Consider the following 56,092-nt stretch of genomic DNA (forward strand, 5'->3'; position numbering starts at 1 on the left):
GTCCATGACACACACCGCATGATCATCGGTGGCCCAGTCGACACCGACCCTCACCGCTCGCGCCGCGCCGCCGTCATCAGTCACACTCAACCCAAGCTCCTCCGCTGCTCAACCCAGTGGGGAAGCACCTGGTGGTTCGGGACATCACCGCCGGACGCTCATTGACGGGCGCTCAACGGCGCAGTAGCCCTGTTGCCAGTCGGGATGTCCCGGACCGCCAGACCCCGCGGAAACTCCCGCAGGCCCTCAAACCGGGGGCTGCAACGGTTGGCGATGATCTAACGGCCCAGGTGCTACCCGGCCATCCAACAACCAGGCAGCACCAGGATCACCCAATGAGCAACGGTCGCGCCCACGGCGGACCCGGGACATGATTTTCTGGTTTATGCGGAAGGGCGCCCGCGAAGACCACGGACGCCCTCCCTCAACCTGGGTTACGCCACGACGAGAAGATTCGTCGATCCCACTGTCGTGGTGCCGTCGGTGTATTCGAGGACGCCTAGGTAGCGCTGGCCCGGGGTCAGCCCGCTCCAGGCGGCCGTGACCGTAGCCGCTCCGGCGAGCGTCACCTGTTGGCTCGCCGGCGTCACGGTCAGGTTGCCCGCGTTGCCGGCCGGCACGGCCCAGCGGTGGTGCTTGACGTCGACCGGACCCGCCGCGGCGAACAGGACGACGGCCGCCACGTACGTGCCGGCTTCGGTCACCGTCACCGACTCCTCCGACGTGCCGCCGGCGCTCTGCCCGACCTGCGTCAGGGTGCCGTTGGCGTTCTGGCGGAACACGGTGATGTCGATGTCCGTCCCCGCCGGGTAGTCGGCGTCGAACGTCGCGAACCGGGCCAGCTTGGTGCCCGCCGGCACGGTCGCGGTGACCGTGGCCGTCTGGTTCACCGCCAGCGTCCACTGGTCGACGGTGGCGGCCTGCAAGCCGTTGCCCGCCGCGGTGAGCGTGCCCGCGTAGCCGGCCGTCACCCGCAGCGCCGTCTGACCGGACGCGCCCGACCCGCCCGCCTCCAGCGGCACCGCCGCCGGCACGGGCCGGACCGCGATCGCGCTGCGCACGTCGTGGCCGAGCAGGTCGCGCCAGCGCAGCGAGCCGAAGGACCATTCACCGAAGGCACCGGTGGTACGGGTGATCGTCACCTTGAAGGTCTGCTTCCGGCCCGGCAGCAGCGCGATGAGCTTCGGCGAGACGTCGACCTTGAAGCCGGGCGGGGCCTGCACGGTCGGCAGGTACAGCGCCGGCAGCTTGCTCACGTTGGTCACCGTGCGGGTCAGGGTCTGCTTGCCGGCCAGGTCGCCGACCGCGAGCGTCGGGTTGTTGAAGTCGCTCGGGTCGACGGTGCCGACGCTGTCGCAGACGTCCTCGCCGCCCGAGGAGAGGTGCACGCCGATGCCGCACGAGTACTGCAGCCACTGGGTGATCCCGGAGTCGTACACGAGGCCCGGGTCGAACGCGTCCTTCGCGGCGACCTGTCCGGCGCCCATCTCCAGCGGGTTGGCGTTGCTGGCGTCGGACTCGTCCTGGATCGGCTTGCCCTCGTTGTCGACGACGCCGGCCGTGGTCATCAGCGCCGACTTGACCATCATCGGCGACCAGTTGGGGTGCTTGGCCAGGATCAACGCGCCGATGCCGGCGATGTGCGGGCTGGCCATCGAGGTGCCGCTGTTGGTGTCCCAGAGGTTGCCGTTGTGGCTCTCGGGCCCGGTCGCGGCGACCACGTCGACGCCCGGCGCCATGATGTCGGGCTTGATCAGGTCACCGCCGCTGGACGGGCCGGGGCCGCGGCTGGAGAACGTCGCCACGACCGGAGCCCGGACCTTGGCGTTGCTCGCGGCCGAGATCGTGGCGGTCGGCGTGCCGCCGGCGGCGATGTACGCCTTGACGGCCGCGCCCGCCGCCTGGTCGACGTGGATCGACGGCACCGCGTGGTAGTCGGCATTGAGCGTGTTCGCGGTCGGGTTGAACTGGATCATGCCGACGCCGCCCGCGTTCTTGACCGCGAGGCTCTTGTCGACCCGGGCGTTGTTGCCGCGCTCGCAGAGCACGATCTTGCCGGCCACCTTCGCCGGGTCGAGCTGCGGCGGGGTGCTCACGCACTGGGCGGCGAGCAGCTCGGTGCTGCCGGCGGCGCCGCTGGTGCGCGCGTCGACGACCGGGGCGGACACGGCGGCCGGCCCGGTGCCGACGCCCTGGAAGACCTGCCCGTTGCCGAGCGTCAGGGTCTTGGTCGACGACCGGTCGTGCGTGCCGGCGGCGACGGTCGTCGTCCACGGCATGCCGTTGTCGACGGTGGACGCGCCCGGGCCCGCATTGCCGGCGGACGTGGCGACGAACACGCCGGCGTTGGCGGCGTTCAGGAAGGCGAACTCGACGGCGCCGAACCCGTCGTTGTTGTCGCCGATCGAGTAGTTGATGACGTCGACACCATCGGCCACGGCCTGGTCGATGGCGGCAACGATGTCGACGCTGTTGCCGGTCGACTGGGTGCCGGCGGCGTTGGCGTACAGCACCTTGTAGATCGACAGCCGGGCGGCGGGGGCCATGCCGGAGATGACACCGGCGACGGCGCCGTTGATGGTCGCGGTCACGTTGTGGTTGCCGCCCGCGGTGCTGGCGGTGTGCGAACCGTGCCCGTAGTAGTCGCGCGGCGAGTCGAACTCACCGGGGTTCGCGCGGGAGATGTTGCCGGACGCGTACCAGCGCGCGCCGATCACCTTGTTGTTGCAGGTGACGGGCCGCTCGACGCCGGCGACACAGGTGCCGTTCCACTTGGCGTCGATCGTCTTCTGGTCCTTGCGGGGCGTCGGCAGCGGCCCGAAGCTCGGGTTCTCGGGCCAGAAGCCGGAGTCGATGACACCGATGATCATGCCCTCGCCGGCCCGCTCGGGGCTACCGAACTCCTTGCGCCAGGCTCCGCTCTTGCCGTCGAGCCCGACGAACGCGGGAGTCGTGAACGTCTCGGAGTGCACGATCTCGTTCTTCCAGACGTTGGCCACGCCCGGCGTCTTCTTGAGCCGGTCGGCCTCGGCCGCGGTGAGCTCGGCGGAGAACCCGGCGAATACCAGCGTGTAGTCATACTTGACCTTGCTGCTGTTCACCCCGGCGCGGTCGAGCACCCGGTTCTTGCTCTGGGCAAGATGCTGCCGGTACGCCTTCACGTTCTTGCTGGCGCTGTCGAGCTTGGCCCCGGCGGCGACGCGGGTGGGCGCCAACCCCGCGACACCACCGTTGTAGGTGGCGGCAGGAGCATCGGAGGTCTGCACGATGTAGGTCTGGGTCGGCGCATCCACCGCGGCGGCCGCAGGCGGTGCGGCTTGCGCGGGCGCGCTGGTCAAGGTGAAGGCGGACAGGGTCGCGGCAGCGACCAGCGCAGCAGCCGAGCGACGCCGCCCGGCACGAGGGATGCCCAACATGGACGGCAGACTATGGTCCGCATAGACGTGCGCTAAACCCTCAAAGCTCCCGACAAGGGTCAGGTGAAGGGTTGAGTAGAGGGACAACCCGCACCACCACTGCCCAGCGGTGCGGTCCCGACGCAGCAGCTTAGGTCGATTTCCCGGCCCAGCCAAGGTCCAGCCGATAGATGTTCGCGTGGTGGTACGCGAGATACCGCTCGGCCGGAGTGATCGAACCGTCCGGCAGAAGCAGCTTCTCGGCCAACGGCGGCGACCCGAACGCGGCCGCCACCACCGCGTTCTCCTTCACCTGCCGGCGCAGCTCGGGTTTCACGTGGATGCGCAGCCCACCGTTGACGGTAAGCAGCCCGGTGTCGAAGGCGGCGTCGTGCGTCGGGCAGGCGGCCAACCCGTTCCGGACGTCGAGCCGCTCACTCGCAGTGCTCTTGGCCCACGGCTTGATGTGGCTGGCGACCAGCATCCGCGGCGCCCGGCCACCGTCGATGTCGACCCGCAAGCCGCAGAACGCACAGCGATGACCATGGTTACGCAACACCTTGGTGGCGAACTGATGCTGCCCGACCCGCACGGCGGCGACGAGCAGCTTCTCCGTCGTCACGGTGGCCACGTCAGGCCGCTTCTCGGCCCAGGTGCCCACGAGCGGCGCCACGTCGGACTCGATCTCGCCGTGGCTGAGCTCCTCCTGCCCGAGCAGCACGAAAGCGGTGTCCTCGGGCTCGAGGCCGAGGAAGTCGGGTAGGTCGTCGGTGGTCAGCCCTTCCGCACGGGCGGCCCGGAGCAAGAGCCGGTAGACGGCGACGAGCCGCTCCGGATCGGCCAGCAGCGTGGCCGCCACCTCGACCTCGTGCTTGGCACCGTTCGGCCAGCTCCCTTCGAGGTTGGCCATCTTGGCGAGCAGGCTGCCGTTCGACCGCGCGAACAACCGCGCCAGCGTCGGCAGCGGCTCCTCGGCCCGATGAGCGGACTTCCCGCCATACCGTCGGCGGTTGACCAACAGCCCAGCGGCCAGACAGAGCAAAGTCTCGACAGGCGTGAAATCGACCTGCCGCCCCCCACTGACCGGCCGCCGCAACCGAATCGCCCGCCACTGCGCACGAGCCGCCGGCACACTCACCTCGAGATAGTCCGCGACGCTCGGCACCCGGCCTCCTCTTCCCGTCAGCGCACCCTATCCGCTGTCCTCGATCAGACGCTCCACCTCGCCGACAGGGGACCACGTATCTGGCTTTCGATCGATAGCGTCCGATTCATGGATGCCGATGAGCCGGGGTAGGGGTTGTTGAATCTTGATTCGGTTCTGCGGCGGTTGGTCACGGACGGGCCGGCCGGGTGGGGCGAGCGGCAGGCCGTGCGGGTCGCGGAGGAGGTCGCGGCGGCGCGGTCCGGCCACGTCGAATGGGAGCCGGGCGACGAGGAATGGGTGCATGTCGTCGACGGGCGCATCGTGGCCCAGATCAGCAAGCGGTTCCCGCTCGCGCTGGTCGTCGGCGATGACCTCGCCGGGGTTTTCCGCCGCACGCTCCCGCAGGTGACGCTGCTCCCACACGGTTGGTCCGAGGAGTTCGACCCAGAGGGGTTCAGCGCGCTCGATCTGTTTCTGGAAACCGCCTGAATTGGGTGCATAACGGGTCGTCGGCGCGGAGCGTTGATTCGGTGTGAGACGTCGGACCTTGTTTAACGCGGCCATTTTCGGTGTTGCCGGGCTCGGGGTGGCCGCCGTCGCCGGGCTCTCCAGCGCGCAGACGACCGAGCCCGAGGTCGCCGCCGGGGACGAGCGGGTCGAGCGCAAGGAGTCCCCGGCCCGGGGCAGGACCGTCGACTTCTACACCGCCGTCCCGGCCGGCCACGGAGACGGCAAGGGCCTGCCGGTCTGCCTCGTCATGCACGGCGCCTCGGCCCGGCCCAAGGACTTCCGGAGCCTGGGTTTCGGCCGGGCGCTGACCAGAGCGACGCACAAGGGCAGCCCGCCGTTCGTGCTGGCCGGCGCCGATGGTGGGCGGCGCGGTTGGGAGCCGCACGACGGGGACGACCCGCAGCGCATGGTGTACGAAGACATCCCCAACTGGTGCGCCGAGCGCGGCTTCGACATCTCCCGCCTCGCCGTCTGGGGTTGGTCGATGGGCGGCGCCGGTGGGCTGCGGCTGGCCCAGACCTTCCGCGGTTTCGTCAAGACCGTCGCCGCGTTCTCGCCCGCGGTCAGCAAGGGCGACGACGTGTTCGAGCGCGTCGACCGGTTGCGCGCCCAGCCCGTCGGGCTGTGGTGCGGGCTCGACGACCCCCTGCTCGACGACGTCCAAGCCCTCCAGATGGCGCTGCCCCTGCCACCGATCGCGGGCGGATACACCGCCGGCGGGCACGACATGGACTACTGGAAATCCGTTGTGCCGCAGGCGTTCCAGTTCGTCGGAGGCATGTTGACCAGGCCGAAGCCCAACCCCACCCCGAGCGCGACCATGGGCTGAAAGATGAAGCGTCTGGCATTTTTGTTCGCATGGCAGCAGCAGTTACCAGACGTGCGTACCTGACAAACTGGACAATCAGCGTACCTATCATCGCCTTGGTCGCGCTCTTCCTGAGTTGGAACCGGGACCTGCCCGGGTGGGCGACCACGCTCGTGGCGATCTGCCTGGCCGGTGCCGTCCTCGCCGCCGTGCACCACGCCGAGGTGGTGGCCGCGCGGGTCGGTGAGCCCTTCGGCTCGCTGGTCCTCGCCGTCGCGGTGACCTTCATCGAGGTCGCGCTGATCGTCACGCTCATGATCAGCGGTACGCCCGAGAAGACCGCCAGCCTCGCCCGAGACACCGTGTTCGCGGCCGTGATGATCACCTGCAACGGCATCGTCGGGCTCAGCCTCCTGCTCGGCGCGTTGAGACGGCGGGTCGCCGTGTTCAACTCCGAAGGGACCGGCGGCGCACTGGCCACGGTCGCCACGCTGGCCACCCTCAGCCTCGTGTTCCCGACCTTCACCACCAGCGAGCCCGGACCCGAGTTCTCCCCCTCCCAGCTCACCTTCGCCGCCATCGCCTCGCTCGCCCTCTACGGCCTGTTCGTCGCCGTCCAGACGGTCCGGCACCGCGACTACTTCCTGCCGATCACCACGAGCGGCACGGTCGTCGACACCGAGGAGCACGCGGACCCACCGTCGAGCAAGGCCGCGCTCGGCAGCCTCGCGCTGCTGGTCGTCGCGTTGGTCGCGGTCGTCGGCGACGCGAAGGCGGTCTCCCCGACGATCGAGAAGGGCGTCGCCGCGGCCGGCTTCCCGCCCGCCGTCGTGGGCGTGGTCATCGCGCTGCTCGTGCTGCTGCCGGAGACGCTGGCCGCGGTCCGGGCCGCACTGCGCGATCGGGTCCAGACCAGCCTCAACCTCGCGTACGGGTCGGCGATGGCCAGCATCGGACTGACCATCCCGGCGATCGCGATCGCGTCGATCTGGCTGGACGGGCCGCTCACCCTGGGCCTGCCCGCCACCGAGCTCGTGCTGCTTGCGCTCACCGTGCTGGTCGGCATCCTGACCGTCGTGCCGGGGCGGGCCACTCCGCTGCAGGGTGGCGTACACCTGTCGCTGCTCGCCGCATTCATCTTCCTCGCGGTGCGACCGTGATCAGGGCTAAAGTTCCCCGATGGGATGGGTCGACGGCCGGCTGACGTTCCGCTACGCCGATCCGGATCACCAGCTGGCCGGCGTACGCCTGGCGCAGCACGCCGGTCTGCCCGCGGACCAGCTCGATTTCGCCTACCGCGACCAGGCCTGGATCCTCGACGTGCCGGCGCCGGCGGCCTGGCGGCTCGAATACCAGCTGCGGCTCCGCCACCTCGACGGCCGCGAGGAGTGGGTCAACGACCCGGCCAACCCGGCGCGGGTCGGCGGCGCGTTCGGCGACAAGTCGGTCCTGCACCGGGGCGACTACGTGGAGCCCGTCTGGCTCGACCTGCCCGGCGCCCGCGGCACCTGGCGTGAGCTCACCGCGCCGGCACCGGCGCTCGACGCCGACGTCTCCGTGCGCGCCTGGTCGCCGCCGAGCGCCGGCGAACGGGTGCTGGTCGCGCACGACGGTCCCGAGTTCGACAAGCTCGCCGACCTCGGCCACTACGCGGCGGCGATGGTCGGCTCGGGCACGCTGCCGCCGTTCCATCTCGTGCTGCTCGGTCCCGGCGCGCGCGACGACTGGTACTCCGCCAACAACGCCTACGCCGCGACGCTGGCCGGCCCGGTGCTCGACGCCCTCCGCAAGGAGCTGGGCTTCGAGGGCCGGATCACCGGAATGGGCGCGAGTCTCGGCGGCCTGGCGATGCTGCACGCCCAGCGCCGCTACCCGGCCGCGTTCGCCGGGTTGTTCCTCCAGTCCGGCAGCTTCTTCCGGCCGAGGCTCGACCCGCAGGAGTCCGGATTCCGGTACTTCCAGCGGATCACCCGGTTCACCGGGCCGGTCGTGGCGTCCGCGTTCGCCGCGCATCCCGTGCCGACGCGGCTGACCTGTGGCACCGTCGAGGAGAACCTCGCCAACAACCAGGAGATGGCGGACGCGTTGGCCCGGCAGGGTTATCCGGCCGAGCTGGTCGAGGTGCCCGACGGGCACCACTTCACCGCTTGGCGGGACGCGTTCGATCCGCACCTGACCCGGTTGCTGGCCCGGTCGTGGGGCGAGACGTCGTGGAGCCTGGGCTCGTTCGGCCCGGGCTCGTGGGGTGGGCCGTCGGGAGGTTAGCGTGCGGGAACACTGGGTCGAGCTGTTCTCCCCGGCCATCGGCACGGCCGGGTCCGTCGTCCGATATGGACATTACGGCCGACCCGTGCTGGTGTTCCCGTCCGAGCAGGGCCGGGCGAGCGACTTCGCCGGCAACGGCATGGTCGACGCGGTGGCCGACCTGCTCGACGCCGGGCGGGTCAAGCTGTTCTGCGTCGACTCGTACGACGCGGCCTCCTGGGCGGCCCGCCACCTACCGCTGGAGGAACGGGCCCAGCGGCACGGCGCGTTCGAGTCGTGGATCGTCGAGCAGGTCGTGCCGTTCATCCGCGACGACCAGGGCGGCGACGAGGCCGACATCGCCGTCGCCGGCTGCTCGATGGGCGCCTTCCACTCGCTCAACTTCGCCTGCAAGCGCGCCGACCTGTTCCCGCTGGCGATGTGCTTCTCCGGCAACTACGACCCGGCGGCCTGGCACGGCTGGGGCGACCGCGGCGACGCGACGTACTTCAACAGCCCGACCGACTACCTCGGGCACCTGAACGGCGACCACCTCGACTGGCTGCGCTCGCGCCTGTCGGTCCTGCTGGTCTGCGGTCAGGGGCAATGGGAGGACACCACCGGAGCCCTGCGCTCCACGCGGCAGGTGGCCGAACTGCTTGCCGACAAGGGGATCCGGCACGAGCTGGACCTGTGGGGCCACGACGTGCCGCACGACTGGCCGTCGTGGCGCGCGCAATGGGCGCATCACCTACCGCGCTTCTGTTGACTGGGGAGGCATCACGTGGCCGACGTGGAACACATCATCGGGCTTCTGCTGGGTACGGAGGACGACTGGCCGCGCGCCTACGAGGCGCTGGTCGACCGGCTCGGCCCGGTGGTCGACGGTTCCGGGCGCAAGCACCGGCTGAAGACGACCCGGGTCACCATCGAGCCGTTCAACCTGCGTGACAAGCCCCGCCACTCGTTGGTCATCGACCGGCTCGCGTACTGGTACTACCACCCGCGCGAGTGGCTCAAGAAAGTGTCCATGATGGACGACGTCTACCTGCTCAACAGCCCGTTCACCTTCCAGTCGATGGAGAAGCACGCGGCGTACTGCGCGATGATGCGGCTCGGTCTCAAGGTGCCGGAGACCGTGCTCGTGCCGTACAAGCATCCGCTCGAGAACTCCCGCTGGGCCTACACGGCGGCTCGCTACAACCAGTCGTTCGACCTCGACTCCGTGGCTTCGGAGCTGGGCTATCCGCTGTTCATGAAGCCCTACGACGGTGGCGCGTGGGTCGGCGTCTCGAAGATCAAGGACAGTGCCGAACTGCACGCGGCGTACGACGCTTCGGGTGAGCGGTTGATGCATCTCCAGCAGTCGGTCGAGGGCTACGACGTGTTCAGCCGTTCGCTGTCGATCGGTCCCGAGACGATGGTGATGAAGTTCCGGCCGGAACTTCCGATGCACGACCGGTACGCGGTGGAGCACGACTTCCTCAGCGCCGAGACGGGCGACGAGGTGGTGACCATTTCCCGGCTGGTCAACGCCTTCTTCGGCTGGGAGTTCAACTCGTGCGAGTCGCTGGTCCGGGGCACCGAGGTCTACCCGATCGACTACGCCAACGCCTGCCCCGACGTGGCGCTGACCTCGCTGCACTACTACTTCCCGTGGGCGATGAAGGCGCTGCTGCGGTGGACCACGTTCTGCGTGGTGACCGGCCGGCGCTTCCAGGTCGACCTGAACACCCGGCAGTACTTCGAGATCGCCGACCGCACCGACCTCGGCTATCGCGAGAAGCTCGCCGCCTACCGGAAGCTCACCGACGACTACTTCGACACCGAGCGGTACGCCGACTTCTGCGCGTCCCGGCTCGCCCACGTCGACGAGCTCGTCTACGACTGGATCCGCTCACCGGACTTCGACACGCTGCTCGTGGAGACCGTGCGGGCGACGTACCCGGAGCACGAACATGATCGGTTCGTGGCGCACTTCCGGGGTCTGACCGGGGCCTGGGTGGCCGACCAGGGCTGCTAAAACCGCTGGCTCGGTCGGGTCAGATCTGCGAGGCTCGGTAGGAACCGGGTCCCGACGACAGGAGCATGGCAATGCGAGGCATCGAAAACTTCCGCCCATCCGTGCGAGTTTTCGAGGACACCGTTGCCCGTGCACACCGTCAACATCGGGATTCTGGCGCATGTCGACGCCGGTAAGACCAGCCTGACCGAGCGATTGCTGTACGACACCGGGGTCATCGACCGGCTCGGCAGCGTCGACTCGGGCACCACCCAGACCGACACCGGCGAGCTCGAGCGCCGGCGCGGCATCACGATCAGGTCAGCCGTCACCGCGTTCCGGGTCGGCGACCGGCAGGTCAACCTGATCGACACACCCGGCCACCGCGACTTCATGGCCGAGGTCGAACGCGCGCTCGGCGTGCTGGACGGCGCGGTCCTGGTGCTCTCGGCGGTCGAGGGCGTGCAACCGCACAGTCGCCTGCTGATGCGCACCTGCCGCGCGCTGCGGCTGCCCACGCTGCTGTTCGTCAACAAGATCGACCGGGCGGGCGCCCGCGAGGCCGAGCTGCTGGCCGAGGTGCGCCGGTTGCTGACGCCGGCGATCGCGCCGCTGGGCACGGTCCGGGACATCGGGACACCCGATGCCCGCTTCGCCGCGGCCCCGGGCGACTGGCTGGCGTTGCTGGCCGAGCAGGACGACGAGCTGTTGGCCGCGTACGTCGAGGACCGCCCGGTGGGTGACGACACGCTGCGGGCCGCGCTGGGGACCCAGACCGCCGCGGGGCTCGTACATCCGGTGCTGTTCGGGTCGGCTCTGTCCGGGACGGGCGTGCCGGAACTGCTCGATGCCATCGGTGACCTGCTCCCGGCCGCGCCGCCTCCGGAGCCGGCGCCGCGCGCCCGGGTCTTCGCGATCACCCGCGGGCCGGGCGGTGCGAAGGTGGCCTACGCCCGGTCCTACGGCGGCGCGCTCACCGCCCGTCAGCGCCTCCCGGTGTTCCGCCGCCGTGCGGATGGCCGAGTGGAGTCGCACCGCGTCCAGCTCACCGGCGTGGCGGTGGTGGGATCTCGGGACGCGCCGGCGCTGACGGCCGGCTACATCGCGGCGCTGCACGGGCTGTCCACCGTGCGCATCGGTGACCAGCTCGGTTCCGCCGCGGGCCTGTCCACCGCAAGCCACTTCCCGCGTCCCAGCCTGGAGACGGTGGTGCGGCGGAGCGACGGCGGGCCGGCCACGGCCCTGCACACCGCCCTGCTCCGGATGGCCGACGAGGATCCGCTGATCGAGGCCCGGGTGACCGCGACGGGCGAGACCGGGCTGCGGCTGTACGGCGAGGTGCAGAAGGAGGTGATCGCCGCGACGCTGGTCGAGGGGTACGGCATCACCGCCTCCTTCGCGCCCAGCCAGCTGGTCCACCTGGAACGCCCGACCGGCACCGGAAGCGCAGTAGAGATCATCGGCAACGGCTTCTTCGGCACGGTGGGCCTCCGCGTGGAGCCCGGCACCGGCATCGAGTACGCGCTGGAGGTCGAGCTCGGCTCACTGCCGCTGGCGTACCACAAGGCGATCGAGGAATCGGTCGTGCAGACGCTGGACCAGGGCTTGTGCGGGTGGCCGGTGACCGACATCCGGGTGACGCTGACCCACAGCGGCTACTGGTCCCCGATCACGCGGGCCGGCCACTTCCGCGACCTCACGCCACACGTCCTGATGCAGGCGCTGGCGATCGCGGGCACCCGAGTCTTCGAGCCCTGCCACCACTTCGAGGCAGACGTGCCCGTCGCGGCGATCGGCCCGGTCACGAGCGCCCTGGCCCAACTCGGCGGCCGCGTCGACGAAACGGTGCCCACCGACGCGTCGGTTGAGGGAGTGCGGGCCAGTACGACCACGACGGTCGGCGACACGTGGCGAATCATCGGTTCCATCCCGGCACGGGAGGTCACCGAGGCTCAGCGCCGGCTGCCGGACCTGACCAACGGCGAGGGTTTGTGGACCTCGACGCAGGCCGGTGACCGGCCGGTCGAAGGTCGTCCGCCGCGGCGGCCCCGCACGGACGGCAACCCGTTGGACCGGGCCGAGTACACCCGTTGGCTGGCGCAACGCGACCTGGCCAGCAGCGGCCACGCGTGATAGGCCCGTCAGGCCTGGAAGGCGTTGCTCACCGTGAGGGTGTCCTCGTACAGGTGCAGCCGCACGATCTTGCCTTCGATGACCCTCAGGTGGAGGGCGACCAGCGTTTCGAAGCGCTTGCCGGTGCTGCCGGCGGTGTGGGCGAACCTGCCGAGGACGACCGCGTCCGGGCCGTCGACGAGGACCTTGTTGACGACCGCGCTGCTCTCGCCGGGCACCACGGCGTGCCACAGGGTGGCGAAGTACTCCGCCACCTGTTCGCGCCTGGTTCGGCGGCCGGTCCAGGGCAGGTCGGGGTTGCCCGGGACGTTCCAGTCGATGTCGTCGGCGAACAGCTCACCGAGGCCCCGCGCGTCCTGCACGGAGCGCCGGCGCAGGAACTCGGTGGTTACGGCCTCGGTGGTGGCGGTCATGGTCAGGCCCTTCAGCGCACGAATCCGGACAGTCCGTCCGATTGCGCCTCCAACGATACGGACGAGGTGTCCGTTTCTCGGTACGATCGGGTTGTGAACTCCGCGACTGCGGGCAGAGCGAGGCGGGCGGACGCCAGGCGCAACTACGAGGCGTTGCTCACCGCGGGCAAGTCCGTGTTCGCGGAGTCCGGCACGGAGGCGCCGCTGGAAGAGGTGGCCCGGCGGGCCGGTGTCGGGCAGGGCACCCTCTACCGGCAGTTCCCCACCCGCGAGCACCTGTTCGCGGCGATCATGTCGGAGACCATCGACCTGCTCGACCGCACCGCCCGCGACCTGCTCGCGGCGCCGGACCCATGGGACGCGTTGGTCCGGTGGCTGCGGCTCTACGACGAGAGCGCCGCCTGCTACCAGGGCATGACCCGGCGCGTCGCCGAGGGCGTCGCCGACGACGCCTCACCGGTCGCCGCGGCCTGCGCACCGATGCGAGCGAGCTTCGGCCAACTCTTCGACCGCGCCCGCGCGGCCGGCCTGGTCCGACCGGACCTGACCGCGCTCCAACTGTTCACGATGATCTCGGCCCTGCCGAAGGACCCGACCAGCGGCACGACCATCCCGCCGTACCTCGACGTGGTCCTAAAAGGCATCAGACCTTAGGCGCAGGCTGCGCCGATCTTGTCGGCGACCCCGGCCAGCTCTTCCTTCGCCGCGTTGACCGGGGTGTTGTCGTTCGGGTCCGCGATCTTTTTGACGGTGGCCGCGCCGTCGGTTAGGGCGACCTTGACGTCGGCCGCTACCGGTTCGGCGGCGAGTGCCGTCAGCTTGTCGGACCAACCCGTCAGGACCGCGCGGAACTCCTTCTCGGCCGCGTCCGCCTTCGCCTCGTCGCCTTCCAGCGCCACCTTGAGCAAATTCTCGACGCCCGCGTCGAAGCCGCTCACGCCCGTCTTGCTGACCGCGACGGCCTCACCGCACGCGCTCGCGGTGGCGGCCGCTTCGCCGTCGGCGGCCGGGGACGCGCCGCCGGTGGGCGCGGCGTCCGTGTCGGAACCGCAGGCGGCGAGCGCCAGAGCGGAAGCGGTGAAGGCGGTGACCAGGATCCGGCGCATCGCGGGGCTCCTCGGGCAGGGCGGGCGGCTGGCAATGACGAGACGAGACCGTAGTCCACCGCCGCCCGGCGCGCTGCCCCGCTCAGTACGCGAACTCCGCGCTCTTCGCCTCGCCCCGGATCGCCGAGCCGTCGTTGTCGTACACGCGCCAGCTCTGCACCAGCACGTACCGCCGGCCGCGCGGCGGGGTCAGCGTGACCGGGCCGCAGGTTCGCTCGGACAGCTCCGGCCCGAAGACCAGGCCCGCGCAGGTGTGCGGGCTGCCGACCACCCGGCCCGCCGTGTCCTGGAGCGTCAGCGTGATGTCGGCCCGCACCTGTTTGGACTGCAGCCCACCGGAGATCCGCACTCCCGGGCCGGTCGCGTAGCAGGTGTTCGAGAACGCCGGCTGGAGGAACTTCCACTGGTAGCCCGTGCACTTCGCCGCGCCGAACGCCGTCGGCAGGGGCGCCACCTTGGCCTCCTGCGACGCCCGCGCCGTGGCCGGCCGGGGCTTGGCCATCCGGTTGGCGGTCAGCCCGGCCGCGGCAGTCTCCACCGGACCACCGCCACCTCCGCGCGCCGGCTTCGCGTTCGGAGTCGAGGCCGAAGGCGACGCCGTCGGTCGGCTGGCGTCGGCCGTGCTCCCGCTGCCCGTACCCGGCCATTCGAGCGCGACCAGCGCGACCGCGATCAGCACGAACGCCGTGGCCACCGTGGTGATCGCGTGCCAGGCCGGCACCCGGCGGCGTTGGGTGGGAATCCACGGCCGGGCGGTGAGCTCCGACTGCATCGGCAGCCGGGGCAGCTTCGGCAGCGCGGGCGCGGCACCCAGCCGGAGCGCCGCTGTGCGGAGCGCGACGCCCATCGAGGCCGCCTCGGGTCGGCGGGCCGGATTCTTGTCCACACAGGACGCGATGAGCTTCCACAACACGTCCGGGATGCCGGGGTTGCGGCGCGGCCGGGTCTCGACGTGCCGGCGGAAAACCGAGCGCGGCGTGTGCCCACCGTACGGCGGCCGCCCGGTCAGCAGCTCGTAGAGCACCATCCCGAACGCGTACATGTCGGATGCGGGCGACGGCCGCGCGCCGTTGATGATCTCCGGCGCCAGGTAGTTCGGCGTGCCGAGCAGCGCGCCGGTGGTGGTCAGCGCGGGCGCGTCGACGACCCGGGCGATGCCGAAGTCGGTCAGCCGCACCTGGGGATCGCGGTCCAGCGCGTCCGTCGTACCCACCAGGATGTTGTCGGGTTTGAGGTCCCGATGCACGACACCGAGATGGTGCGCGTGCCCGAGGCCGTCGGCGACCGCGGCCATCACCGTCGCCGCCTCGGCGGGCGTCAGCGTCCCGCGGGCCCGCAGCAGCTCGCGGACGCTGCCACCGGGCACGAGCTCCATCACCAGGCCGAGCGATTCGCCGATGGTGAGCAGCTCGCGTACCGGCACGATGTTCTCGTGCTCCAGCGCGGCGAGGATCGCGCGCTCCTGCACGAAGCGCATCACGGCCTTGGGCTGCGGCACCAACTCGTCGCGGAGCACCTTGATCGCGACCTGCTCGCCGGTCGCCTGGCTGCGCGCGCGCCACACGGTGCCGCTGGCACCGCCGCCGATCTGTTCGACCAGCTCGTAGCAGCCACCGACCACGCGTGCGCAGGGTTTGCCAGGCGCGGGAACGGGCTCGGTTTCAGGAGCGGGCGTCTTGGGGGGTTCTGACGTCACTGGACAGTCATACTCGTCAAACCTCCCGTATGCCGGAACACACCCAATAGGCCCGAATGGAATCCCCTGATCGGAGGACGGCTATCCAGTGATGATGTTGACCGCGATCGCCAGCACGATCGCGTTGTAGAGGAAGCTGATCACGCTGTGCACCATCACGTGGTAGCGCACCGTCCGGCCCCGCACCTCCACGTCCGACGCCGCGAACGAGACGCCGACGGTCACCGAGAAATACAGAAAATCGATCAGCCGGGGGTACGGGCACGCGGGGAACCGCCAGTCCGTCCACTGTGCGTAGAAGCGGGCGTACCCGAGCTGCAACAACAGCCAGGCGCAGACGGTGACGAACGCGCCGAGCCCCTGCACGAGCCCGCTGTAGTCGCTGTTCTCGTCGACCGCGAGCACGTCGAGGGAGGCGCCCAGCCCGGTGATGCTGGCCGCGACGGTGAAGAAGAAGCTGAACCGGCGACCGGTCAGGCGGGCGTTCACGCCGGTGACCGGTGGCGGTGGCACGTTCGGGTCGGTCAGCCGCTCCCGCCGCACCCGCAACGTGCCGACGAACAGGTAGGCGGCCGCCAGCAGGCTCCAGAACAGCAGGAAGCGCACGACGTTCGGCTCGCTCTCGCTGCCGAGGACGGTGAACAACAGCCCGCCGACGGCGAGGACCACCTCGACCAGACGCGCGGTCAGCGTGCCGGCCAGTCCCACGAAACGGCTAACGCGCGGGCCGATCAAGGGTTGCGCCGGCTTCCCATTTGTCCAAGCGCGGACCGGCCGGCATCGATACCGTTCGGGGCATGACCACAGACACCGAGACGGGGCCGGAGCGCAACACCCGGCCCGCCGACTATCCCGCCGCGGTCGTGCCGATGCTGGCGTACGAGGACGGCGTCGCGGCCATCGAGTTCCTCACCGCCGCGTTCGGCTTCACCGAGCGAATGCGACTCACCTCGGACGACGGCTCGATCGGGCACGCCGAGCTCGCCCTCGGCGACGCGGTGATCGCGCTCGCCACACCACCCGGCATCCGATACGAGAGCCCGAACCACCACCGCGAGTACTGCACGGCGGCGATGCGCTGGGCGGAACAGCCGTGGGTGGTGAACGGGGTCATGATCTACATCGACGACGTCGACGCACACGCCGAGCGGGCTCGGGCGGCCGGGGCCAAACTGCTCAGCGAACCCGAGGACAAGCCGTACGGCATCCGCAGCTACCGCGCCGAAGACCTGGAAGGCCACCGCTGGATGTTCAACCAGCACCTGCGCGACACGAAGCCGGAGGACTGGGGCGCGACGACGCCCGCCTGACGACACGCCGATGGGCGACACTATTCCCAATACGATCATTGATAGTGTCACCGGCATGACGGCGGCTATGTCCATCACCCTCGACGACGACCTCGCCCAGGCGCTCAACGCCGCGGTCGGTCGGGGCAACCGGTCAGCCCTCGTCGCCGAAGCGATCCGCGAATACCTGGACCGCCACACCCTCGCCGCGGCCAAGGCCTGGCACGCCTCGCTCGACGGCGACGACGCCGCGGCGCTGGCGGAGGTCGACGCCACGTGGTGAGCCGCGGGCCGGTTGCCCGCGGTGACGTCTTCGACTACACGTTCGGCAGCCGACGGGTCCGGGTCCTCGTGGTCAGCGCCACGACGTTCAGCGCCGACTACCCGATCGTCGTGCTCGTCCACGACCGGGCCGACGGCGACGTGCCAGGGATGTTGCTGCCGTTGCCGAAGGACGTCGCCGGTGGCGGCACCATCGACCTGTCCCGCATCCGCTACGCCGACCCGGCCGCGTTCGGCCATCGCCATGCCCGGGTGTCGGACGCCTTGCTGGCCCAGGTCGACCAGGGGTTGCGCCGCCTGCTCGGGCTGTGACGCTAGGGCCGGAGTGCGGGTAGGGCCGCGAGGCGGCGGAAGGCGGCCTCGGTCGGCGAGCCCGGCTCGGCGCAGTAGACGATCATGCGTTGGTCGCTGTCGCTGATGTGGAGCACCTGGCACTCGAACTCGAGCGGGCCCACGTCCGGGTGGTCGACCCGCTTGCGCACCCCGCGCCGCACGGCCACGTCGTGGCTGCCCCAGAGCCGGGCGAACAGCGGCGACAGCCCCAACAGCTCGGTGACCAGCTGCTCGATGCCCGGATCACCCGGATAGCGGGCGTACGCGGCACGCAGGTCGGCAACCGACGAGGCGGTGAACGCCAGCGCGTCCTCGTCACGCCAGTGCACGTCCTCCGGCGGCCGGCGGAACATCCAGCGGATCATGTTGCGGTCGTCCAGCGGGTACGCGGACAGGTCGCCGATGAACCGCGTCGCGAGGGGGTTCCAGGCCAGCAGGTCGTACTTCGCGTCGACCACGTACGCCGGGGTCAGTGGCATCGTGTCGAGCAGGAAGCGGATGGCGGGCAGCAGCTCGCGGCTGGGTCCGACCACGGCCGGCGGCGCCTCGCCCGCGATCCGGAACAGGTACTCCCGCTCGTCGATGGTCAACAGCAACGCCCGGGCGAGCGCGGCCAGCACCTGCCGGGACGGCTGCGGACCGCGCCCCTGCTCCAGCCGGATGTAGTAGTCGATCGACATCCCGGCCAGCTCGGCGACCTCCTGGCGGCGCAGGCCGGGCGTGCGGCGCGGCCCGGTGCCGCTGCCCGGCAGGCCGACGTCGGAGGGCCGCAGCCGCGCGCGGCGGGTGCGCAGGAAGGCGGCGAGCTCGGACCGGTTGACCGTCACCGCTCAAGAGTGCCCGCTTGGACGCCGGTGTGGGTGGTACGGCCGGTACCAGGCAGAACCGGTCCTGCCGCGCCGTTTTTCGAACCGACAGGCTCGTTCGCATGACACAGATCGCTTTGATCACCGGCGCGAACAAGGGCATCGGGTACGCGACGGCGCGGGCCCTCGGCGAGCTCGGCATGACGGTCCTGCTCGGCGCGCGGGACGAAGGCCGCGGGGTTGCGGCAACCAGGGAGCTGGCCGGGCTTTCCGCCCGGTATGTCGCGCTCGACGTCACCGACGCGGCCAGCGTCACGGCCGCGGCCGACTGGGTGGCGGCGGAGTTCGGCCGGCTCGACGTCCTGGTCAACAACGCGGGCATCGTGCGGGCCGACGGCGCTGGTCTTCCTAGCGCCACCACTCTGCCGACGATGCGGGAGGTCTTCGAGACCAACGTGTACGGCGTCGTCACGGTCACCAACGCGTTCCTCCCGCTGCTGCGGCTGGCACCGGCCGCGCGGATCGTCAACGTGTCCAGCGAGGTCGGCTCCATCTCGTCGATGACGGATCCGGCGAGCCCGCTGTTCGCGCTGACCTCGGTGCCGTACCCGGCCTCGAAGGCGGCCCTCAACATGATCACCGCGATGTACGCCAAGGAACTGCGGGACACCCCGATCAAGGTCAACGCGGCGAACCCGGGCTACACAGCGACGGACTTCAACTCCCACCACGGCTTCCGTACGCCTGCACAGGCGGCCCGCGTGTGTGCGCACCTGGCCACCCTGCCCGCCGACGGCCCGTCCGGGCTGCTCTGGGGTCACCTGATCACCCTCGATGGCGACCAGAACGGGGTTCTGGCGTGGTGAGTTCGGGGTAAGCGGTTGTCGTGGAGACCTTCAACGCCTGGTCGTGGCGCACACCCGCCCTCGGGGGTGGCCACGACCAGACCACGCCGGACGCCGGCCCCGACGCACCCGCCCACGACGAGCGCGGCCGCACGGTCGAAGCCGCCGCGCACGAGGGTGGCCCCGGCTTCTCCCTGGACCTGACGGGCTACGCCGTGCGGGCCGTCGACGGCGAGATCGGCAGGGTGGACCGCGCCACCGCCACGGACCTGGTCGTCGACACGGGCCCCTGGATCTTCGGCCACACGGTCCTCCTGCCGGCCGGCGTGGTCGAGCGGGTCGACCACCGCACCCGCACGGTGCACGTCGACCGCACGAAGGACCAGATCCGCGAAGCGCCGGCGTACGCCGAAGCACCGGAGTACCGAGACCGCCTGGCCCACTACTACCGCGACACGTACCGCTGACGACGCTTGCCCCTGTCGACGCGGATCAGTAGCCCAGGCCGACGACGCGGCCGACGGTCGCCGGGTCGTCGAGCGCGGCCATGATCGCATCGGCCAGGTCGGCCCTCGACAGCTTCAGCCCGCCGCGGACGTTGCGGTCGACGGCCGTCCGGTACGGCTTGCGCCCGCCGTCGGTGAGTTGCGGCGGTCGCAGGACGGTCCACCGCAACTCGCTGTCGAAGACCAGCCGCTCGGTGCGCGCGAAGTCGTCGAACTGCTTCTTCAGGAGGGTGCTGCCGATCAGCGGCTTGAACAGGTAGCGGGTGAACGGCCCGTCACCGGCGTCCCGCACGTGGCCGCTGCCGGTGACCACCAGCAGCCGCGCCGTCGGGTTGTTGGCGGTCATCGCGGCCACGACCGCCGCCGCGCCGCGCGAACAGACGGTCGCCTCGGCTTTCGGGCGCGGTCCCAACGCGTCGACGACCGCGTCCCGCCCGCTGACCGCCGCCGCGATCTCGTCGGGGTCGAACGCGTCGGCGATCACCACGTCGAGCCGCGGGTCGGCGCCGACCGGCAACCGTGCCGGGTCACGCACCACGGCGGTCACGTGATGGCCGGCGTCGAGGGCTCTGCGGACCACGTGCTGGCCCGTCCCGCCCGTAGCTCCGAGAACGGTGATCTTCACGGCTGCCTCCCCAGGTTAGTGAGCGCTTACTAACCACTAGGATGGTGAGCGCTTACTAACCTGTCAAGGGAGCACAGTGGACACCAGGGAGCTGATCCTCGACGCCGCCGCCGGAGTCATTCGCCACCGCGGCATGGCCAAGACGACCACGCGCGAGATCGCCAGGGAGGCCGGCTATTCGGAGGCCGCGCTCTACAAGCACTTCAGCAGCAAGGCGGAGTTGCTGGTCGCGGTCCTGCAGGAACGCTCACCGGCGATGGCCCAGCTCACCCGCGCCACGGACCGCGACGACGAGGACCTGACGACCGGCCTGACCGCGATTGCCAAGGCCGCGATCGCGTTCTACACCGACAGCTTCCCGATGCTCGCCTCGATCTTCTCGGAACCGTCGATCCTGGCCGCCCACACGGCGAGCCTGAACCACATCGGCGCCGGACCGCACCGGGTCAACGAGTCGGTGGTCGACTACCTGCGCCGCCACGAGACCCTCGGCCTGGTCCCCGCGAACGCGGACCTGGACGGAGCCGCCGGCCTGCTGGTCGGAGCCTGCTTCCAGCACGCCTTCCTCGGCCACATGAACTGGCCGGACCGCCGCAGCGACAGGGCAGCGGCAACCGCGTTCGCCACGCTGGTAGCCGCCTCTTTGCGCTGAGCGTTTGCTCTGCACCCACATACGCAACGCCCCGCGGCGAGGGTGGTGCGTATATGGGTGCAGAGCAAACGCACACGAAGACAACACCCGGCGGCGGGCGAAATGTGCGGATTCAGGCCACGCGAATTCAGGGCTGTTGGAAGTCGCGGGTTTCCCAGATTCGGCGCTTCAGGTAGTCCTTGACCTTGGCGATGTAGTCCTCGCTGTCGGGCGTGTGCCACCGCCCGCTGTACCAGCGCCCCACACACCCCCACTGGTCACCCGCGCGGTAGGCGCTGCCGCGTTCTTCCTTGCCCAGCCAACCCTCGTAGCCCTCGAAGCAACCCCGCCAGATCGCGTACGCCAGGTCCGCGTTCATCGCCGTCGAGCGCGCTACGCCCGGCCAGGCCGATTTCTGGTACGGGTGCCGGTCCTGCAGGATGCCGAAGCTCTCCGGGCACTGGCCGGCCCGGCCGTCGGAGCCCAGCCCATGACCGGGTGCGCAACGCGTGGCGTCGGCCGCGTAGTCGCCGTAGACCGTCTGCCGCCACCAGCTCTCGATCGCGGCCTGGGCGAACACCAGGTCCTCGTCGACGCCCCACTTGCACGCCGCCCACCGCAGGATGTCCTTCGTGGAGCCGGTGAACGCGCCGTCGACCCGGGGCGCGACCAGCGTGTCCGCTCGGTTGTCGTCGAAGATGTCGGCGCCGATGCGGTGTCCGGTGGCCGCGTTCGCCATCAGGTTCATGCGCTTGTTCTCGGCCGACGGGCGGGCCCGTACCCACGTCGCGCACTGCGCCCCGGTCGGCAGTGCCGCTCCGGGCGGCAGCGTCGCGAACCGCGCAGGGGCGGCCTCGACAGGTCGCGAAGTCGATGACGTCGACGGCGGTGGCGTCGCGGGCTGCGACCAGCCCTCGTCGGAGTCCCGCCAACCCGTGCCGGTGCGTTCGGCCAGGCCGCCCGGGTGACCCGGAGTCCGGTCAGCATGCGCGGAAAGGGTGCCGGCCAGGGCGATGACGGCCGCGCCGGTCACCACTGCGGCGATCGGCCAGCCGTACCGTCGAATGTGTCGTCCCACGGCGAGCGACCGTATTCGCGGCCACTTCCGCGGGTCAACGGGCCAAAGGGACATTTAGCTCAAGCCACCTCGATCGGGTGGGTGACGGACGAGATGTGCGACACCCCACCTTATCCAGCTGGCTCACTGCTCGCATGGCAGAAGTGCACCACTTCACGCACGGCTGGCTCAATCCCGGTTTCGCGTACGCGGTCTCCGTGATCGGTGCCCTGATCGGTCTTTACTGCACCGGGCGGGCCCGGGCCGTGCCAGCGGGCGCCCCCCGCGTGAAGTGGTTGACCATCGCGACCGTGGCCATCGGCGGTGCCGCCGTCTGGCTCGCGCACTTCACCGCCATGCTCGGCTTCGACGTCGTCGACAGCCCGGTGCGCTACAGCCCCGCGCTGACCGCCGCCAGCCTCGCCCTCTCGCTCGGCGCCGTCGGGGTGGGGCTGTTCCTGGTCGGCTACCGCGAGCCCAGCACCGCGCAGATCCTGCGCGCCGGCGGCGTGACCGGTGCCGGCCTGCTCGGCATGCACTTCACCGGCATGGCCGCGGTCGACGTGGCCGGCGAGATCACCTACGGGCCGAAGCTCGTGGCGCTGTCGGCGCTGATCGCGGTCGTCGCGGCCACCGCGGCGCTCTGGTTCAGCACCACGGTCGACGGCCGACTGCCGATCGCGGGCGCGTCGGCGCTGATGGCCGCGGGCGTCTGCGGCATGCACTACACGGCGATGGCCGCGGTGGGGGTCGAGCTCGACCGGACCGGCCTCAGCGTGGTCGAGGGTGTCCGCCCGCTCGCGTTGATCGTGGCCGTCGCGTTGGTCGCCGCCGTGACGATGACGGTCATGGCCACGGTGGCCCTGCAGGCGATGACCACCGAGGAGTTCGCCGGCGACGGTCCCGCGACGGTGACCGAGCCGGAACCGGTCGGCCTGGCCGCCGCCGGCTTCGCGGCTCCCGCGATGACGACCGACCCGATCCGCCTCGACATGCCCATCACCCCGGGCCTCCGCCGCCGCGAAGCAAGGGCACCCTACTAACGAAAAGCGTTAACAAGGTGCCCTTGCTTAACTCACTGCTGGGTCAAGCGCCACTGCTGGTTCGTCGCCGTGTGGCACGGCCACTGGATGAGCGCCGCACCATCGGCCGTCGAGTTGCCGTTGACGTCGAGGCACTTGCCGCTGTGCACCGCCCGGAACTGGTAGACCGAACCGGAAACGACCGGCGTCCACTGCTGAGTAGACGCGTTGTTGCAGGTCAACTGCACCACCGCGGCGGCATCGGCGGTCGAGCCACCAGTCACGGCCATGCACTTGCCACTGTGCGCGGCACGAAGATAGACGTTGCCCCCACCCGCGTCGACCGCCTGCCAGCGCTGGTTCGCGCCGCCCGTCGCGGTCCACTGGTGCACCACCGCGTTGTCAGCCGTGGAGGCGCCGTTGACATCCGCCAGCTTGTTGCTGTGGTTGGCGGTCAACGTGTACGTGCGACCCGCGATCCCGCCGGCCGGGGTGGTGCCGACGCCGTTGCCCCCGAAGGTGAACGAGTCGACGTCGAAGTTGTTGGCCACGCTGGTCTTGAACACCATGTAGAGCTTGTGCGTGCCGGACAGCGCGGCCACGTTGACCGCGGCCTGCTGCACATAGGTGTCCCAGCCACCCGTTGCCGCAACAGGGTTCGTGGCCAGCAGCGTGCCCGTCGGCGAGTCAGCCCGGAGCTCGATGCTCCCACCCCCCGAAGGCGACGAGATGCGGTAGCTGACCGTGTTGATCCCCGACAGGCTCATCGGGTCGAACATGATCCAGTCGTTGTTGCTGACGTCGCCGATCCGACCGCCGCTCTCCGCACCGGCCTGCGCGACGATCCGGGTGCCGGACTGCGCCGTGTAGTACTCCGCCTGCTTGTGCTTGGGCTGCAGGATCGCCTTGGCGTAACCGGTCAGCCGGGCCACGGAGCCGTTCCCGTTGTCCTGGTAGCGCGCGTTCAGCACGTAGAACAGGTTGGCGCCGTCGGGATGCCCACCGAGGTTGCCGGTCGACACCGTGCCCGAGCAGCCCGGCAGGTCCGTGGTGCCGTGCTCGTGGTCGTCGTGCCCGAGGGCCGGGTTCGTGAACACCTGCTGGCAGTTGACCGTGCCGTCCTGCGCGTCGGTCACGGACACCGAGTAGGCCACGTTCTGCCCGAAGTCGAGCATGCCGCCGTTGGGCGGCCCGGTGATCGTGACCACCGGCGCGTTGTTGCCGACGGTGATCGGCACGTTGGCGAACGAGGACCGCCCGGTGTTGTCGGTGACGGTCAACTTCGCCACATAATTCCCATTGGTCGTGTACGTCTTCGACGGGTTCGCAGCGGTCGAGTCCGTGCTGCCGTTGCTCTCGAAGTCCCATGCGTAGCTGATCGAGTCGCCGGTGTCCGGGTCGTGCGTGCCCGCGCTGGAGAACTGCACGGTCAGCGGCGCGAGCCCGTTGGTCGGCGTGCCCGTGGCCACCGCGACCGGAGCCCGGCCGCCCTTGACGTAGTCGATCCGGTAGAGACCGGAGTCGTTGTTGCCACCACCGAAGTTGGCGCCCCACTCGAGCAGGTAGAGCGACCCGTCCGGCCCGAACCGCATCGCCATCGGCTTGTTGAAGAACTCACCCGGCAGGAACGGGTTGATCTTCACCAGGCCACCGGCGGAGTCGAAATGGATCTCCTGGACGTAGTTGCGCGCCCACTCGTAGAAGAAGTGCACGCCGTTGTAATAGGCCGGGAACTTCGTGGCAGAGGTGCTGGCCGCGTTGTAGCGGTAGACCGGCCCGCCCATCGGTGCCGCGCCGCCGGAGCCCATCTCCGGGAACTGCGGCGAGGCGCCGTACCCGTACCAGATCTGCGGTTGCACCAGGGCCGGCAACACCCGCAGGCCGGTGTTGTTGGGTGAGTCGTTGACCGGCGCGTTGCAGTTGAACTTCGCGCCGACCACACCGGTGTCCGGGTTGTACGGCGCGTAGGCCTGGTTGTTGCCGTGACAGAACGGCCAGCCGAAGTTGCCCGCCTGCTTGATCACGTTGAGCTCGACCAGCCCCTCGGGGCCGCGGTTCGTGGTCGGCAGGCCGCGGTCCGGCCCGTAGTCGGCCAGGTTGATCCAGCCGGTCTGCTTGTCGACCTCGAACCGGAACGGGTTGCGGAAGCCCATCGCGTAGATCTCCGGCCGGGTCTGGGCAGTGCCGGGAGCGAACAGGTTCCCGGACGGAATCGTGTACGTCCCGTTCGTCTCGGGGTGGATCCGCAGGATCTTGCCGCGCAGGTCGTTGGTGTTGCCCGCACTGCGCGCGGCGTCCAAGTTGGACTTGCCGGGCCGCCAGTCGATCGGCGCGTAGCCCTGCCAGGCCGGGTCGAGGTTCGGCGGGGTGTCGTCACCGGTCGACAGGTACAGGTTGCCGTTGGGCCCGAAGGCCACATAACCACCGGTGTGCCCCGGCTCGGGGAACGTCCGATCGCGATACGCCGGCACCGACAGCAGCACGACCTCGCTGGCCAGGTTGACCGTGTCGCCGCTGACGGTGAACCGGGACAGCCGGTTGATGTCCGTCGAAGACGCCGACGGCGAGTAGTAGAGATAGATCCAACCGTTGGTGGCGAAGTTCGGGTCGAGCGCCATGCCGACCAGCCCGTCCTCGCCGCCGGTGTAGACGGACAGCGTGCCGGCGGTGACCGTACTCTGCTGCGCGGGCTTGAAGATCTTGATCTGGCCCGCCCGCTGCACGTAGAAGACCCGGCCGTCCGGCGCGATGTCCAGCGCCATCGGGTCGACCGTGTTGGAGTCGAGGCTGACCTTCTCGAAGTTGCCCCAGACCGTGCCGCCGCAGTCGCCGGCCAGGTTGCCCGCCGCGTAGCGGACGCCGCCGAGCACGTGGTTGCGGAAGTTCGTCTCGCTGTACGACGCGATGTCGTGCCCCATCGCGGTCGCCCACACCTTGCCGCCCTCGGTCTCGCGGCACCAGGAGATCGGGTGGTCGATGCCCATCGCGTCAGAGCCCGGGTTGTAGGTGCGTTCGTCGGCCGTGACCAGCACGTGCACGTTGCCGCGCGCGTTGACGTCGAAGTTGTACCACTCCTCCGTGCGCTGCCAGTTGTCCGGCAGGCCCGCGGTCGACGGGTGGGCCTTGTCGGCCACGCGGGCGAAGCCCTGCAGCGATCCCGGCGAGTGCGACGGCATGTGCGCGCCACCGTTGATCGTCTGGTCCCACCACGGGAACGTGGTGTCGATGCCCATGTCGGTCGCGTTGTGGATCGCCACGATCCCGTTGCCGGCCCGCAGGTAGTTCTGCACCGCCGTGCGCTGCGCGTCGTTGTCGAACACCATGCCCGAGGTCTGGAACATCACGAGCACGTCGTACGTGTCGAGGTTGGCGGTGTTGAGCACCGTGGAGTCCTCGCTGAACACCACCTCGAAGTTGTTGGCCGTGGCGAGCTGCGTGAACATCGTGACGCCGGCGGCGATCGAGTCGTGCCGGTAGCCGGCGGTCTCGCTGAACACCAACGCCCGGAAGGCCGGTGCGGCCTGGGCGGGCGCCTGGACGACGCCGAGGCCGAGCAGCGTGACCAGGATCGTGAGCAGGGTGAGGACAGGTCTGCGGCGGCGCATGCGGTCTCCTTCGTCAATGCCTGAGGCGTGCAGGAGGGCTTGCGGTGCAACGCGTCCGCCGAAAACGCGTGGAGGTCGAAGCGCCGCAGCGCATCGACGTGGATGAGTTTGACTCGTTTCACGGCGACCCGTCAACGCACCGAATCGCGCAGGTAGATCAATCAATGCCGAACTGTGATCGTGTCCAACCGGTTACGGTCTTGATCGATCTGTGTTCGGACGCTTACGATGCGACGCCAACGGCGCTTTCGGTCAGCTCAGCAAAAGCTCATGCCTGGCAAGCGAAAGTTTTGGTGATCATATGGATTCACCTGAACCACCGGACGCGCTTCTCGCGATGCACGGCGTCGGAAAATCCTTCTACGGCGTGTCCGTATTGTCTAATGTAGACATTGACGTGCATCCCGGCGAAGTTCACGCGGTGGTCGGCGAGAACGGTGCCGGCAAGTCCACGCTGATGAAGATCGCGTCCGGTGTCTACCAGCCCGACAGCGGCACCCTGCGGATCGCCGGCGAGTCCGTCGTCCTGCACAACCCGCGCGACGCGCAGGCGGCCGGCGTCGGGATCATCCACCAGGAGTTCAACCTGCTCCCGGAGCGCACCGTCGCCGAGAACGTCTTCCTGGGCCGCGAGCCCACCCGGCGCGGCCTGGTCGACCGCCGCGCGATGCGCGCGCGTACGGCCGAGTTGCTCACCGCCGTCGGCGCCGAGACGGTGCGGCCGACCGACCGGGTCGGCGCACTCGGCGTCGCCCAGCAGCAGGTCGTCGAGATCGTCAAGGCGCTCTCCCTCGACGCCCGCGTCCTGATCATGGACGAGCCGACCGCGGCGCTGGCCGACCACGAGGTCGAGCTGCTCTACGCGCTGGTCCGCCGCCTGCAGGCCCGGGGCATCGGCATCCTCTACGTCTCGCACCGGCTCGCCGAGGTGTTCGACCTGTCCAGCCGGATCACCGTCCTCAAGGACGGCCGCCGCGTGGTCACCGTCGACACCGCCGACGCGACGCCAGAGGCGCTGGTCCGGCACATGGTCGGCCGCGAGCTCGCCAGCTACTACCCGCCCAAGGCCGACGCTCCTGGCACGGCGCTGGTCACGCTGGCCGGCGCCGGCAACGGCCGTCTTCGCCCGATCGACCTCGAGCTGCGCGCCGGCGAGGTGCTCGGCGTCGGCGGCCTGCAGGGCTCCGGTCGCTCCGCGCTGGCCCGCGCGCTGTTCGGCGTCGAGGGCTTCACCGCCGGCCGGATGACCCTCGACGGCAGGCCGGTGCGCCCCCGGTCGCCGCGCCAGGCGGTCCGGGCCGGCATCGCCTACGTGACCGAGGACCGCAAGGGTGAGGGCCTGGCGCTGAGCCAGTCGGTGCTCGACAACGCCCTGCTGGCCAGCCGGGCCGCCACTCCGCGCTGGTTCGGTGGCGGCGCCCGCACCACCAGCGTGCGCGACCTGCTTGCCGCGGTCGAGGTGCACGCGGCCGGCGCCGACCAGGAGGTCCGCTACCTGTCCGGCGGCAACCAGCAGAAGGTCGTGCTGGCCCGGTGGCTGGCGATGAAGCCGCGGGTGCTGCTCTTCGACGAGCCCACCCGGGGCATCGACGTCGGCGCGAAGGCGGCCATCCACGAGCTGATCCGCGACCTGGCCGACCAGGGCGCCGCGGTCCTGATGATCTCGTCGGAGCTGCCGGAGCTGCTCGGCATGAGCGACCGGATCGTCGTCATGCGCGACGGCGCCCTGGCCGGGGAGCTACCCGGCGACGCGAGCGAGGAGGCGGTCCTGAGCCTGGCCACCGGCACGCCCCACGAGGTGCCCGCATGACAACGCTGACCGCGAGACGGCCGCGCATCGACTCCACCAACGGGGTCTGGCTCGCGCTCGGCATGACGCTCATCGTCGGCGGCATCCTGGTCGCCACCGACGGCGGCTCGCTGTTCGGCCAGAACAGCACGGTCAGCCTGCTACAGCGCGCGGCCGGGCTCGGCATCGTCGCCGTCGGGCAGACGTTCGCCATCCTGGCCGGCTCGCTCGACCTCTCCGTCGCGTACGTCATCAGCCTCACCTCGCTGATCGCGGCCGAGACGATGGCCGGCAGCGACGGCCGGGTGCTACCCGCGATCCTCGCGGTGGTCGCCGTCTCGGGCGCCATCGGCCTGGTCAACGGCCTACTGATCACCAAGCTGCGGATCAACGCGTTCATCGCCACGCTGGGCGTCGGGTTGCTGATCAAGGGCTACCTGGAGCAGGGGTACGCGGGCCCGGCCGGTTCGGTGCCGGTCTCGTTCCAGCACCTCGGCTACGACCGGGTCGGCCCGGCCCCGGTGGCGTTCCTGCTCTTCATCGGCGTCGCCGCGGTGGCCTGGCTGGTCATCAACCGCAGCCGCTTCGGCCACCACCTGATCGCCACCGGCGGCGACCTCGACGTCGCGCGGCTCTCCGGCGTCCGCACCGACTGGGTGCTGATCCGCACGCACATCATCTGTTCGCTCTGCGCCGGCATCGCCGGCCTCTACCTGGCCAGCCGGCTCGGCGCCGGCGCGCCGCGGGTCGGCGCCGAGGGCGGCTACGACCTGGAGTCGATCGCCGCCGTGGTGCTCGGCGGCACGGTGCTGGCCGGTGGCAAGGGCGGCGTCGCCGGCACGGTCGGTGGCGTGCTGCTGCTCGCGGTCATCGACGGCATCTTCAACCAGCTCGCCGTCGACCCGTTCTTCAAGCAGGTCGTCCGCGGCGTGGTGATCGTCGCGGCGGTCGCGATCTACGCCCTGCGGCTGCGCCGCAAGGTGGTCCGGAAGGCGGCGGCATGACGGTCGAGGCACCCACCGGGCCCGCCACCCTCGGCCAGTCGCGCCGCGGCCGCTGGGGCGCCGGCAGCATCCTGCCCGTGGTGGCGATCCTCGTGCTGCTTCTCATCGCGGTCGGCATCCGGCAACCCGACTTCTACGACCCGCCGGCCCTGCTCGCCTTCCTCAAGCGGTCGGCGCCGCTGATTATCCTGGCGGCGGGCCAGTACTTCGTGATCGTCGCCGGCGACTTCGACCTGTCGGTCGGCTCCCTGGTCACGGCCGAGGTCGTGATCGCGGCCCGGCTGATCGACGGCGACCCGAGCGCGACCTGGCCGGTGGTCGCCCTGGTGCTCGCGTTCGGCCTCCTGGTCGGCCTGGTCAACGGGCTGGTCACCACGCTGCTGCTGGTGCCGTCGTTCATCACCACCCTCGGCATGTACCTGATCCTGGTCGGCGCGGTCTACACCTGGACGGGCGGCTCGCCGCGCGGCGCGCTGTCGGAGGAGTTCCGGATGCTCGGCCGGCGCGGCATCGAGGGCGTGCCCTGGCTCGGCGAGATTCCGTACGCGGTGCTGATCCTGCTCGTCCTGGCCGGGCTGGCGATCCTGGCCATGCGCTCGGACTTCGGCAAGGTGCTGCTCGCCGTCGGCGACAACCCGCGCGCGGCCCGGCTGGCCGGCGGGCGGGTGGCCGGCGTCCGCACGATCGCGTTCGTGGTCAGCGGCGGTTGCGCGGCCGTGGCGGCGATCCTGCTCGGCGGCTTCGGCGGGGTGAGCTTCCAGGTCGGCGCCGGGCTGGAGTTCACCGCGATCACCGCGGTCGTACTCGGCGGCGTGGTGCTCGGCGGCGGTCGTGGCTCGGTCGTCGGCGCCATGCTCGGCGCGCTCACCCTGCAAACCCTGTTGACCCTGCTCAACCTGCTCGGCGTCGCCGGCGCGCTCGCGTCCGCGGTGCAGGGCCTGATCATCCTCGCTGCCGTGGCCATCGGCGGGCTACGGGCACGCACCTGAACCACGCACCCACCACCTGTAGGAGGAGAGTTGCGCAAGAGAACAGGTACTGCCCTTATCGCACTGAGCTGCACCGCGATGCTCGTGGCGGGCTGCTCCAGCGACGTGCCGGCCACCAACCCGAGCGCCAGCGCCTCCGCGGACGCGGGCGCCGGCACCGGCGAGACGTCGGAGTTCTTCGTCCAGGCCGACTACGACAACGAGATGGCGCTGCGCACGACCAGCGCGACCGGTCCCGCGGACAAGCCGTGGGAGCAGGCGCTCAACCCCCAGAACGCCGACACCGCCAAATACAAGAAGGCCGGCCCGTACAACCTCTGCTTCTCGAACGCCGGTGTCGGCAACCCGTGGCGCCAGGTCGGGTTCAAGAACATGCAGGCCGAGGTCAAGCTGCACCCGGAGATCAAGTCGTTCCAGGTGGCCGACGCCGAGAGCAAGGACGACAAGCAGATCTCCGACATCACCGACCTGCTGGGCAAGGGCTGTGACGCGCTGATCGTGTCGCCCAACACGACCGCGACGCTGACCCCGGCCGTCGAGCAGGCGTGCGCCAAGGTGCCGGTGATCGTCTTCGACCGCGGCGTCAACACCAAGTGCCCGGTCACGTTCATCAACCCGATCGGCGGGTACGCGTTCGGCGCGGCCGGCGCCGAGTTCCTGATCGAGAAGGTCAAGCCGGGCGGCAACGTGCTGGCGCTGCGCATCCTGCCCGGCGTCGACGTGCTCGAGGCCCGCTGGGGCGCGGCCAAGGTCGCGTTCGACAAGTCGCAGCTCAAGGTCGTCGGCGTCGAGTTCACCGACGGCGACGCGGCCAAGACGAAGACGATCGTCAACAACTACATCCAACGCTTCGGCAACATCGACGGCGTGTGGATGGACGCCGGTGCCACGTCCGTCGCCGCGGCGGAGGCGTTCGAGGACGCCGGCAAGCCGTTCCCGGCGATCGTCGGCGAGGACCAGCAGGACTTCCTGCGGATGTGGCAGGACCAGAAGCTCACCGCGGTCGCGCCGACCTACCCCACCTACCAGTGGCGTACGCCGGTGATCGCCGCCCTGAAGATCCTCAAGGGCGAGCAGGTGCCCAGCCCGTGGAAGCTGCCGCAGCCGACCATCACTGACGCCAACCTGTCGCAGTACGTCGACCCCAGCATGCCGCCGCTGCACTACGCGATGTGCGGATGCAGCGACCTACCGGGCTACCCGGGCGACTGGGGCGGTAAGTAGCCACCATGTTCACGATCGGTGCGAACCCCTGGATCTGGACGTCTCCCGTCGACGACGCGGCGCTGGCCTCGCTGGTGCCGAAGATCGCCGACTGGGGATTCGACGCTATCGAGATCCCGGTGGAGAACCTCGGCGACTGGTCACCCGAGAAGACCCGCGACCTGCTCGGGGCCTACGGTCTGACCGCCGCCGCGGTCCTCTCGGTCACCCCGCCCGGGCGTGACCTGGTCAACACCGATCCGGCAACGGTACGGGCGACCCAGGACTACCTCCGCTCCCTTGTGGACGCGGCGGTGGTCCTGGGCGCACCGAGCGTCTGCGGCCCGGCGTACGCGGCGGTCGGCCGCGTCTGGCGGATGACGCCCGCGGAACGGACGGCCTGTTACGCGTCGCTGCGGGACGCGCTGGCTCCGGTGGCCGAGCATGCCGGCGCGTGCGGGGTCAGGATCGGGCTGGAGGCACTCAACCGCTACGAGACCTCGGTGCTCAACACGGTCGAGCAGACGCTGACGGCCGTCGAGGGCCTGCCGTCGAGCGTCGGGATCATGCTCGACAGCTACCACATGAACATCGAGGAGGCCGACCCGTACGCGGCCATCCGGACCGCCGGCCCACGCCTGGTGCACGTCCAGGTCAGTGGCAGCGACCGCGGCGCACCCGGCGACGACCACATCGACTGGCCGCGCTGGCTGCGCACGCTGGCGCTGACGGGCTACCGGGGCCCGCTGTGCATCGAGTCCTTCACGGGCGAGAACGAGTCGATCGCGGTGGCGGCGTCGATCTGGCGGCCGTTCGCGCCGTCCCAGGACGACCTGGCCCGCAACGGGCTGCGCTACCTGCGCGAGGTGTGCGCGGACCTCTAGCTGGTGCGGCTGACCGCACCATCGAAGGGTGGCCAGCCGGATGTCGCGTGCGGCCCGGTGCCACGACCCTGGACCCTATGAAAAAGGTGCTGGCGGTCATCGGGATCGTGCTCGGGGTCTATTTCGTCGGGCGGGCGGCCGTGGAGCCGTTCGTGATCGACTTCAGCGACCCGTCGAGCTATCAGAACGACTGGGGCGGGCCCAGCCTGGCCGGCGTGCTGGCCGTCCACTGTGGGCCGGGCGTGCTCGCATTGCTCGTCTTCGCGGCGCTGGCCGTCCGCCGGGCACGGAAATCCGCTGTCACGGGCTGACCCGCCTGTGGGAGTGTGGCTGGATGGCCGCGGAGATCCGGGAGATCGCCTGCGACGAGTCCGGCTACGAGGGCCAACAGCTCGTCAGCTCTCCGACCACGGTGTTCGCCCACGGCAGCGTGCACCTGTCGTCGGCGGCCGCGGCGGAGTGCATGGCCGAGCTCCGCGCCCGGATCAAGTCGCCGGCCACCGAATACAAGGCCAACCACCTGCTGCGCGAGAAGCACCGCGCGGTCCTGGTCTGGTTGCTCGGTCCCGGGGGCCCGGTCCACGGCCACGCCTACGTGCAGCTGGTCGACAAGCCACGGTTCCTGGTGCGCACGCTGCTCGACCAGTTGCTCGACGCACCCGACCGGGTCGACACGCTGCCGGTGACCGACGAGCCACGCTGGCGCCGCTTCCTGATGGCGGGCAACGCGCTGCTGCGCACCCGGGAGCCGCTGGACCCGACCGCGGCGGACGTGCTCTTCCAGGCGATCGACGACCTCCGCCGCACCGGCGTCCCACCGGCCGCCGACGAGACGCTGGCCCTGCTGGACAAGGACCGGGCACGCGCTTTCCAGGAGCGACGCCGCACCGACCCACCCGCGTTCGCGCCGGTGGACCTGCTCGCGCCGGCGATCGTCAACGCGGTGGCGCACTGGGGACCGGTCCGGATCACCCACGACTTCCAGAGCACGCTCACCCCGACCCGGGTGGCCTGGCTCCGCGCCGCCGCACCCGACCTGGCCGAGCTGACCCTGGTCGACTCGAACGATGACCCGCGCGTCCAGGTCGCCGACATCGTCGCGGGCACGGTCCGGGTGATCGCCGGGCGATCGGATCCCGAGCTGACGGCGCTGACGAGCGACTACGTGGCCGAGACGGCGGCCGCGCGGGCCATCGCGCCCTGGTAGATCGGGCCCTCGGTGTAGCGGCGCGGCAGGGCGGCCAGCATCGCGCGCAGGGCGCGGGCTGACAGGCCGGCCGTGAAGCCCTCTATCGGCAGGCCGAGCCCGCCGTAGAGCCGGCGCGCCCACGGCGGCAGCAGGCCGAGCGCGGTCGAGGCCACCCCCAGGTAGGCCAGCCGCGGACCGCCGAGCTCGAGGCCGGCCCGCACAGCCGGGTTGAGCTTCCAGGGCACCGGCGGCGCCGTCAGGAAGACCAGGGCCTCGGCGGAGTCCTTCGTGACCTTGAGCTCGGGCTGCATCGACTTGTAGTAGGCCGCCACCTGCGCCGCTGATCCCGGCACGGTCGACGGGTCCAGGCCCGCCAAGGCGGCGACCCGGCGCTGCTCGTCGTAGTAGGTGTCGACCTCGGCGTTGGTCAGCGGCACCCCGGCCTGGCGGGCGGTGGTGATGAACGACTCGACCTCCGCCACGTGCACCCAGCGCAGCAGGTCCGGCTCGTCGATCCGGAACTCCTCGCCGGTGAACGGGTCGCGGGCCCGCATCTTCGCGTGGATGGCGCGCAGCCGGCGGCCGGCAGCTTCTGCCTCCGCCGTCGTCCCGTACACCGCTGTCGCGACGTAGATGGACGTGCGGACCAGCCGACCCCACGGGTCGTCCTTGTAGTGCGAGTTCTGCGCGACCCCGGCCATCGCCCGCGGGTGGAGCGCCTGGAGATAGAGGGACCGCAGGCCGCCGAGGAAGAGGATGGGCTCGGCGTGGACCCGCCACGTCACCGTGTCAGGCCCGAACAAACCCAGATCCGCCACGGCATCAACCCTAGTCGTCGGCGGCTTTTGCCCGCTGGCATGCGGGACAGAGGCCCCAGAAGGTCACTTCCGCCTCGTCGACCACGAACCCGCCGGCTCCGACCGGGTCCAGGCAGGGTGCCGTTCCGTGTACGCAGTCCACGTCGGCGATGGCCCCGCAGGCGCGGCAGACCACGTGGTGGTGGTTGTCGCCGGTGCGGGCCTCGAAGCGGGCCGGGCTGCCGGCCGGCTCGATCCGCCGGGCCAGACCGGCCCGGGACAGCGCGCCGAGCACGTCGTAGACCGCCTGCGTGGAAACCGAGTCGAGCCGGGTGCGCACCGCGGTCGCGATCTCGTCGACCTCGAGGTGACCACCGGCTCCCAGCACCTGGAGCACGGCGAGCCTCGGCCGCGTGACCCGCATGCCACGGGCGCGCAGCAAGGCCGCGCCCTGGTCCTCCACCGGCTCTGACATGCCGCAATGGAAGCACGCAAGCTGGAAACGTTCAAGATACGGGCCGTTTTGGTCAAGTGTTGAACCACTTCCCGCCCGCCCCACGTGTCCCCTTCGTAAGGACTGTTCAACGGCGGCTCCGGCCGTACGCTGGCACAGATATTCACAGGAGGCCGCGTGCTTAACAACATCCTGGGCATTCCGGCCCACCCGCTGATCATCCACGCGGCGGTCGTCTTCATCCCCCTGCTCTGCCTCGGCGCGGTCGTCTACGCGCTGGTCCCCCGCTTCCGGAGCAAGATCGGATGGGCGGTCACCGCCCTCGCGGTGATCTCGCCCATCGCCGCCTGGTTCGCGAAGGCGTCCGGCGAGAACCTGCGGGACCGGCTGGTCGCCGCGGGCTTCTCCCAGGAGATCCTCGACAAGGTCAACCAGCACCAGAGCTATGGCGACCGCACCTGGTGGTTCACCCTCGCCTTGGGCGTCGTGACGCTCGTGCTGCTGTTCATCACCAGCGGCAGCCGCCGGGCACCGCACCACGTGCCGATCGGCGTGACCCTCGCGCTCAGCGTGGTGGTCATCGCACTGGCCGTCGCCACCGCGATCTACGTCTTCCTCACCGGCGACAGCGGAGCCCACGCCGTCTGGGAAGGCGCTGTCCCCTAGTTAAAAGAGCACGCGCGAGCAGAGCAGGCAGGACAGCACGACCAGGACGGCGGCGGCGACCAGACCGATGCCGTACGTCACCGTCCGCGCGTCCTTCTCCTGCGCCTCGATCTTGTCGAGGTCCTGCGGAGCCAGCTGGCGGGGCGGCGGCGGCTGCAGGTAGGTCGGCGGTCGCCACCCCGCGGGCGGCGGCTCGGTGGGCGGCGGCCCCGAATAGCCACCCGGGGGTACGGGTCCACCCGTGCTCGCCGGGCCGGGTTCGCCACCGGGGCCGGGCCGCTGCCACGGTGCGGCGTTCGGGTCGTCGTACGTCACGGCGAACGACGCTACCGAACGCGCGGGTACGCTGCCTGCGTGAACCGCGCGCAATCGCCCGCCACACCCGACGACGACCGTCCCGTCGACCTCAGCGGCGACGACTTCGTCCTCCCCGAGCAGACCTCCGACGACACCGATCGGGGCTGGGGTGAGCGAACCGACACCAACGACGAGCGCCTCTGGGAAGACAAGCCCCCGCACTGGGGTTGATATTGCCGAAGCTCGTTGTTCTGGCACTCAGCTAGGCTGAGTGCCGAAAGGCCCCAGCAAGATCCGGAGGAAGCTGTGCCGACCTACCAGTACGCCTGCACCGAGTGCGGACACCAGCTCGAGGCCGTGCAGTCGTTCTCCGACGACGCGCTGACCGTCTGCCCCGAGTGCGAGGGTCGCCTCCGCAAGGTCTTCAGCGCCGTCGGCGTCGTGTTCAAGGGCTCCGGTTTCTACCGCACCGACTCCCGCAACGGGTCCACCGGCAGCGACACCAAGGTCAAGTCTTCCGAGTCGAAGACCGAGACCAAGTCGGAGTCGAAGAGCGAGACCAAGACCGAGTCGAAGCCGAAGTCCGAGCCGGCCAAGGCCGCCACTCCGGCCGCCTCCTAGACCCGCACCAGCCCACCCGCCGGGGTGATCACTGCGGTCACCCGCTGGTCGTGTGCCGCCTCCGGCACCCGGTCGACGAACTCCCCGTCGTGCAGCAGGGCGACCACGGGCACGCCGGCCGGCACGCGGGCCAGCGCCCGGTCGTAGGACCCGCCGCCCCGACCCAGCCGCATCCCGCGCCGGTCGACCGCGAGCGCCGGCGCCACGATCAGCTCCGCGCCGGCCACGGCGCCGAGACCCAGCCGCTCCCCGTCGGGCTCCCGCAGACCCCGTCCGGCCGGCACGAGCGTGCCCGCGTACCTGGCCCAGTCGAGATCGTTGTCCCCGCGGAGCACTGGCAACAGCAGGTCGGCGTCCGCGCCGAGGGCCGCTCGGACCACCGCCGCCAGGTCGGCGCCGCCCGGCTCGCTGCCGACCGGCACGTACCCGCAGACCAGCCTCGGCGCGCTCTCCCTGACGAGCTCGGTCAACGTGGCGGTCACCGCCGCAGCCGCCGCGATCAGTTCCGCCGGCGCCAGCGACCGGCGCCCGGCGAGCACTGCGGCCCGCATGTCAGCCTTAGTCGCCCCACTATGCGATAAATCCGGCACGCAACACTCCCGACCCCTACCCGGTTAGACCCTCGACGGAGCATGGCAGGTCCGAAGGGGGAGTTGTGACGCTGCGCGGGCGGTTGACCGCCGCGTTCCTCGCCGTCGTGCTGGGACCGGTGCTGCTGGGTGCGCTCTTCGTCGGCGGCACCGTCAGCGCGGTGGCGCAGGACCGGGCGAAGGACCGCCTGAGCGCCGCCGCGACCGCGCTGCGCACCTCGGTCAGCTCCCTCTGCCAGCAGCTCCAGGCCGCCGCCGACACGGTCGCGGTGACCGCCGACCCGGCTCGGCAGACCGACATCGCCGGCCAGGTGGTCGCGCGCGGGCTGGCCTCCGGCGTCGTCGTCGAGGGCGCGGACGGCGCGCAGACGCTGCGCACGCCCGACTCCCCGGACCGTCCGTGGGCCGACTGCACGCGGCCCGCTCCCGACGCCGGCCCGTTCCGGGGTCTGGCCGTCGGGATCGAGGCGCGAGACGCGGCCGGCGCGCCGCTCGGCACGATCTGGGCCACCTACGACCTCGACACCGGCACCATCGGCCGGCTCGCCGGCGCCACCGGCACCGCCGTCACGCTGCTCGGCGGCACCCCGCCGGGCGCGGTGCACACCACGGAGTCGGCCGGCGCCCTGCCCGCGGTGGTCGCCGCGGCCGCGGGGGTACGCGGTGACGCGGTGGCCGAGACCGCCGGCGGCCGGGTGGTGCGGCGGGTCGGCCCGGCGCCCGGGCAGCCGTTGCCGCTCGTGCTGTCCGTGCCGACCGGCCAGCCGCAGGGCCTCTACGCGTTGCTCGTCGCCGCCGTCGTCCTGGCCGGCCTGTTCGCGGTCGGCGCCGCCTGGTGGCTGGCCCGGTCGACGACGCGGCCGCTGGCGGAACTCGCCGCCGCGGTCGGCCGGGTGGCCGGCGGTGACCTCGCCGCCCGGGTGCCGGTGCGCGGCCGGGACGAGGTCGGCCGGCTGGCGCTCGCCTTCAACCGGATGACCCGGGAGACGCAGGCGTACGTGCGGGCCCTGACCACCAGCCGCGACCAGTTGCGTGGCCACCTGGCGGTGCTCGGCGACACCCTGTCGAGCACCCACGACCTGCAACGGATCCTCCAGGTGATCCTGGAGACGGCCCAGGCCGCCACGGGTGCCAGCGGGGGCGGCGTACTGCTGCTCGACTCCGCCACCGGCACGCTCGTCGGCCAGTGCGGGCTCGCGGTCGACGTCGCGGGCCGGCGGATACCGGTCGGCGACGGCCTGCTCGGCGGCGTCGCCGCGACCGGGGTGCCCCGGCGCGGCCGGGTCGACCGGGACGGCCCCACGCTGTCGCCGTTCGAGCCGCCCTGCCGCACGTACGTCGTGGTGCCCTTCAACGTCTCCGGCCCGGTCGCGGAGCCGGCGCTGGTGCCCGGTGTGCAACCGCCGGAGCCGCCGACCGCGTCCGGTGTGCTGGCGCTCTACGACCGGCTGGGCTCCGACGAGTTCGACGACGCCGACCTGATCACGCTGCGCACGTTCGCCGGCCAGGCCGCGGTCGCCGTCGACAACGTGCGCGTGCACCAGGAGGCGCAGCGGCTCTCGTTGACCGACCCGCTCACCGGTCTCTGGAACTACCGCTACCTGCGCGAGTCGATCCGCCGCGAGGTGGAGCGGGCCAGCCGCTTCGGGCGGATGCTCGCGGTGCTCGCCCTCGACCTCGACCGGTTCAAGGAGGTCAACGACACCTACGGGCACACCGCGGGCGACGCTGTGCTGGTCGAGTTCGCGCACCGGATCCGCGGTGTGGTGCGCGAGGTCGACCTGGCGTTCCGGCAGGGCGGCGAGGAGTTCGTGGTGCTGCTGCCGGAGACCGACGCCGACGGCGCGGCCATCGTGGCGCGCCGGATCGGCGCCGCCGTGCGCGACGACACATTCGACATCGACGGCGCGACCGGAATCGACGTGACCGTCTCCATTGGAATCGCGGTGTTCCCGAGTCACGCGGCCACCGCGCAGGCGGTGCTGAACGCGGCGGACGGCGCGCTGTACGCGGCGAAAGCGGCCGGACGCGACGGCTTCCGCACCGCGTCGGGTGGGTCGGCCGTGGTGGCCGAGATACCGGTCGCGGCGGGGGCCGTTCCACCCGACGACAACCTGCCCAGAGCAGGTGGTGGACAGCCGATCAGACCTGCTGGCGGCGCGTCACGCGGGACGCAGCCACCGCGACAGACGAGGGGCGGATAGTCTCGCGGAATGTCGGACGAGCCTGCGACCCCACGACCGCCATCCCCGTCTAGCGAGCCGCGCCGGCGCGCGGTCAAGGCGGTCATCCCGGCCGCCGGTCTCGCCACCCGCTTCCTGCCCGCGACCAAGGCCGTGCCCAAGGAACTGCTGCCGGTCGTCGACCGACCCGTCCTGCAGTACATCGTCGAAGAGGCCGCGGCCGCCGGCATCACCGACATCCTGCTGGTGACCGGTCGCGGCAAGACCTCGATGGTCGACCACTTCGACCGCCAGCCCTATCTGGAGAGCCGGCTCGAGGAGAAGGGCGACGCGGAACGCCTCGCGGCCGTTCGCCGGCCCGCCGAGCTCGCCGAGATCTACACCTGCCGGCAGGGCGAGCCGCTCGGGCTCGGGCACGCGGTCGGGATGGCCGACTCGCACGTCGGCGACGACGCGTTCGCGGTGCTGCTCGGCGACGAGTTCGTCGACGAGTCCGAGCCGCTGCTGCCCGCGATGCTCGACCTGCAGGCGCGCACCGGCGGCATCGTGCTGGCGTTCCTGGAGGTGCCGCGCGAAGAGGTCAAGCGCTACGGCATCGCGTCAGTGGCGCCGGCCGAGGCCGACCTGGTGCCCGGCGCCGAAGTGGTGAAGGTGACCGGCCTCGTCGAGAAGCCGGCGCCGGAGGACGCGCCGAGCAACCTCGCCGTACTCGGGCGCTATGTCCTGCCCGGCAAGATTTTCGAGACCATCCGCCACACCAAGCCGGGCAGCGGTGGCGAGATCCAGCTCACCGACGCGATGCAGACGCTGCTCGACGAGGGCACGCCGGTGCACGGCATCGTCTATCGGGGCACCCGCTACGACACGGGAATGCCATTGGGCTATTTGCAGGCCGTCGTGCAGATCGCGTGTCAGCGTGAAGACCTGGGCCCGGCGTTCCGTTCCTGGCTCGAAGAATTCGTGCGAGCGGGAGGAGTCGGCTCATGACGCAGACAGCCGACGCGGAGGTAGCCGCCAGAGAGCTCACCCCACTGGCCGACTATCTCGGCAGCGCCCTGCGCAGGCTGCGCGCACTTCCGCCGCTCGACCTGGAGCTCACCCAGGCGTACGGCAACGTGTTGGCGCAGGACGTCGTCGCGCCGCATCCGTTCCCGGCCTTCGACCTCGCCTCGATCGACGGGTACGCGGCCCGCTGGGAGGACGTGGCCACCGCGGGCCGCGGCACCTCCGTGCGGCTCAACGTGATCGGCGACCTGTCCGCGTCGAGCTGGCGCCCGGTGCGGCTGACCCCGGGCACGTGCTTCTCCGTCGCCGCCGGCGCCCCGCTGCCCGGCGGCGCCGACGTGGTCGTCCCGATCAGCTGGACCGACCAGGGCATGGCCGCGGTCGAGATCTTCCAGCCGCCGAAGCGCGGCTCCGGCCTGCGCCGCGCGGGCGACGAGCTGGCCACCGGCTCGGTCCTGGGCCGCGCGGGCTCCACCATCACGCCGGCCCTGGTCGCGGCGTTCGCCGCCACCGGCATCGGGCACGTGGTGGTCCGGTCCAGCCCGCGGGTCGTCATCATCGCGACCGGCGACGAGCTGGTCGAGGTCGGCCGGGGCAGCCAGCCCGGCCAGGTGGTCGACGCCAACTCGCACGCGCTGACGGCGGCGGCGGCCGAGGTGGGCGCCCTGGCCTACCGAGTGGGCATCTGCGACGACGACCCCGAGGGGCTGCGCGCGCTGCTGGAGGACCAGACGCTGCGGGCCGACCTCATCCTGACCACCGGCGGCACCGGCACCGGCCCCGGCGACATGGTGCGCCGCATCCTGTCCCGCCGCGACGGCGGGCGCACGGGCCCCGTGGCATTCACGGAGGTCGCCCTCTACCCTGGCACCACGCTCGGATTCGGCACCGTCGGCGCGGAGGAGGTGCCCGTGGTCTGCCTGCCCGGTGACCCAGGCGCCGCCCTGATCGGCTTCGAGGTGCTGGCCCGCCCGGCGATCCAGCTCCTGGCCGGCGCCGAGCCGGTCTTCCGCCCCAGCGTGCGGGCCCACCTGCTCGACACGGTCACCTCGCCGGCCGGCCTGCGCGAGTTCCGCCCGGCGCACGTCGCCGAGCGCCGCGGCGGCGGCTACACCGTGCAGCCACTGCACGGCGGCCCGTACACGCTGTCCGGTCTGATGGAGGCCAACGGCCTCGTGGTGCTCGGCGAGCGGGTCACCGCCGCGGCCGCCGGCTCCACAGTGGATGTTCTGCTGCTGGACAGACGCAAGTGATCCCCCTAGGCGCCGCTCCGGGCTGGCCCGCCGTCCTACGTGACGGGCCGGTCCTGCTGCGCCCCTACCGCCGCTCGGACGCGGCGGCCTGGTCAGAGGTACGCCGGGCAAACCGGGCGTGGCTCGCGCCCTGGGAGCCGTCGGCGCCCGGCGACTGGAACGAGCTCAACTCGGTGGCGGCGTACCGGTTCGTGCACCGCGACCAGCGCAAGTCGGCCCGTCGGGGCGAGAGCATGCCGTTCGCGGTCTGCCTCGAGGACCGCTTCGTGGGGCACATCAACCTCGGCAACGTCGTACGCCGGGCGTTCTGCTCGGCCTATGTCGGCTACTGGGTCGACGGCCGGATCGCGGGCCGCGCGGTGATCCCGACGGCGCTGGCGCTCGTCGTCGACCACGCCTTCCGCTACGGCGGCCTGCACCGCATCGAAGTCAACATCCGCCCGGAGAACAAGCCGTCCCGGCGGGTGGTCGAGAAGCTCGGCTTCCGCGAAGAGGCTTATCATCCCCGCTACATGCACATCGACGGCGCCTGGCGCGACCACATCGGATACGCGATGACCAGCGAGGAGGTCGTGGCCGAAGGCGGCCTGCTGGCCCGCTGGCACCGCGTACGCACGGCCACATCCTGATCTTGAGCAAGTCGGCGCGTTGCGCCACATTGTTCGGTGGCCGGCCGTAACCTCGAATTACGAATGTACGGCAACCTCATCAATCCGCATGATCGGGTTGTCACCGTATCTTGACGGGAGGGGTGAGGGTGCCGACCTCGGTGCTCCTCGCTGTCCTCGCCGCAGCCGGGCTGCTCGCTCTGGCACCGGCCCTCGTGCGCCGGTACGACGCCACCGAGCGATTGGTGGCGGAGAGGGCACTGTCGACGGCGCGGGTGCTGTCCCGCCGCCGCCGGCGTCGCACCGTGCCCGGCCGCCGCCCGATCCGCGGCTCGCGGGCGGTGGTCCCTCCGCTGCGCCCGGAAGTGCCGGTCTCCGCTCCCCCGGTCTCGGCCCCACCCGTCTCCGCGCCACCTTTTGCCCGCCGGTCGCCGCGGCTGCGCGCGGTCCCACCGGGCGTCATGGCGCGCCCCACCCGCCGCCAGCGCCCGGCCGCCCGCCGCCACGCCACCGCGATCTACCGCCGCCGCCGGGTGCTCGCGGCGCTGATCCTGCTCAACCTGGTCGAGCTGGTCGGCGTCTTCCTGGTCGGGCCGGGCTTCTGGGTGGGTGTCGCGGTGACCGGCACACTCCTGCTCGTCTACCTGGCCCACCTGCGCAGCCGGGCCCTCGCCGACCGGGCGCGGCGCCGCCAGCAGGCCCGCCGGGCGGCGTGGCTGGCCGCCCGCCAGGCCGAGGTCCGGGCGGAGCAGGCCCGGCGGGCGGAGGTCCGGCGGGAGCAGCAGCGGCGCCTGGCCGCCCAACGCGAGGCGGTCCGCCGGGCCGCCATGGGCCTGGACCGCCCAGCCGACCTACCCCCGGCCGCGACGGGCTCGGTCTCCTACCGGCGAGCGGGCGGTTTGCGGGGTCGCCCGTACGAAGCGCGCCGCAGCAACACGGCGTAGGACCTGGTTCGCTGCCGGGAGGGTCCACCTGTTAGCCTTATCGCCGGTTCGCCAGACGCAAGTCCGGCGGCGGGGCTGTGGCGCAGACCGGTAGCGCACCTCGTTCGCATCGAGGGGGTCAGGGGTTCAAATCCCCTCAGCTCCACCAACAGGCAACACGCTGTGCAGCAGTTCGCTCACGAGCTGCAGGTCGGCTATCTCGATTTCCTGGCCGTCTGGCACGGCACGGATGACCCGCAACGATCTCGTCGCCTGGTGATCGAACCACCGACTGGCATGGCGACAAGCGTCCTCTCGAATCTGCGGCTCACTGCTCGCCAACTGGGTGAGTGCCGTCGGCCCGGCGACCGGGTCGACACAGAGTCGGATGATGTCGAGCAGGTCCGTGGCTTCCTTGGCCCGACCGCGGTTCATCACCGACTGAAGCTTCATGGCGACGAGCGGCCCTGGTTCGGCGACGCGTACCGCCAGGTCAGGAAGGCCGGTCGCGCGGATCGTCACCAGCGTCGCGCTGGCGGCCGCCCACGCGTGCGACAACACGTGCAGGCGATCGGTGGGGTCTTCCGGCAGCTGAGCAAGATCGGCGTCCGTCACCTCCAGAAGGTCCACCTGGACCTGCCCGATCGCGGTCGGCACCAACACTCCTGAGGGCCCGCTGCGCGACGCGCCGCTGCTCAGCAGCAGTTCGAGCTGGGTGGGCTCGCCATCGTGCCGCCGGTGCACGGTGTCCAGGTCGGTGGTCGCTCGATACGGCCGGCTCAGCCGGCAGACGACGGCCAACCCGCCGACGACGGTGACCTCGCGACCGGTGCGTTCCGCGACGGCCGGTATCGCGAGGACGAGCGCCGACATCGACGTCCCTGCCAGATCGACGACCGGCCGAGCATTGCTACCAGACACGAGGACCCGCCTCCGGGGGCGGGGTCCAATCCGCCAGCACCTCACGCCCGCGACCCGGATCGCTCGCCAGGTCGAGCGCGACGAACAACGGCCGCGCGAGCGGCCAGGTCGCTCCCGGTAGTTCGACACGGCGGGCGCAGACCAGCGGAAAGGGAGCAACCCGAATCGTCGCGGCACGCGATTCATGGCTTTGCGCGGCACCCAGCAACTGCGCGGCCCTGCGCAGGATGGTCTGGTCAGGCACGTAGAAGTCCGGCGGATGATCCGCTCTGATGCCGATGGGCGCGCCGTACGCCGCGGCCGCGACGCTGTCGGTGAGCGCCCAGCCCGTCGTCGCCGCGACGTCGTCGCGCCCGAGCCGGAGTGCGTCGTTGACCGGACCCGCCGTTCCTACGACGGGCGTCCGCGCCACGTCCACGCGCGCCGGCCTCCAGCGATCGGCGAGTTGCCAGAACAGGTCGGGCACAACGGGCCTACCCCGCCCGTCGACCAGACCGGCGGCGCGCAGGTCGGCAACCGCCTTGGAGACCGTGCTCGCCGACCGCGCGAGAGTTCGCGCGATCTCGCGAACAACCGGCGGCTCCGCGGGCCGCAGCAACATGAGTGCCGTCACTTCTTCGCTCACCCGGCCGGTGAGCGGCGGTGACTGGCCCGACACGCGCCCGAGCCTGGGCACGTTCGCGTCCACGAAGAGGCCCTTGCCGGCGAGGTGCAGGTGACCGCGAAGGTCAAGCCAGCCCCAGCCAGCAGCCCTCAGGATCTCCCGCGCCTGCTCGGTAATCCGGTCGGCGACCAGCACCGGGACACCGACCTCTCCGCTTTCCCAATTGCCCAGTCGCCGTTCCAACCCGTCCGCGGCGGCAAGCGAGACCTGCTTGATCTGCACCAGGATCTGCCCACCGGCCGCGTTGACCAGGATCAGGTCGGCGCCGGAATCGGCAGCCGGATCCTTAACCTCCAAGCCGACCGCCAGCGCGGCGTCCCGAAGCTCTTCGACGCCGTTCGACCCGGGGGCAGCACACATGGCCCTCAGCGTACAGTGTTTGGTGTCCGGTCATTACCGAACACCGAACACTAGAGCAGGGTGAGTTGCTCTGGCTCCGGTGGTTGGGCCGGGAGCTGGCGCGGCTCGAAGCTGTCCTGGCGGTCCAGGCCGTGTCGGCGTGCTGCCTGGCGGACCCGGGCCGTGATCTCACGTTGGTAGTCCTTCGGTAGGTATGAGCCGGCCCGATAGAGCTCCCGGTAGCGCGGCACCAGTTCCGGGAACTCGCGGCCCAGCCACCTCGCGTACCAGTCGCGGGTGCCTGGCCTCAAATGCAGGGAGATGCCGTTGACGCCGGCCGCGCCCGCTTCGGCGACCGCCGCCACTGTGCGGTCGATGGATTCCTCGGTGTCGGTCAGGCCCGGCAGGATCGGGGCTACCAGGACCCCGACCCGGAAGCCCGCGTCCGTCAGGCGGCGCACCGCGTCGAGGCGGCGGCGTGGGCTCGGCGTGCCCGGCTCGACCCGCCGCCACAGCTCCTCGTCGACGAAGCCGATCGAGAAGGACAGGCCCACCGAGGTCACCGCGGCGGCCTGCTGGAGCAGCTCCAGGTCGCGGAGGATCAGGGTGCCCTTGGTCAGGATCGAGAACGGGTTGGCGAAGTCGCGCAGCGCCGACAGGATCTGGGGCATCAGCCGGTAGCGGCCCTCCGCCCGCTGGTAGACGTCGACGTTCGTGCCCATCGCGATGTGCTCGCCCTGCCAGCGGCGGGCCGAGAGCTCCTTGCGGACCAGGTCGCCCGCGTTGACCTTGACGATGATCTTGCTGTCGAAGTCGTGGCCCGGGTCCAGGTCGAGGTACGTGTGCGTGTTGCGGGCGAAGCAGTTGTGGCTGACCACGCCGTTGGCGATGAAGTCGCCCGTGCCCGTGGTGATGTCGTAGAGCGGCAGGTCGACGCCGAGGGGCTCGACCTTGACCACGTCGAGCGGGACGTTGGACTTGAGCGCCAGGCCCTCGATCGAGCGCTTGTGGGTCGCGGCCGGGTCGGTCGTGTGCAGGAAGCGCAGCCGCTCGACCAGGCCACCGACGATCCGCACGTACCAGCCGCGCGCGCCGCCCGTGCGCCGCACCGCGAAGTCGAAGCCGAGGGCCCGCAGCGCCGAAGCGACCTCGTCGATCGTCTCGCGGTCGATGCTGCCGATCCGCAGCGCGGTGCCGTCGTGCGCGCCCTCCGCGTCGAAGACGCCGGCCAGGAAGCCCTTGCGCCAGTCGTCGGTCAACGCCGACGGCACCGCCATGCGGCCCGCGGCGGCCAGCCGGGCCACCGACGGCGGGGCATCGGCGAGGTAGCGGCGGGTGCGGTCGAGCGGCTCGCGGTCGGTGACGCTGACGTCGCCCCGGCTCATGCCGCACAGGTAGCCCGCCCGGTAGTCGGTCGTGTCGGCCGGCGGCGACGCGAACCGACCGACCCCCATCAGCTTGTTGCCGCTGGTCAGGTGGGGGCGCTGGTCGGCACCGCCCATCGAGCCGGTGACGTGCTTCCACCCGCGCTCGGTGAGGAAGCGGTGGTCGCCGCTGGCCACGAGCTCGGTGCCGTCGGCCAGGGTGACTCGGTAGCCGGGCTTCGTCGTGCGCCAGTGCGCGAGCACCTCGGTGATCGCGTAGCGCCGGTACGTGCCGTTGCGGACCGTGCCGTAGATGCGGTCGCCGACCGCCAGGTCACGCAGCGCGCGGGTGCGGCCGTCGGCCATCAGGATGCGGGTGTCGCCGTCCAGGCAGTAGGTGCAGGCGTGACTGCAGCCCCGGTACGGGTTGATCGTCCAGTCGAAGCCCATCCGCGAGTTGCCGGGCACCCGGTTGATGATTGATTTGGCCCGCACCTCGTAGAACGTCATGCCGGCGAAGCCCGGTGTGTCGAACGTGCGCGCTACTGCGCCGGGCAGCGCCAGCGGCAGGGGTGGTGTCGCCGGCGCCGCCCGGTCTGGGACGACCGAGACGGGGAGAGCCGACAGGTTGTCCCAACGCATTACCCGATTCGAACACGTGTACGAGCAAGATTGCAAGCGCCCTGCTCACAGACGCGAACAGGGCGCCCCGCGCGAAGCGGGACGCCCTGCTCAAAAGACTCTCAGTGCTCGTGGGAGGCGTGCTCAGCGAGCTGCTTGCGTACGTCGTCCATGTCCAGCGCACGGACCTGGGAGATCAGGGACTCCACCGCGGACTCCGGCAGGGCGCCCGGCTGCGAGAACACGATCACGCCGTCGCGCAGCGCCATCAGGGTCGGGATCGAGCGGATGTCGTAGCGGGCGGCCAGCTCGACCTGCGCCTCGGTGTCGACCTTGCCGAACACCACGTCCTCGTGCTTCTCGCTCTGCTTGTCGTAGACCGGCGCGAACCGCAGACACGGCCCACACCAACTAGCCCAGAAGTCGACGAGAACGATGCCGTCACCGCCGGTGACCTTGTCAAAGTTCTCCGTGGTCAGCTCAACGGTCGCCATTGATCACTCCGATCGGTGCTGATGCGTGCCCCATCCGGGGCATCCGTGGTTCATAACGACGCAGGGCCCCATGCCATTCCCCACCGAACCGGGCCAGGGTCGGGCAAGGTGGCGCTGGTCACTCGCGTCACTCTGGAACCAGTCAAGATCAGCATCGCGTACGGTGATGGGAGCGATTCCATACCGTTAGGCCCATCCGCCTGCCGTTATCCCTCGATCACCGGCACGGCAAGGGAAAACGACACGGGTGACGAACGGTTCGAAAGTCGATCACTCTTACGATACGTAATGTTGCAGAACCATAACGGGTGACCCCCGTCACTTCCCGAAGGGTTTTCTGGTACCGGTTGGTCCGGCAAAATCGTAAGGACAAGCGTGGGCGGCGGGTGCCGGGGAGGGCCCCGCCGCTCATTGCGTCCGCACCCTTTCTCCGGCCAGCAAAGCGCGCCGACGTTAAAGTGCGGGCATGCGGTTCGGGCGCTATTTCGAAGAGTTCGAGGTCGGCGACGTCTATCGGCACTGGCCCGGCAAGACCGTCACCGAGGCCGACGATCACCTCTTCTGCCTGCTGACGATGAACCACCATCCGCTCCACCTGGACGCCCACTACGCCCAGACGTCCACGGAGTTCGGTCGCAACGTGGTGGTCGGCAACTACATCTACTCGCTGCTGCTCGGCATGTCGGTGGCCGACGTCAGCGGCAAGGCGATCGCCAACCTCGAGGTCGAGTCCCTGCGGCACGTCGCGCCGACCTTCCACGGCGACACCATCTACGGCGAGACGACGGTGCTCGACAAGCGGGAGTCCGGCTCGAAGCCGGACCGCGGCGTCGTGGCGGTCGAGACCCGCGGCTACAACCAGGACGGCACGATGGTCTGCGTCTTCCGCCGCAAGGTGATGGTGCCCAAGCGGGAGCACGCGGCGGCACCCGACGGACGGGACCCCGAGCGCCCCAGCTTTCCCGAGCCCGTCCCCCGCTAGAACCGGCTGGTCGCGCGGGCGCAAATGCGGCATATGCTGACCTTGGGAGGTCGTTATGCCAAGCCAGCCCGCGCCCGGCGATCCACTGTCGGTCCCGTTCCCGAACGTCGCCATCGACGTCTTCACCGCCCAGGAATGGGAGCTGCTGGTGCGGCTGCCCGGGCGCGTGATCGTCGCGGCCACCCACACCGGTCGCCCGGGACGGTCGGTTCGCGAGGGGCTGGCGGGCCTGGACGCGATGGCCGCCGGCCGCGCGTTCGACAGCGACCTGGTGCGCGCGGTGGTCGCCGCCGTCTATGCCGAACGGATGCCGTCGGTGCCCAGCCGCCCCGCCCGTGACCTGCTCGACGAGTGCCGGGACGCTGTCCGGGTGCTCGGCGAGCGCGCCGACCCCGCTGACTCCGCCGCCTACCGGCAGTGGGTCCAGTCGATCGCCGCCCGCGTGTGCACCGGGGGCCGCGGCCCGGCCGCCGGCCAGCTCGGCCCGGGTGACCGCTGGTTCCTGGCCGACCTCGGACACGCCCTGGGCATGGTCTGATCATCGGGCCGGTTCGCGCTCCGTCGTGCGTACCCCTTTAAATTGCCGGTGTGGAAGCGGAGGGTGAGGTCGGCGTCGGGCCGTGGCCAGGTCCATGGCCGGCCGATCCGAAGTTCGACCCGGAGCTGCTGGAAGCGGGCGACCGGCGCAACGTCGTCGACCGCTACCGCTACTGGCGGCACGAGGCGGTGGTGGCCGACCTCGATCTGCGGCGGCACGACTTCCACGTTGCCATCGAGAACTGGCAACACGACTTCAACATCGGCACCGTGGTACGCAACGCCAACGCGTTCCTGGCGGCCGAGGTGCACGTGGTCGGCAACCGGCGGTGGAACCGGCGCGGCGCGATGGTGACCGATCGGTATCAGCACGTCCGCCACCACCCGACGATCGAGGAGTTCGTCTCCTGGGCGCACGGTGCCGACCTGCCCGTGATCGGGATCGACAACCTGCCTGGCTCGCGCCCGCTGGAGACGGTGATCGTGCCGCGCCGGTGCGTCATGCTCTTCGGACAGGAGGGTCCGGGGCTCTCCGACACCGCCCGCGGGGCCTGTGACCAGCTCTTCTCCATCGCCCAGTACGGCTCGACCCGGTCCATCAACGCGGGCGTGGCCAGCGGCATCGCCATGCACGCCTGGATCCGGACGTACGGGGAGCCACCACCCTCCGGCGGGTGACCGAAAGCGCCGGAATGCTTGACTCGCCACCCGCACCGCGAGGAACGTAACGGGCGTGGGCATGTCGGTGAGTTGCCCGAGGTGCGGTGGTGCGGTTCGGCCACCGGACCTGATGCGCGACTGGCGGTGTGACGAGTGCGGCGACGTCCCTCCGTTGCACATCGCCGACCACAACAACGCCGAGATCGTGAAGAGCGTGGTCAACGCGATCACCGCCGGGCCCGCGTCCGTGCCGCTCTGGTGCACCTGGCCCCTGCTGCTCGACTGGACGGTGACCGGCGTCGCCTGGGCGGGTGACGACCATTCCGGCGTACGCGCGACGGCGCTGGCCTGCAGCGGACCCGCACCGTTCGGCGGCGGCCCCGCCGACCTGGTGATCGTCGCCGAGGAGCCCGGAGTGGGGCTGGGCAACCGGTTCGCCGGCGTGCGCGGCACCGATCCCGGCGCCCACCTCGTGCGGGACCTCACCTCGGTCTCGGCCGACCCCGGGCCGGGCCAGGCGACCGGCGCGCATGCCAAGATCAAAGTGGATGGCCACCCGACTCCACTGTGGTCGATCTCCACGGCCGAGGACCGCAGCGCGTACGTCGGCGAGGCGCGTGGAATGTGGCTTTATGCGATAGCTTGGCCCGCACACGCCGGGTACGTTCTCGCAGAAGACGTTATGTTGCACGATCTTTGCGAGTGGTTGCCCCCGGAACTCGTGTACGGTGCTCCTTCTCCGTACCTGCATGGGCACGCCTGAGCGGGGCGTTCCCGCTTGTGCGGATTATGCGCAGTTCATTCAACCTGAGCGCGACGACTGATACGCTGAGTCCTGCCGCGGCAAGTTGCCGGCGCCGCGACAGAGGGGGTTGGGCCGCAATGCTCAAGAAGATCCTCACTTGGGGTGGAATCGCCTTCCTCGTTTTCTTCATCGCCTTCCGTCCTAATGAGTCAGCTGACGTGTTCAAGAACATCGGCGGCGGCATCATGGATGTCGCGGAAGGCTTCGGCGACTTCTTCACGAGCCTCGTCGCCTAGGCGCCGCCGTCACCTATGGGCCGACCGTCCGCACCATCACCAGACCCTGACGAGTCCGATCGCGACCGTTGGGCACGTGATGACGTGCCCCCGGTCGACGAAGGCCCGGGCTTCAGCACCGGCCCCGGCTACTCGCCGAGCGCGGGCTACTCCGACAGCGCCGGCTTCGGCGACTCGGCCGACTACGCGCACGGCGAGCCCACGGCCAGGCAGCGCACGGCCGGTGGCTACACCGCGACCGAGATCTCCGAAGAGGAGCTCGCCGGCCTCCAGGTCGACGCGTCCGGCCTGCCGCTCGGCCCGCGCCGGGTGCTGCCGCTCGAAGACGAGCCGACCCCGCTGGTCTCGCGCTACCTCTTCCCGACCGAGCGCTACCGGGGCGAGTGGAAGCGCCACTGGATCCACCTGAGCACGCCGCTCCTGGTGATCATCGTGGCCACCTTCGTGCTCGGCTACCTGTCCGGCTTCCTGTTCCGGCAGGAGGCGGCCGGCATGACCACCGCCGCCATCCTGGTCTGGGTGGCGATCTTCGGGTGGGTCGCCTGGAAGGTCGGCGACTGGTACTTCGACCGCTTCATCCTGACCAACAAGCGGGTCATGGTGGTCAGCGGGATCATCACCCGCCGGGTCGCGATGATGCCGCTGCTGCGGGTCACCGACATGAAATACGAGCAGTCGCCGTTGGGCCGCGCGCTCAACTACGGCACGTTCGTGCTCGAGTCCGCGGGCCAGGAGCAGGCACTTCGCGAGATCAAGCACCTGCCGAACCCCAACGAGCTCTACCTGCGGGTCGTCGAGGAGATGTACGAGCCGCAGGCGGTCGAAGCCCGGCTCGGCAAGGACGCCGACGAGGCCCGCGCCGACGACGGGGCATAGGCTCCTGCCGATTGGTCGCCGCTCGGCAACCGTTCGCCCCGTAGACCCCGGCTATACGCGTGTGTCAGTCTGCAACCACGCGTACCAAAGGGGGGCGTCCGGTGACGGACAGGCAGTCGGTCGAAGACGACTTCCGGGAGTTCGTCGCCGCCCGTTCGCCGGCCCTGCTGCGCACCGCCTACCTGCTGACCGGTGACTGGGCCACCGCCGAGGACCTGTTGCAGACAGCGCTCACCAAGATCTATCTGGCTTGGCGGAGACTCGGGGAGATCGAGGCCGTCGAGCCGTACGCCCGCCGGGTCCTGGTCAACACGTCGATCAGTTGGTGGCGCCGCCGTTGGCACGGCGAACGCCCGACCGAGGTGCTGCCCGAGCGGGCCGTCGCCGACAAGGTCGACGAGCAGCTCGAACGCGACGCCTTGTGGCGGCACGTGCAGTCGCTGCCCGCCCGGCAGCGCGCGGTGCTGGTGCTGCGCTTCTACGAGGACATGTCCGAGGCGCAGACCGCCGCCATCCTCGACATCTCCACCGGCACGGTGAAGAGCCAGACCTCCCGGGCCCTGAGCACGCTGCGCGGCCGGCTCGGCGCCGAACGCGCCGCCGAGCAGGCCCGGGTCGACGAGTTGGCCGCGGCGCAGACCGCGCCGCCCCCGATCCCACGGCAGGCGTCGGCGCCCACGCGTCCGGTGCGTGCCCCCGCTCCCCGCATTCCCGCCCCGGCGGGAGGAGTGGAGGGGCGCTGATGATCGAAGAACGACTGCGTGAGGCCTTCCAGGACCGGGTCGAGCTGACCCCGGCCGGCAGCGACCGCGCCGACCAGATCATCCGCCGCACCGGCCGCAGCCGGCGGTGGCGCCGCGTGGGCACCTCGTTCGCGGCGGTCCTCGCGTTCGCGTCCCTGCTCGGCGGCGCGCTCGGCTGGAAGCTCCTGCACACCACGCACACGGGCTACAACTCCTCGGTGCTCTCGGCCGACCCCACCGCGCTGCCCGAACCCCAGGTGACCGCGTCGATCAACCCGCACGACGTCGCCAGTCTCGGCCTCGACCTGCGGATCGGCGATCTGCTGTGGACCACCGACGGCCGCCGCCTCGACCTGGGCGCCCACGGCGACGTCGACGTCGTCTACCGGGTGCCGGCCGGCTGGCTCTACGGCAACGCGAGCGGCGGCGCCTACCTCCAGCCGGTCGACGGGCGATCGGTGGAGGTGGCGCCGGAGGGCAGCCGCTGGACCGTCGGCGACGACGGCCAGCGGATCGCCGTGGTGACCGACAACCAGCTGGCCATGGCCGATCTGACCCGCGAGGGCGCCAAACGCGTCGGCATCGTCAACGTGCCGGCCGACACCGCGCCGACCGCCGTGCTCGGCGACCGGGTGCTGGCGACGGGCAAGGTCTCCAGCGGCCGCGGGTACGAGTTCGTCACGGTCGTCGGCCAGTCCGGCTGGGCCGACCCGTCCTGGAACCCCGTGGTCTCCGGCGTCCTCGGCACCCGCAGCGACGCCGCCGTGGGGCTCGCCTGGACGACCGGCGAGAAGGAGCTCTGCCTGGCCTCGCTGCGCCCGGACAGTCCGGTCATGTCGGTCACCATGACCAAGCTCTGCGGGTTCGAGTCGCCCGGCGAAGGCGTCACGAACAACCTCTCCCCCGACGGTGGGTGGTTGGCCGAGCCGGCTGGCGACCAGTTGCGCCTGCACAACGTCGACAACGCCCTGATCGGCACGCCGACGGCCAAGGTGTGCGCGGCGGCCGGCGTACGCTCGCCGATCTGGGTCGACAACCGCACCGTGGTCGCCACGTACGACGACGGGGTGATCCGCTGCCAGACCGACGGGACGCGCAAGGTCCTCGAGGTGCCCGCGTCGGCCGGCAGCAACTGGAACCTCGTGCCCCGGCTGGGCCGGGCGGAGGGCTGACCCCGGTAGCGTCTGCGGCGATGGACAGCCGCATTGACCTGCACGCGCACTCGACCGCGAGCGACGGGACGCTGACGCCCACCGAGCTGATGTCGGCGGCGGCCACCGCCGGGCTCGACGTGGTCGCGATCACCGACCACGACACGACCGCGGGCTGGTCCGCCGCGGCGGCCGCCCGACCGCCCGGTCTGGCGCTCGTGCGGGGCGCCGAGCTCTCCTGCCGGTGGCACGGGGCCCGGCCGCCGATCTCCCTGCACCTGTTGGCGTACCTGTTCGACCCGACCTACCCCGACCTCGTGGCGGAGCTGACCCGGGTGCGCGCGTCGCGCGAGGTGCGGGCGGAGCGGATCGTCGCGCTGCTGCGGGCCGACGGGCACGACGTGACCTGGGACGAGGTGCTGCGCTACGCCGACGGCGGCTCGGTCGGGCGGCCGCACATCGCGCAGGCGCTGATCCGAGCCGGGCTGGTCTCCTCGACCTCCGCCGCGTTCGCGCCGGAGTGGCTGGGCCAGCGTTATCGCGTGCCCAAGGAGGAGATCGACGTCTTCGAGGCCGTGCGGCTCGTCCGTGCTGCCGGTGGGGTGACGGTGTTCGCGCACCCGCGGGCGACCCGGCGCGGCCGGATCGTCCCCGACGACCTGATCGTGTCGTTGCCGGAGGCCGGGCTCTTCGGGTTGGAGGCGGACCACACGGACCATTCGCCCGCGGAACGCGCGCACGTGCGGGCGCTGGCTTCGTCGCTCGGGCTTGCCGTGACCGGATCGTCCGATTTTCACGGCACGCACAAGACCGTCGGGCTCGGGGCCGAGACCACCTCACCTCTCGTGTACGAGCGCCTCGTGGCCGCCTCATCAGGAAAGACACCCGTGCTGGATTGACGTGAACGACCTTCGCCTACCGTGATCGCGTGGATCTGAAGGTATTCGGCGAGGTCGTCGTCACGCTCCTGGTGATCATGGACCCGCCGGGGATGGTGCCGATCTTCGTCGCGATGACCGGCACGATGGCGCCGCGCGACCGGCACCGGGCCGCCTGGCAGGCGGTGTGCCTGGCACTCGGCGTGGTCGTCCTGTTCGCGGTCGCCGGCCAGAACATCCTCGAATACCTGCACGTGGACCTGCCGGCCCTGCAGGGCGCCGGCGGCCTGCTGCTCATCATGATCGCGTTGGAGCTGCTGACCGGGAAGACGGACGGCCCGACGGACCACTCGACGTCGAACATCGCACTGGTGCCCCTGGGCACGCCGCTGCTGGCCGGCCCGGGCGCGATCGTGGCGACGATGCTGTTCGTGCAGCGCGCCGACGGCGCGCCGGACTACGTGGCGGTCTACGCGGGCATCATCGCCGCGATGGTGGTGGTCTGGCTCGTGCTGCGGTACTGCGGCGTCGTGGTCAAGGTCCTGCGCCCCGGCGGCATCGAGGTGCTCACCCGCATTGCCGGCCTCCTGCTGGCCGCGATCGCCGTGCAACTGATCGCGGACGCGGTGTTCGCCTTCGTCGACTCGTACCAGGCGGGGTGACCATCCGGGGTTGTCGTACCCGGATGGGAGGATTCTCCCGTGCGCAGGCCAACCTCCTCCCCCACCGGCCGGGCCCCGGCACCGCGCTCCGAGCAGCTCGGCTTCGCCGGCATGCCGGAGCGGCTGTTCGTGTGCACGCCGAGCAAGCTCGGCGCCTACGCCGACTGCCCACGCCGCTACCGCTACTCCTACGTCGACCGCCCGGCGCCGCCCAAGGGCCCGCCGTGGGCACACAACTCGTTGGGCGCGAGCGTCCACACCGCGCTGCGGAGCTGGTTCGCGCTGCCGCCCGAGCGGCGCGTTCGCGAGGCGCTACCCGGGCTGCTCAAGGGCACCTGGGTCCGCGAGGGCTATCGCGACGACGACCAGGAGCGGGCCGTCTACCGGCGGGCCCTCGACTGGCTCGAGAGCTACGTCGCGGGCCTCGACCCCGAATTCGAGCCGCTGGGCGTCGAGCGGGTGGTGGCGGTCAAGACGGCGGTGCTGGCCTTCAACGGCCGGGCCGACCGCATCGACGCCCGCGGCGGCGAGGTGGTCATCGTCGACTACAAGACCGGCCGCACCGGGCTCGACGCCGACGACGCGCGGGGGTCGCAGGCACTGGCGCTCTACGCCTACGCGGCCGAGCGGGTGTTCCGCAAGCCGTGCCGGCGGGTCGAGCTGCACCACCTACCGACGGGCACGGTCGCGGCGCACGACCACACCGAGGCGTCCATCGCCCGCCAGGTCTCCCGCGCCGAAGACACGGCCCGCGACATCATTGAGGCCGAGAAGGCGATCGCCGCGGGCACCGACCCCGACGAGGCCTTCCCGACCACTCCGGGCCCGATGTGCGGCTGGTGCGACTTCAAACGCTCGTGCCCGGTGGGCGCCGAGGTGCCCAACAAAGACCAGTGGGCCGGCATCGACCGCACCCTGACGGCCCCAGGCTCCTGACGCACATCAAAGAACCCGGAGTGGTCCGCTCACTCGCGCAACCAGCCGCAGGTTTCCCGGTGCCGGCCAAGATCGAGCGCGGCGAACTCGTCATGCCAATCGCCGCGCTCGACACCGAGCAGGCGCAGCGCCTGCGAGATCGGGGTGCCCGCAGGCTCGGTCGGTTGGTCTTCGTCGAGAAACAGGGGATCGCCGGCCAGCGTGCCGCCGACCCACACCGCGGCCCGTTGACAGCCGGCGCCGCCGAAGAACTCCGCCTCCACATAGGCGACCGGCGTCTGCGACGAGCAGGCCGTCAGGAGCGGTTCGAGAC

At 70.8% G+C, this 56,092-nt stretch carries 60 protein-coding genes and 1 tRNA gene (1 of these 61 cut by a window edge); 42 read left to right on the plus strand and 19 right to left on the minus strand.

Features of this window, described 5'->3' with window-relative positions; all coding sequences use genetic code 11:
* Positions 1-434 precede the first annotated feature (434 nt).
* Complete coding sequence (locus CHC05_RS43140; protein WP_089253445.1) at positions 435-3,416, minus strand: S8 family peptidase; 2,982 nt, start codon at positions 3,414-3,416, stop codon at positions 435-437.
* 130 nt (positions 3,417-3,546) lie between these two features.
* Entirely contained in the window at positions 3,547-4,560 is a 1,014-nt protein-coding gene (locus tag CHC05_RS27270) for an HNH endonuclease (protein ID WP_089253446.1), read from the minus strand.
* Between the two features lie 138 nt (positions 4,561-4,698).
* Here CHC05_RS27270 and CHC05_RS27275 point away from each other — a divergent pair, with 138 nt between their 5' ends.
* From CHC05_RS27275 to CHC05_RS27305, 7 genes are all read left to right on the plus strand, one after another.
* Positions 4,699-5,031: a hypothetical protein gene (locus tag CHC05_RS27275; protein WP_144022796.1), complete on the plus strand. Its 333-nt coding sequence runs from the start codon at positions 4,699-4,701 to the stop codon at positions 5,029-5,031.
* 43 nt (positions 5,032-5,074) lie between these two features.
* A complete protein-coding gene (locus tag CHC05_RS27280; protein WP_089253448.1) occupies positions 5,075-5,881 on the plus strand; it encodes an alpha/beta hydrolase in 807 nt (268 codons plus the stop codon).
* A gap of 29 nt (positions 5,882-5,910) precedes the next feature.
* On the plus strand, positions 5,911-7,020 hold the full coding sequence (locus tag CHC05_RS27285; protein ID WP_089253449.1) for a calcium:cation antiporter: 1,110 nt from the start codon (positions 5,911-5,913) through the stop codon (positions 7,018-7,020).
* Positions 7,021-7,039: 19 nt separating this feature from the next.
* Positions 7,040-8,125 carry an alpha/beta hydrolase gene (locus CHC05_RS27290; RefSeq protein ID WP_089253450.1) on the plus strand — a complete coding sequence of 362 codons (1,086 nt, stop codon included), beginning with the start codon at positions 7,040-7,042 and terminating at the stop codon, positions 8,123-8,125.
* A gap of 1 nt (position 8,126) precedes the next feature.
* Positions 8,127-8,873 carry an esterase family protein gene (locus CHC05_RS27295; protein WP_089253451.1) on the plus strand — a complete coding sequence of 249 codons (747 nt, stop codon included), beginning with the start codon at positions 8,127-8,129 and terminating at the stop codon, positions 8,871-8,873.
* Between the two features lie 15 nt (positions 8,874-8,888).
* Positions 8,889-10,127: an ATP-grasp domain-containing protein gene (locus CHC05_RS27300; protein WP_089253452.1), complete on the plus strand. Its 1,239-nt coding sequence runs from the start codon at positions 8,889-8,891 to the stop codon at positions 10,125-10,127.
* A gap of 129 nt (positions 10,128-10,256) precedes the next feature.
* The gene (locus tag CHC05_RS27305) at positions 10,257-12,239 is read left to right on the plus strand and encodes an elongation factor G (protein ID WP_089253453.1); all 1,983 of its coding nucleotides are present in this window, start codon (positions 10,257-10,259) and stop codon (positions 12,237-12,239) included.
* Between the two features lie 8 nt (positions 12,240-12,247).
* Here the strand turns inward: CHC05_RS27305 and CHC05_RS27310 are convergent, their stop codons facing one another.
* Positions 12,248-12,652: a nuclear transport factor 2 family protein gene (locus CHC05_RS27310; protein WP_089253454.1), complete on the minus strand. Its 405-nt coding sequence runs from the start codon at positions 12,650-12,652 to the stop codon at positions 12,248-12,250.
* 93 nt (positions 12,653-12,745) lie between these two features.
* On the opposite strand from CHC05_RS27310, the gene CHC05_RS27315 reads away from it, so the two are divergent.
* A complete protein-coding gene (locus CHC05_RS27315) occupies positions 12,746-13,306 on the plus strand; it encodes a TetR/AcrR family transcriptional regulator (RefSeq protein ID WP_179266404.1) in 561 nt (186 codons plus the stop codon).
* On the opposite strand, the gene CHC05_RS27320 is transcribed toward CHC05_RS27315, so the two are convergent.
* From CHC05_RS27320 to CHC05_RS27330, 3 genes are all read right to left on the minus strand, one after another.
* A complete protein-coding gene (locus tag CHC05_RS27320; protein ID WP_089253455.1) occupies positions 13,303-13,758 on the minus strand; it encodes a hypothetical protein in 456 nt (151 codons plus the stop codon). The genes CHC05_RS27315 and CHC05_RS27320 overlap by 4 nt on opposite strands.
* A gap of 82 nt (positions 13,759-13,840) precedes the next feature.
* Positions 13,841-15,379, minus strand: coding sequence for a serine/threonine-protein kinase (locus CHC05_RS27325; protein WP_179266405.1), 1,539 nt, complete (start codon positions 15,377-15,379; stop codon positions 13,841-13,843).
* 156 nt (positions 15,380-15,535) lie between these two features.
* Positions 15,536-16,162 (minus strand): DUF1345 domain-containing protein, encoded by a 627-nt coding sequence (locus tag CHC05_RS27330; RefSeq protein ID WP_179266406.1) that lies wholly within the window; start codon positions 16,160-16,162, stop codon positions 15,536-15,538.
* 89 nt (positions 16,163-16,251) lie between these two features.
* Between CHC05_RS27330 and CHC05_RS27335 the strand changes: the two genes are divergently transcribed.
* Genes CHC05_RS27335 through CHC05_RS27345 form a run of 3 tightly spaced genes read left to right on the plus strand, consistent with a single transcriptional unit; the run spans position 16,252 to position 17,337 of the window.
* The gene (locus tag CHC05_RS27335; protein WP_089253458.1) at positions 16,252-16,764 is read left to right on the plus strand and encodes a VOC family protein; all 513 of its coding nucleotides are present in this window, start codon (positions 16,252-16,254) and stop codon (positions 16,762-16,764) included.
* A 55-nt stretch (positions 16,765-16,819) separates the two neighbouring features.
* Positions 16,820-17,026, plus strand: coding sequence for a ribbon-helix-helix domain-containing protein (locus CHC05_RS27340; protein WP_179266407.1), 207 nt, complete (start codon positions 16,820-16,822; stop codon positions 17,024-17,026).
* Positions 17,020-17,337, plus strand: coding sequence for a type II toxin-antitoxin system PemK/MazF family toxin (locus CHC05_RS27345; RefSeq protein ID WP_089253460.1), 318 nt, complete (start codon positions 17,020-17,022; stop codon positions 17,335-17,337). Before CHC05_RS27340 ends, CHC05_RS27345 begins: the two co-directional genes overlap by 7 nt.
* 2 nt (positions 17,338-17,339) lie before the next feature.
* On the opposite strand, the gene CHC05_RS27350 is transcribed toward CHC05_RS27345, so the two are convergent.
* Entirely contained in the window at positions 17,340-18,185 is an 846-nt protein-coding gene (locus tag CHC05_RS27350; protein ID WP_089253461.1) for a helix-turn-helix transcriptional regulator, read from the minus strand.
* 101 nt (positions 18,186-18,286) lie between these two features.
* Here CHC05_RS27350 and CHC05_RS27355 point away from each other — a divergent pair, with 101 nt between their 5' ends.
* Together CHC05_RS27355 and CHC05_RS27360 are read left to right on the plus strand one after the other, a co-directional pair.
* Positions 18,287-19,030 carry an SDR family oxidoreductase gene (locus CHC05_RS27355; RefSeq protein WP_089253462.1) on the plus strand — a complete coding sequence of 248 codons (744 nt, stop codon included), beginning with the start codon at positions 18,287-18,289 and terminating at the stop codon, positions 19,028-19,030.
* 20 nt (positions 19,031-19,050) lie between these two features.
* Positions 19,051-19,476, plus strand: a complete 426-nt coding sequence (locus CHC05_RS27360; RefSeq protein ID WP_089253463.1) for a PRC-barrel domain-containing protein — start codon at positions 19,051-19,053, stop codon at positions 19,474-19,476.
* A 25-nt stretch (positions 19,477-19,501) separates the two neighbouring features.
* Here the strand turns inward: CHC05_RS27360 and CHC05_RS27365 are convergent, their stop codons facing one another.
* Positions 19,502-20,140: an NAD(P)-dependent oxidoreductase gene (locus tag CHC05_RS27365; protein WP_089253464.1), complete on the minus strand. Its 639-nt coding sequence runs from the start codon at positions 20,138-20,140 to the stop codon at positions 19,502-19,504.
* A gap of 76 nt (positions 20,141-20,216) precedes the next feature.
* Here CHC05_RS27365 and CHC05_RS27370 point away from each other — a divergent pair, with 76 nt between their 5' ends.
* A complete protein-coding gene (locus tag CHC05_RS27370; protein ID WP_089253465.1) occupies positions 20,217-20,792 on the plus strand; it encodes a TetR/AcrR family transcriptional regulator in 576 nt (191 codons plus the stop codon).
* Positions 20,793-20,919: 127 nt separating this feature from the next.
* On the opposite strand, the gene CHC05_RS27375 is transcribed toward CHC05_RS27370, so the two are convergent.
* Positions 20,920-21,849 carry a hypothetical protein gene (locus CHC05_RS27375; protein WP_144022799.1) on the minus strand — a complete coding sequence of 310 codons (930 nt, stop codon included), beginning with the start codon at positions 21,847-21,849 and terminating at the stop codon, positions 20,920-20,922.
* Positions 21,850-21,983: 134 nt separating this feature from the next.
* Between CHC05_RS27375 and CHC05_RS27380 the strand changes: the two genes are divergently transcribed.
* Positions 21,984-22,871 carry an MHYT domain-containing protein gene (locus CHC05_RS27380; RefSeq protein WP_089253467.1) on the plus strand — a complete coding sequence of 296 codons (888 nt, stop codon included), beginning with the start codon at positions 21,984-21,986 and terminating at the stop codon, positions 22,869-22,871.
* A 32-nt stretch (positions 22,872-22,903) separates the two neighbouring features.
* Here CHC05_RS27380 and CHC05_RS27385 read toward each other — a convergent pair whose 3' ends face one another.
* Positions 22,904-26,455 carry a ThuA domain-containing protein gene (locus tag CHC05_RS27385; RefSeq protein WP_089253468.1) on the minus strand — a complete coding sequence of 1,184 codons (3,552 nt, stop codon included), beginning with the start codon at positions 26,453-26,455 and terminating at the stop codon, positions 22,904-22,906.
* Positions 26,456-26,792: 337 nt separating this feature from the next.
* On the opposite strand from CHC05_RS27385, the gene CHC05_RS27390 reads away from it, so the two are divergent.
* The 7 genes from CHC05_RS27390 to CHC05_RS27420 all read left to right on the plus strand — a co-directional run bounded on the left by CHC05_RS27390 (position 26,793) and on the right by CHC05_RS27420 (position 33,531).
* The gene (locus tag CHC05_RS27390) at positions 26,793-28,265 is read left to right on the plus strand and encodes a sugar ABC transporter ATP-binding protein (RefSeq protein ID WP_281257738.1); all 1,473 of its coding nucleotides are present in this window, start codon (positions 26,793-26,795) and stop codon (positions 28,263-28,265) included.
* A complete protein-coding gene (locus CHC05_RS27395; protein ID WP_089253470.1) occupies positions 28,262-29,248 on the plus strand; it encodes an ABC transporter permease in 987 nt (328 codons plus the stop codon). Before CHC05_RS27390 ends, CHC05_RS27395 begins: the two co-directional genes overlap by 4 nt.
* Positions 29,245-30,237, plus strand: coding sequence for an ABC transporter permease (locus CHC05_RS27400; RefSeq protein WP_089253471.1), 993 nt, complete (start codon positions 29,245-29,247; stop codon positions 30,235-30,237). Before CHC05_RS27395 ends, CHC05_RS27400 begins: the two co-directional genes overlap by 4 nt.
* Positions 30,238-30,315: 78 nt before the next feature.
* Entirely contained in the window at positions 30,316-31,461 is a 1,146-nt protein-coding gene (locus tag CHC05_RS27405; RefSeq protein ID WP_089253472.1) for a substrate-binding domain-containing protein, read from the plus strand.
* A 5-nt stretch (positions 31,462-31,466) separates the two neighbouring features.
* On the plus strand, positions 31,467-32,324 hold the full coding sequence (locus tag CHC05_RS27410; protein WP_089253473.1) for a sugar phosphate isomerase/epimerase family protein: 858 nt from the start codon (positions 31,467-31,469) through the stop codon (positions 32,322-32,324).
* A gap of 77 nt (positions 32,325-32,401) precedes the next feature.
* Entirely contained in the window at positions 32,402-32,635 is a 234-nt protein-coding gene (locus CHC05_RS27415) for a hypothetical protein (RefSeq protein WP_089253474.1), read from the plus strand.
* 23 nt (positions 32,636-32,658) lie between these two features.
* Positions 32,659-33,531: a hypothetical protein gene (locus CHC05_RS27420; protein WP_089253475.1), complete on the plus strand. Its 873-nt coding sequence runs from the start codon at positions 32,659-32,661 to the stop codon at positions 33,529-33,531.
* Here the strand turns inward: CHC05_RS27420 and CHC05_RS27425 are convergent.
* Both CHC05_RS27425 and CHC05_RS27430 read right to left on the minus strand, forming a co-directional pair.
* Positions 33,486-34,331, minus strand: a complete 846-nt coding sequence (locus tag CHC05_RS27425; protein ID WP_425426849.1) for an oxygenase MpaB family protein — start codon at positions 34,329-34,331, stop codon at positions 33,486-33,488. The two genes, CHC05_RS27420 and CHC05_RS27425, sit on opposite strands and share 46 nt — an antisense overlap.
* Positions 34,332-34,341: 10 nt before the next feature.
* Positions 34,342-34,785 (minus strand): Fur family transcriptional regulator, encoded by a 444-nt coding sequence (locus CHC05_RS27430; RefSeq protein WP_089253476.1) that lies wholly within the window; start codon positions 34,783-34,785, stop codon positions 34,342-34,344.
* Positions 34,786-34,941: 156 nt separating this feature from the next.
* On the opposite strand from CHC05_RS27430, the gene CHC05_RS27435 reads away from it, so the two are divergent.
* Positions 34,942-35,430, plus strand: coding sequence for a DUF2231 domain-containing protein (locus CHC05_RS27435; RefSeq protein WP_089253477.1), 489 nt, complete (start codon positions 34,942-34,944; stop codon positions 35,428-35,430).
* On the opposite strand, the gene CHC05_RS27440 is transcribed toward CHC05_RS27435, so the two are convergent.
* Positions 35,431-35,745: a hypothetical protein gene (locus CHC05_RS27440; protein ID WP_089253478.1), complete on the minus strand. Its 315-nt coding sequence runs from the start codon at positions 35,743-35,745 to the stop codon at positions 35,431-35,433.
* 39 nt (positions 35,746-35,784) lie between these two features.
* Between CHC05_RS27440 and CHC05_RS41700 the strand changes: the two genes are divergently transcribed.
* Together CHC05_RS41700 and CHC05_RS27445 are read left to right on the plus strand one after the other, a co-directional pair.
* Positions 35,785-35,958 carry a hypothetical protein gene (locus CHC05_RS41700; protein WP_179266408.1) on the plus strand — a complete coding sequence of 58 codons (174 nt, stop codon included), beginning with the start codon at positions 35,785-35,787 and terminating at the stop codon, positions 35,956-35,958.
* Positions 35,959-36,033: 75 nt separating this feature from the next.
* Positions 36,034-36,348 carry an FmdB family zinc ribbon protein gene (locus CHC05_RS27445; RefSeq protein WP_089253479.1) on the plus strand — a complete coding sequence of 105 codons (315 nt, stop codon included), beginning with the start codon at positions 36,034-36,036 and terminating at the stop codon, positions 36,346-36,348.
* Here CHC05_RS27445 and CHC05_RS27450 read toward each other — a convergent pair.
* On the minus strand, positions 36,345-36,938 hold the full coding sequence (locus tag CHC05_RS27450) for a 5-formyltetrahydrofolate cyclo-ligase (protein WP_425426850.1): 594 nt from the start codon (positions 36,936-36,938) through the stop codon (positions 36,345-36,347). The genes CHC05_RS27445 and CHC05_RS27450 overlap by 4 nt on opposite strands.
* Positions 36,939-37,003: 65 nt before the next feature.
* Here CHC05_RS27450 and CHC05_RS27455 point away from each other — a divergent pair, with 65 nt between their 5' ends.
* The 6 genes from CHC05_RS27455 (at position 37,004) to CHC05_RS27480 (ending at position 43,079) form a co-directional block, all read left to right on the plus strand.
* Positions 37,004-39,142, plus strand: a complete 2,139-nt coding sequence (locus tag CHC05_RS27455; protein WP_089253481.1) for a GGDEF domain-containing protein — start codon at positions 37,004-37,006, stop codon at positions 39,140-39,142.
* A gap of 9 nt (positions 39,143-39,151) precedes the next feature.
* Positions 39,152-40,108: a UTP--glucose-1-phosphate uridylyltransferase gene (locus tag CHC05_RS27460; RefSeq protein ID WP_089253482.1), complete on the plus strand. Its 957-nt coding sequence runs from the start codon at positions 39,152-39,154 to the stop codon at positions 40,106-40,108.
* On the plus strand, positions 40,105-41,379 hold the full coding sequence (locus tag CHC05_RS27465; protein WP_089253483.1) for a molybdopterin molybdotransferase MoeA: 1,275 nt from the start codon (positions 40,105-40,107) through the stop codon (positions 41,377-41,379). Before CHC05_RS27460 ends, CHC05_RS27465 begins: the two co-directional genes overlap by 4 nt.
* Entirely contained in the window at positions 41,379-42,008 is a 630-nt protein-coding gene (locus tag CHC05_RS27470; protein WP_089253687.1) for a GNAT family N-acetyltransferase, read from the plus strand. The genes CHC05_RS27465 and CHC05_RS27470 overlap by 1 nt, the downstream gene beginning before the upstream one ends.
* Before the next feature lie 122 nt (positions 42,009-42,130).
* A complete protein-coding gene (gene sepX, locus CHC05_RS27475) occupies positions 42,131-42,931 on the plus strand; it encodes a divisome protein SepX/GlpR (protein ID WP_179266409.1) in 801 nt (266 codons plus the stop codon).
* Positions 42,932-43,002: 71 nt separating this feature from the next.
* Positions 43,003-43,079 (plus strand) — tRNA-Ala (locus tag CHC05_RS27480).
* Here the strand turns inward: CHC05_RS27480 and CHC05_RS27485 are convergent.
* From CHC05_RS27485 to trxA, 4 genes are all read right to left on the minus strand, one after another.
* Positions 43,058-43,783 carry a hypothetical protein gene (locus CHC05_RS27485; RefSeq protein ID WP_089253485.1) on the minus strand — a complete coding sequence of 242 codons (726 nt, stop codon included), beginning with the start codon at positions 43,781-43,783 and terminating at the stop codon, positions 43,058-43,060. The genes CHC05_RS27480 and CHC05_RS27485 overlap by 22 nt on opposite strands.
* A 37-nt stretch (positions 43,784-43,820) precedes the next feature.
* Entirely contained in the window at positions 43,821-44,855 is a 1,035-nt protein-coding gene (locus CHC05_RS27490) for a MarR family transcriptional regulator (protein WP_089253486.1), read from the minus strand.
* Positions 44,856-44,905: 50 nt separating this feature from the next.
* Positions 44,906-46,840 carry an intein-containing Rv2578c family radical SAM protein gene (locus CHC05_RS27495; protein ID WP_089253487.1) on the minus strand — a complete coding sequence of 645 codons (1,935 nt, stop codon included), beginning with the start codon at positions 46,838-46,840 and terminating at the stop codon, positions 44,906-44,908.
* A 101-nt stretch (positions 46,841-46,941) separates the two neighbouring features.
* Positions 46,942-47,313: a thioredoxin gene (trxA, locus tag CHC05_RS27500; RefSeq protein ID WP_089253488.1), complete on the minus strand. Its 372-nt coding sequence runs from the start codon at positions 47,311-47,313 to the stop codon at positions 46,942-46,944.
* Positions 47,314-47,779: 466 nt separating this feature from the next.
* Between trxA and CHC05_RS27505 the strand changes: the two genes are divergently transcribed.
* From CHC05_RS27505 to CHC05_RS27550, 11 genes are all read left to right on the plus strand, one after another.
* Positions 47,780-48,295 carry a MaoC family dehydratase gene (locus tag CHC05_RS27505; RefSeq protein WP_089253489.1) on the plus strand — a complete coding sequence of 172 codons (516 nt, stop codon included), beginning with the start codon at positions 47,780-47,782 and terminating at the stop codon, positions 48,293-48,295.
* 55 nt (positions 48,296-48,350) lie between these two features.
* The gene (locus CHC05_RS27510) at positions 48,351-48,833 is read left to right on the plus strand and encodes a hypothetical protein (protein ID WP_089253490.1); all 483 of its coding nucleotides are present in this window, start codon (positions 48,351-48,353) and stop codon (positions 48,831-48,833) included.
* A gap of 50 nt (positions 48,834-48,883) precedes the next feature.
* On the plus strand, positions 48,884-49,510 hold the full coding sequence (locus tag CHC05_RS27515) for a TrmH family RNA methyltransferase (protein ID WP_089253491.1): 627 nt from the start codon (positions 48,884-48,886) through the stop codon (positions 49,508-49,510).
* Between the two features lie 61 nt (positions 49,511-49,571).
* A complete protein-coding gene (locus CHC05_RS27520; RefSeq protein ID WP_342745686.1) occupies positions 49,572-50,255 on the plus strand; it encodes a DUF6758 family protein in 684 nt (227 codons plus the stop codon).
* Positions 50,256-50,374: 119 nt separating this feature from the next.
* Entirely contained in the window at positions 50,375-50,533 is a 159-nt protein-coding gene (locus CHC05_RS41705) for a hypothetical protein (protein ID WP_176984925.1), read from the plus strand.
* Between the two features lie 15 nt (positions 50,534-50,548).
* Positions 50,549-51,409, plus strand: a complete 861-nt coding sequence (locus CHC05_RS27525) for a PH domain-containing protein (protein WP_089253492.1) — start codon at positions 50,549-50,551, stop codon at positions 51,407-51,409.
* 101 nt (positions 51,410-51,510) lie between these two features.
* Positions 51,511-52,152, plus strand: a complete 642-nt coding sequence (locus CHC05_RS27530; protein ID WP_089253493.1) for a SigE family RNA polymerase sigma factor — start codon at positions 51,511-51,513, stop codon at positions 52,150-52,152.
* The gene (locus CHC05_RS27535; RefSeq protein ID WP_089253494.1) at positions 52,152-53,324 is read left to right on the plus strand and encodes a hypothetical protein; all 1,173 of its coding nucleotides are present in this window, start codon (positions 52,152-52,154) and stop codon (positions 53,322-53,324) included. The genes CHC05_RS27530 and CHC05_RS27535 overlap by 1 nt, the downstream gene beginning before the upstream one ends.
* A gap of 20 nt (positions 53,325-53,344) precedes the next feature.
* Positions 53,345-54,202: a PHP domain-containing protein gene (locus CHC05_RS27540; protein WP_089253495.1), complete on the plus strand. Its 858-nt coding sequence runs from the start codon at positions 53,345-53,347 to the stop codon at positions 54,200-54,202.
* A gap of 29 nt (positions 54,203-54,231) precedes the next feature.
* Entirely contained in the window at positions 54,232-54,843 is a 612-nt protein-coding gene (locus tag CHC05_RS27545) for a MarC family protein (protein ID WP_089253496.1), read from the plus strand.
* A 111-nt stretch (positions 54,844-54,954) separates the two neighbouring features.
* Positions 54,955-55,779 carry a RecB family exonuclease gene (locus CHC05_RS27550; RefSeq protein WP_089253689.1) on the plus strand — a complete coding sequence of 275 codons (825 nt, stop codon included), beginning with the start codon at positions 54,955-54,957 and terminating at the stop codon, positions 55,777-55,779.
* Between the two features lie 29 nt (positions 55,780-55,808).
* Here the strand turns inward: CHC05_RS27550 and CHC05_RS27555 are convergent, their stop codons facing one another.
* Positions 55,809-56,092: the 3' portion of a hypothetical protein gene (locus tag CHC05_RS27555; RefSeq protein WP_089253497.1), read on the minus strand. Its footprint extends 172 nt past the window's final position; the window shows 284 of its 456 coding nt (coding positions 173-456); its start codon lies off the right edge, out of view; its stop codon occupies positions 55,809-55,811.

Origin of the sequence: Asanoa hainanensis (assembly GCF_900188485.1) — a bacterium.
Lineage (GTDB): Bacteria > Actinomycetota > Actinomycetes > Mycobacteriales > Micromonosporaceae > Asanoa > Asanoa hainanensis.

Bases quoted from the DNA above. Each gene is read 5' to 3' on its own strand.
- CHC05_RS27355 (WP_089253462.1), top strand. From the start codon at position 18,287: ATGACACAGATCGCTTTGATCACCGGCGCGAACAAGGGCATCGGGTAC.
- CHC05_RS27550 (WP_089253689.1), top strand. From the start codon at position 54,955: ATGCCGGAGCGGCTGTTCGTGTGCACGCCGAGCAAGCTCGGCGCCTAC.
- trxA (WP_089253488.1), bottom strand. From the start codon at position 47,313: ATGGCGACCGTTGAGCTGACCACGGAGAACTTTGACAAGGTCACCGGC.
- CHC05_RS27395 (WP_089253470.1), top strand. From the start codon at position 28,262: ATGACAACGCTGACCGCGAGACGGCCGCGCATCGACTCCACCAACGGG.
- CHC05_RS27490 (WP_089253486.1), bottom strand. From the start codon at position 44,855: ATGTGTGCTGCCCCCGGGTCGAACGGCGTCGAAGAGCTTCGGGACGCC.
- CHC05_RS27485 (WP_089253485.1), bottom strand. From the start codon at position 43,783: ATGTCGGCGCTCGTCCTCGCGATACCGGCCGTCGCGGAACGCACCGGT.
- CHC05_RS27415 (WP_089253474.1), top strand. From the start codon at position 32,402: ATGAAAAAGGTGCTGGCGGTCATCGGGATCGTGCTCGGGGTCTATTTC.
- CHC05_RS27520 (WP_342745686.1), top strand. From the start codon at position 49,572: ATGTCGGTGAGTTGCCCGAGGTGCGGTGGTGCGGTTCGGCCACCGGAC.
- CHC05_RS27320 (WP_089253455.1), bottom strand. From the start codon at position 13,758: ATGCGCCGGATCCTGGTCACCGCCTTCACCGCTTCCGCTCTGGCGCTC.
- CHC05_RS27340 (WP_179266407.1), top strand. From the start codon at position 16,820: ATGACGGCGGCTATGTCCATCACCCTCGACGACGACCTCGCCCAGGCG.
- CHC05_RS27540 (WP_089253495.1), top strand. From the start codon at position 53,345: ATGGACAGCCGCATTGACCTGCACGCGCACTCGACCGCGAGCGACGGG.
- CHC05_RS27460 (WP_089253482.1), top strand. From the start codon at position 39,152: ATGTCGGACGAGCCTGCGACCCCACGACCGCCATCCCCGTCTAGCGAG.
- CHC05_RS27535 (WP_089253494.1), top strand. From the start codon at position 52,152: ATGATCGAAGAACGACTGCGTGAGGCCTTCCAGGACCGGGTCGAGCTG.
- CHC05_RS27290 (WP_089253450.1), top strand. From the start codon at position 7,040: ATGGGATGGGTCGACGGCCGGCTGACGTTCCGCTACGCCGATCCGGAT.
- CHC05_RS27335 (WP_089253458.1), top strand. From the start codon at position 16,252: ATGACCACAGACACCGAGACGGGGCCGGAGCGCAACACCCGGCCCGCC.
- CHC05_RS27495 (WP_089253487.1), bottom strand. From the start codon at position 46,840: ATGCGTTGGGACAACCTGTCGGCTCTCCCCGTCTCGGTCGTCCCAGAC.
- CHC05_RS27525 (WP_089253492.1), top strand. From the start codon at position 50,549: ATGGGCCGACCGTCCGCACCATCACCAGACCCTGACGAGTCCGATCGC.
- CHC05_RS27380 (WP_089253467.1), top strand. From the start codon at position 21,984: ATGGCAGAAGTGCACCACTTCACGCACGGCTGGCTCAATCCCGGTTTC.
- CHC05_RS27400 (WP_089253471.1), top strand. From the start codon at position 29,245: ATGACGGTCGAGGCACCCACCGGGCCCGCCACCCTCGGCCAGTCGCGC.
- CHC05_RS43140 (WP_089253445.1), bottom strand. From the start codon at position 3,416: ATGTTGGGCATCCCTCGTGCCGGGCGGCGTCGCTCGGCTGCTGCGCTG.
- CHC05_RS41705 (WP_176984925.1), top strand. From the start codon at position 50,375: ATGCTCAAGAAGATCCTCACTTGGGGTGGAATCGCCTTCCTCGTTTTC.
- CHC05_RS27420 (WP_089253475.1), top strand. From the start codon at position 32,659: ATGGCCGCGGAGATCCGGGAGATCGCCTGCGACGAGTCCGGCTACGAG.
- CHC05_RS27430 (WP_089253476.1), bottom strand. From the start codon at position 34,785: ATGTCAGAGCCGGTGGAGGACCAGGGCGCGGCCTTGCTGCGCGCCCGT.
- CHC05_RS27505 (WP_089253489.1), top strand. From the start codon at position 47,780: ATGCGGTTCGGGCGCTATTTCGAAGAGTTCGAGGTCGGCGACGTCTAT.
- CHC05_RS27285 (WP_089253449.1), top strand. From the start codon at position 5,911: ATGGCAGCAGCAGTTACCAGACGTGCGTACCTGACAAACTGGACAATC.
- CHC05_RS27385 (WP_089253468.1), bottom strand. From the start codon at position 26,455: ATGCGCCGCCGCAGACCTGTCCTCACCCTGCTCACGATCCTGGTCACG.
- CHC05_RS27390 (WP_281257738.1), top strand. From the start codon at position 26,793: ATGCACGGCGTCGGAAAATCCTTCTACGGCGTGTCCGTATTGTCTAAT.
- CHC05_RS27510 (WP_089253490.1), top strand. From the start codon at position 48,351: ATGCCAAGCCAGCCCGCGCCCGGCGATCCACTGTCGGTCCCGTTCCCG.
- CHC05_RS27310 (WP_089253454.1), bottom strand. From the start codon at position 12,652: ATGACCGCCACCACCGAGGCCGTAACCACCGAGTTCCTGCGCCGGCGC.
- CHC05_RS27410 (WP_089253473.1), top strand. From the start codon at position 31,467: ATGTTCACGATCGGTGCGAACCCCTGGATCTGGACGTCTCCCGTCGAC.
- CHC05_RS27405 (WP_089253472.1), top strand. From the start codon at position 30,316: ATGCTCGTGGCGGGCTGCTCCAGCGACGTGCCGGCCACCAACCCGAGC.
- CHC05_RS27465 (WP_089253483.1), top strand. From the start codon at position 40,105: ATGACGCAGACAGCCGACGCGGAGGTAGCCGCCAGAGAGCTCACCCCA.